This window comes from Sphingobium sp. B1D7B, assembly GCF_025961965.1.
Classification (GTDB): Bacteria; Pseudomonadota; Alphaproteobacteria; order Sphingomonadales; family Sphingomonadaceae; genus Sphingobium.
Genome location: NZ_JAOQOR010000001.1, coordinates 1895001 through 1952671, shown reverse-complemented (window position 1 = coordinate 1952671; position 57671 = coordinate 1895001). Strand labels below are relative to the sequence as shown.

At 64.0% G+C, this 57671-nt stretch carries 45 protein-coding genes (2 of these 45 cut by a window edge); 11 read left to right on the top strand and 34 right to left on the bottom strand.

Going from position 1 to position 57671, the window contains the following annotated elements:
• The 5 genes from infB to rimP all read right to left on the bottom strand — a co-directional run.
• Positions 1-2480, bottom strand: partial view of a translation initiation factor IF-2 gene (infB, locus tag M2336_RS08965; RefSeq protein ID WP_264574691.1) — the 5' portion only. It extends 103 nt beyond the left edge of the window; 2480 of the gene's 2583 nt are visible here — the first part of the coding sequence; its start codon is at positions 2478-2480; its stop codon lies off the left edge, out of view.
• 67 nt (positions 2481-2547) lie between these two features.
• Positions 2548-3219, bottom strand: coding sequence for a DUF448 domain-containing protein (locus M2336_RS08960; protein ID WP_264574690.1), 672 nt, complete (start codon positions 3217-3219; stop codon positions 2548-2550).
• 212 nt (positions 3220-3431) lie between these two features.
• The gene (locus M2336_RS08955; RefSeq protein ID WP_181558987.1) at positions 3432-3662 is read right to left on the bottom strand and encodes a tautomerase family protein; all 231 of its coding nucleotides are present in this window, start codon (positions 3660-3662) and stop codon (positions 3432-3434) included.
• Positions 3662-5269, bottom strand: coding sequence for a transcription termination factor NusA (gene nusA, locus M2336_RS08950; protein ID WP_264574689.1), 1608 nt, complete (start codon positions 5267-5269; stop codon positions 3662-3664). Before nusA ends, M2336_RS08955 begins: the two co-directional genes overlap by 1 nt.
• Before the next feature lie 5 nt (positions 5270-5274).
• Positions 5275-5826: a ribosome maturation protein RimP gene (rimP, locus tag M2336_RS08945; RefSeq protein WP_181558985.1), complete on the bottom strand. Its 552-nt coding sequence runs from the start codon at positions 5824-5826 to the stop codon at positions 5275-5277.
• A gap of 566 nt (positions 5827-6392) precedes the next feature.
• Between rimP and M2336_RS08940 the strand changes: the two genes are divergently transcribed.
• From M2336_RS08940 to M2336_RS08930, 3 genes are all read left to right on the top strand, one after another.
• Entirely contained in the window at positions 6393-7148 is a 756-nt protein-coding gene (locus M2336_RS08940) for a PEPxxWA-CTERM sorting domain-containing protein (RefSeq protein ID WP_264574688.1), read from the top strand.
• Between the two features lie 195 nt (positions 7149-7343).
• Complete coding sequence (locus M2336_RS08935; protein WP_264574687.1) at positions 7344-8471, top strand: PQQ-dependent sugar dehydrogenase; 1128 nt, start codon at positions 7344-7346, stop codon at positions 8469-8471.
• Positions 8472-8587: 116 nt separating this feature from the next.
• Positions 8588-9748: a PQQ-dependent sugar dehydrogenase gene (locus tag M2336_RS08930; RefSeq protein WP_264574686.1), complete on the top strand. Its 1161-nt coding sequence runs from the start codon at positions 8588-8590 to the stop codon at positions 9746-9748.
• A gap of 25 nt (positions 9749-9773) precedes the next feature.
• Here M2336_RS08930 and M2336_RS08925 read toward each other — a convergent pair whose 3' ends face one another.
• The 7 genes from M2336_RS08925 to M2336_RS08895 all read right to left on the bottom strand — a co-directional run bounded on the left by M2336_RS08925 (position 9774) and on the right by M2336_RS08895 (position 20427).
• Positions 9774-10457 (bottom strand): Fe2+-dependent dioxygenase, encoded by a 684-nt coding sequence (locus M2336_RS08925; RefSeq protein WP_181558981.1) that lies wholly within the window; start codon positions 10455-10457, stop codon positions 9774-9776.
• Positions 10458-10465: 8 nt separating this feature from the next.
• Entirely contained in the window at positions 10466-11191 is a 726-nt protein-coding gene (locus tag M2336_RS08920; protein WP_264574685.1) for an energy transducer TonB, read from the bottom strand.
• Between the two features lie 101 nt (positions 11192-11292).
• Positions 11293-13671 carry a TonB-dependent receptor gene (locus tag M2336_RS08915; protein WP_264574684.1) on the bottom strand — a complete coding sequence of 793 codons (2379 nt, stop codon included), beginning with the start codon at positions 13669-13671 and terminating at the stop codon, positions 11293-11295.
• Positions 13672-14002: 331 nt separating this feature from the next.
• The gene (locus M2336_RS08910) at positions 14003-15328 is read right to left on the bottom strand and encodes a spinster family MFS transporter (protein WP_264574683.1); all 1326 of its coding nucleotides are present in this window, start codon (positions 15326-15328) and stop codon (positions 14003-14005) included.
• Positions 15329-15375: 47 nt separating this feature from the next.
• Positions 15376-17004, bottom strand: a complete 1629-nt coding sequence (locus M2336_RS08905; protein ID WP_264592887.1) for a thiamine pyrophosphate-requiring protein — start codon at positions 17002-17004, stop codon at positions 15376-15378.
• A 9-nt stretch (positions 17005-17013) separates the two neighbouring features.
• Positions 17014-17973 (bottom strand): TauD/TfdA dioxygenase family protein, encoded by a 960-nt coding sequence (locus M2336_RS08900; protein WP_264574681.1) that lies wholly within the window; start codon positions 17971-17973, stop codon positions 17014-17016.
• Positions 17974-18027: 54 nt separating this feature from the next.
• A complete protein-coding gene (locus M2336_RS08895; protein ID WP_264592886.1) occupies positions 18028-20427 on the bottom strand; it encodes a TonB-dependent receptor in 2400 nt (799 codons plus the stop codon).
• Between the two features lie 187 nt (positions 20428-20614).
• Between M2336_RS08895 and M2336_RS08890 the strand changes: the two genes are divergently transcribed.
• Positions 20615-21727, top strand: coding sequence for an amidohydrolase family protein (locus M2336_RS08890; protein WP_264574679.1), 1113 nt, complete (start codon positions 20615-20617; stop codon positions 21725-21727).
• A 45-nt stretch (positions 21728-21772) separates the two neighbouring features.
• Here the strand turns inward: M2336_RS08890 and M2336_RS08885 are convergent, their stop codons facing one another.
• From M2336_RS08885 to M2336_RS08875, 3 genes are all read right to left on the bottom strand, one after another.
• Positions 21773-22555, bottom strand: coding sequence for an IclR family transcriptional regulator (locus tag M2336_RS08885; RefSeq protein ID WP_264574678.1), 783 nt, complete (start codon positions 22553-22555; stop codon positions 21773-21775).
• 95 nt (positions 22556-22650) lie between these two features.
• Entirely contained in the window at positions 22651-23802 is a 1152-nt protein-coding gene (locus tag M2336_RS08880) for an FAD-dependent oxidoreductase (protein WP_264574677.1), read from the bottom strand.
• A gap of 4 nt (positions 23803-23806) precedes the next feature.
• Positions 23807-25198, bottom strand: coding sequence for an FAD-dependent oxidoreductase (locus tag M2336_RS08875; protein WP_264574676.1), 1392 nt, complete (start codon positions 25196-25198; stop codon positions 23807-23809).
• Between the two features lie 170 nt (positions 25199-25368).
• Here M2336_RS08875 and M2336_RS08870 point away from each other — a divergent pair, with 170 nt between their 5' ends.
• Positions 25369-26796, top strand: coding sequence for an FAD-dependent oxidoreductase (locus M2336_RS08870; protein ID WP_264592885.1), 1428 nt, complete (start codon positions 25369-25371; stop codon positions 26794-26796).
• Between the two features lie 80 nt (positions 26797-26876).
• Here M2336_RS08870 and M2336_RS08865 read toward each other — a convergent pair whose 3' ends face one another.
• From M2336_RS08865 to M2336_RS08855, 3 genes are all read right to left on the bottom strand, one after another.
• Positions 26877-27710 carry a p-hydroxycinnamoyl CoA hydratase/lyase gene (locus tag M2336_RS08865; RefSeq protein ID WP_264574674.1) on the bottom strand — a complete coding sequence of 278 codons (834 nt, stop codon included), beginning with the start codon at positions 27708-27710 and terminating at the stop codon, positions 26877-26879.
• Positions 27700-28170 carry a MarR family winged helix-turn-helix transcriptional regulator gene (locus tag M2336_RS08860; RefSeq protein WP_264574673.1) on the bottom strand — a complete coding sequence of 157 codons (471 nt, stop codon included), beginning with the start codon at positions 28168-28170 and terminating at the stop codon, positions 27700-27702. The genes M2336_RS08865 and M2336_RS08860 overlap by 11 nt, the downstream gene beginning before the upstream one ends.
• A gap of 179 nt (positions 28171-28349) precedes the next feature.
• Positions 28350-29459, bottom strand: coding sequence for a 5-methyltetrahydropteroyltriglutamate--homocysteine S-methyltransferase (locus tag M2336_RS08855; RefSeq protein ID WP_264574672.1), 1110 nt, complete (start codon positions 29457-29459; stop codon positions 28350-28352).
• A gap of 152 nt (positions 29460-29611) precedes the next feature.
• On the opposite strand from M2336_RS08855, the gene M2336_RS08850 reads away from it, so the two are divergent.
• Positions 29612-31351, top strand: a complete 1740-nt coding sequence (locus M2336_RS08850) for a thiamine pyrophosphate-requiring protein (protein ID WP_264592884.1) — start codon at positions 29612-29614, stop codon at positions 31349-31351.
• Positions 31352-31388: 37 nt separating this feature from the next.
• Here the strand turns inward: M2336_RS08850 and M2336_RS08845 are convergent, their stop codons facing one another.
• The 4 genes from M2336_RS08845 to M2336_RS08830 all read right to left on the bottom strand — a co-directional run bounded on the left by M2336_RS08845 (position 31389) and on the right by M2336_RS08830 (position 35571).
• A complete protein-coding gene (locus M2336_RS08845; protein WP_264592883.1) occupies positions 31389-32825 on the bottom strand; it encodes a hypothetical protein in 1437 nt (478 codons plus the stop codon).
• A 19-nt stretch (positions 32826-32844) separates the two neighbouring features.
• Positions 32845-33114, bottom strand: a complete 270-nt coding sequence (locus tag M2336_RS08840; protein ID WP_264593256.1) for a toxin-antitoxin system HicB family antitoxin — start codon at positions 33112-33114, stop codon at positions 32845-32847.
• A gap of 250 nt (positions 33115-33364) precedes the next feature.
• Positions 33365-34855 (bottom strand): aldehyde dehydrogenase family protein, encoded by a 1491-nt coding sequence (locus tag M2336_RS08835; protein WP_264592882.1) that lies wholly within the window; start codon positions 34853-34855, stop codon positions 33365-33367.
• Between the two features lie 95 nt (positions 34856-34950).
• Positions 34951-35571: a MarR family winged helix-turn-helix transcriptional regulator gene (locus M2336_RS08830; protein WP_181558965.1), complete on the bottom strand. Its 621-nt coding sequence runs from the start codon at positions 35569-35571 to the stop codon at positions 34951-34953.
• A gap of 189 nt (positions 35572-35760) precedes the next feature.
• Between M2336_RS08830 and M2336_RS08825 the strand changes: the two genes are divergently transcribed.
• The 3 genes from M2336_RS08825 (at position 35761) to M2336_RS08815 (ending at position 41135) form a co-directional block, all read left to right on the top strand.
• Positions 35761-37035, top strand: coding sequence for an aromatic ring-hydroxylating dioxygenase subunit alpha (locus M2336_RS08825; RefSeq protein ID WP_264574667.1), 1275 nt, complete (start codon positions 35761-35763; stop codon positions 37033-37035).
• A 416-nt stretch (positions 37036-37451) separates the two neighbouring features.
• A complete protein-coding gene (locus tag M2336_RS08820; RefSeq protein WP_264592881.1) occupies positions 37452-38570 on the top strand; it encodes a sensor domain-containing diguanylate cyclase in 1119 nt (372 codons plus the stop codon).
• A gap of 384 nt (positions 38571-38954) precedes the next feature.
• Entirely contained in the window at positions 38955-41135 is a 2181-nt protein-coding gene (locus tag M2336_RS08815; protein WP_264592880.1) for a hypothetical protein, read from the top strand.
• 53 nt (positions 41136-41188) lie between these two features.
• Here the strand turns inward: M2336_RS08815 and M2336_RS08810 are convergent, their stop codons facing one another.
• The 12 genes from M2336_RS08810 to M2336_RS08755 form a co-directional block, all read right to left on the bottom strand.
• On the bottom strand, positions 41189-42187 hold the full coding sequence (locus tag M2336_RS08810) for an amidohydrolase family protein (RefSeq protein ID WP_181558959.1): 999 nt from the start codon (positions 42185-42187) through the stop codon (positions 41189-41191).
• A 12-nt stretch (positions 42188-42199) separates the two neighbouring features.
• The gene (locus M2336_RS08805; RefSeq protein ID WP_264569692.1) at positions 42200-42856 is read right to left on the bottom strand and encodes an RraA family protein; all 657 of its coding nucleotides are present in this window, start codon (positions 42854-42856) and stop codon (positions 42200-42202) included.
• Positions 42853-43527, bottom strand: a complete 675-nt coding sequence (locus M2336_RS08800; protein WP_264574664.1) for an RraA family protein — start codon at positions 43525-43527, stop codon at positions 42853-42855. Before M2336_RS08800 ends, M2336_RS08805 begins: the two co-directional genes overlap by 4 nt.
• Before the next feature lie 25 nt (positions 43528-43552).
• A complete protein-coding gene (locus M2336_RS08795) occupies positions 43553-44563 on the bottom strand; it encodes a protocatechuate 3,4-dioxygenase (RefSeq protein WP_264592879.1) in 1011 nt (336 codons plus the stop codon).
• A gap of 108 nt (positions 44564-44671) precedes the next feature.
• Positions 44672-45430, bottom strand: a complete 759-nt coding sequence (locus M2336_RS08790; protein ID WP_264592878.1) for an HD domain-containing protein — start codon at positions 45428-45430, stop codon at positions 44672-44674.
• Entirely contained in the window at positions 45427-46767 is a 1341-nt protein-coding gene (locus tag M2336_RS08785) for an MFS transporter (RefSeq protein WP_264592877.1), read from the bottom strand. The genes M2336_RS08790 and M2336_RS08785 overlap by 4 nt, the downstream gene beginning before the upstream one ends.
• A gap of 119 nt (positions 46768-46886) precedes the next feature.
• Positions 46887-47615, bottom strand: a complete 729-nt coding sequence (locus M2336_RS08780; RefSeq protein ID WP_264592876.1) for an SDR family oxidoreductase — start codon at positions 47613-47615, stop codon at positions 46887-46889.
• Between the two features lie 236 nt (positions 47616-47851).
• Positions 47852-48277: a Zn-ribbon domain-containing OB-fold protein gene (locus tag M2336_RS08775; RefSeq protein ID WP_264592875.1), complete on the bottom strand. Its 426-nt coding sequence runs from the start codon at positions 48275-48277 to the stop codon at positions 47852-47854.
• Positions 48278-48282: 5 nt separating this feature from the next.
• A complete protein-coding gene (locus M2336_RS08770; protein WP_264592874.1) occupies positions 48283-49455 on the bottom strand; it encodes a thiolase family protein in 1173 nt (390 codons plus the stop codon).
• Between the two features lie 3 nt (positions 49456-49458).
• A complete protein-coding gene (locus M2336_RS08765) occupies positions 49459-50259 on the bottom strand; it encodes a crotonase/enoyl-CoA hydratase family protein (protein ID WP_264592873.1) in 801 nt (266 codons plus the stop codon).
• Between the two features lie 3 nt (positions 50260-50262).
• The gene (locus tag M2336_RS08760) at positions 50263-52416 is read right to left on the bottom strand and encodes an acetate--CoA ligase family protein (protein ID WP_264592872.1); all 2154 of its coding nucleotides are present in this window, start codon (positions 52414-52416) and stop codon (positions 50263-50265) included.
• 112 nt (positions 52417-52528) lie between these two features.
• The gene (locus tag M2336_RS08755; RefSeq protein WP_264574655.1) at positions 52529-55435 is read right to left on the bottom strand and encodes a TonB-dependent receptor domain-containing protein; all 2907 of its coding nucleotides are present in this window, start codon (positions 55433-55435) and stop codon (positions 52529-52531) included.
• Between the two features lie 341 nt (positions 55436-55776).
• Here M2336_RS08755 and M2336_RS08750 point away from each other — a divergent pair, with 341 nt between their 5' ends.
• Positions 55777-56952 carry an acyl-CoA dehydrogenase family protein gene (locus M2336_RS08750; RefSeq protein WP_264592871.1) on the top strand — a complete coding sequence of 392 codons (1176 nt, stop codon included), beginning with the start codon at positions 55777-55779 and terminating at the stop codon, positions 56950-56952.
• On the top strand, positions 56949-57671 hold the 5' portion of the coding sequence (locus M2336_RS08745; RefSeq protein ID WP_264592870.1) for an acyl-CoA dehydrogenase family protein. 408 nt of this gene lie beyond the right edge of the window; the window shows 723 of its 1131 coding nt (coding positions 1-723); the start codon lies at positions 56949-56951; its stop codon lies beyond the right edge, outside the window. The genes M2336_RS08750 and M2336_RS08745 overlap by 4 nt, the downstream gene beginning before the upstream one ends.

Below are 57671 nucleotides of genomic sequence, written 5' to 3'. Positions count from 1 at the left end.
CGCACTTCGGACACGTCGTCCTTGAAGCGCCGCAGCGAGGCGATGGTGGTGGCGGAGACGATGACGTTGTCGCGCGTGAGGCGTGCGTTGACGCCCTTGCGAATGACACCATCCTGCACCAGCAGACCGGCCGCCTTGTCCTTCTTGCCGGCCGGGAAGACCTGCAGGACCTGCGCGGCACCGATGACCGTTTCGATACGTTCCGGCGCAAGCTGGCCGGCCATTTCGCGCTTCACTTCCTCGATGAGGTCGTAAATCACGTCATAATAACGCAGCGAGACCTTGTCGCGCTCGGCAAGCTGACGCGCCTTGGCATTGGGACGCACGTTGAAGCCGATCAGCGGCGCACGGCTGGCGGCGGCCAGCGTCACATCGCTCTCGGTGATCGCGCCGACACCGGAGTGGAGCACACGCACCTTGATCTCATCCGTGGAGGCGCGGGTGAGCGATCCGATGATCGCTTCCACCGTGCCCTGCACGTCGCCCTTGATGACGACCGGATATTCGATGACCTGCGTGTTGAGCGCCGAGAACATATGCTCGAAGCTCGTCGGGGCCGCCGTGGTGCGCTTGCGCGTCGCCAGCTCCTGACGATAGGCCGCGACCTCGCGGGCCCGCGCCTCGCTCTCGACCACGCTGAGCTGGTCGCCCGCCATCGGCACGCCGGCGAGGCCAAGCACCTCGACTGGAACCGAAGGCCCTGCCTCCTTCACCTGCTGGCCCTTGTCGTTGACCATGGCGCGGACCTTGCCCGAATGCTCGCCGACGACGAAGATATCGCCGACCTTGAGCGTGCCACGACCCACGAGGATCGTCGCGACCGGACCACGGCCCTTGTCGAGCTGCGCTTCCACGACCGTGCCTTCAGCGGCGCGCTCGGGATTGGCCTTCAGCTCGAGCAGTTCGGCCTGCAGCAGGATCTTGTCGATCAGGTCATCGAGGCCGGTGCGCTTGAGCGCGGAGACTTCCACGTCCTGCGTGTCGCCGCCCATATCCTCGACGATGACTTCATGCTCGAGCAGACGCTCGCGCACCCGCTGCGGATTGGCGTCCGGCTTGTCGACCTTGTTGATCGCTACGATCATCGGCACGCCGGCGGCCTTGGTGTGGTTGATCGCCTCGATGGTCTGCGGCATCAGCCCGTCGTCCGCCGCGACCACCAGGATCACGATGTCGGTGACGTTGGCACCGCGTGCGCGCATCTCGGTGAACGCTTCGTGGCCCGGCGTATCGAGGAAGGTGATGATCTCACCGCCCTTGGTCTTCACCTGATAGGCGCCGATATGCTGGGTGATGCCCCCGGCCTCGCCCGCCACCACATCGGTGCCGCGCAGGGCATCGAGCAGCGAGGTCTTGCCGTGATCGACATGGCCCATGATCGTGACGACCGGGGGACGGGTGACCAGCGATTCCGCTGCATCGACATCGCTCGCGGTATCGATCTCGATATCGGAATCGGAGACGCGCTGGATGCGGTGGCCGAATTCCTCGACCAGCAGCTCAGCCGTATCCTGGTCGATCGTCTGGTTGACGGTGACCGCCATGCCCAGCTTGAAGAGCGACTTGACCAGGTCCGCGCCCTTCTCGGCCATGCGGTTGGCGAGTTCCTGAACGGTGATCGCCTCCGGCACGATGACATCGCGGGACTGCTTCTCGCGCGGCTGTGACGAGCCGGAGAAGTGCGAACGACGCTCCTTCTCGCGGGCACGGCGCAGCGCGGCGAGGCTGCGCGCGCGGGCGCTGTCATCATCGGCGAGCGCACGGTTGACGGTGAGCTTGCCAGCCTGACGACGATCGTCGCCACCCTTCTTGCGCTCGACCTTTGCCGGTTCCGGACGCTTGATGACCGGCGCGGCCACAGGCGTGAAACGACGGGGCGCGGGACGCTCGGGCGTCGCGCCAGTCGCAGCCTTGGGAGCCTCTTCGGCAGGTGCCGCGGCTTCTGCAGCCGCAGGTGCCGCCGGAGCAGCCTCTTGCGCCGGCGCCTGGGTAGCTTTCGCTTCGGCTTCCTGGCGCTGGCGCTCGGCTTCTTCCTCTGCGCGGCGATTGTCCTCAGCGCGGCGCTTCTCTTCCTCGGTCGCGGCCAGGCGAGCGGCCTCTTCACGGCGGCGCGCATCTTCCAGCGCGGCCATGCGGGCTTCCTCGGCCTCGCGCAGCAGCTTGGCCTGCAGTTCCTGCCGGCTCATCAGGCTATCCGTCGAGGAGGCGCGCGGTGCCGGCGCCGGCGCCGGTGTCGGCGCGGGACGGGCGGCGGGCGGCGGCGGTGCCGGCGGCGCGACGGGCGCAGCCTGCTCGGGCACGGCGCGCGCCGTCTCTGCCTCACCGGGTTTGCCGATGACGCGACGGCGCTTCACCTCAACGACGACCGTATTCTTCCGGCCGTGGCTGAAGCTCTGCTGCACCTGGCCGGCCTCGACCGTCCGCTTGAGACCAAGCGGTTTACGGCCCAAAGTCGGCTTGTCTTCCCTATTGTCACTCATCGACGCAATCTAACCCTTCATCTTCCATCCGGCGCACCCCCGCAGAGGTGACCCGAGTCGTTCGTCCTCACGCCAGAGGCGCGGGATCATCGTCCATATGCCTGACGACTGCCGAACCGGAGCTCGGCGCCGCGTTAGCGCATCCCAGATAGTTTTGCCAGCGACCGAGCAGACCGGAGAGGCGGCCTGCCGCAGCAGCGTTTGTCACCGCGATATGGACGACATTGTTCCTGCCCAATGCCATAGATAGGGCGTCGCGGTCCACCGGCAAGCGTGTGCCGGCAAATTCCTCGCCTTCCCGTTCCTCGCCAACCCGCCACGCCTGATCCAGCTTGCGCACCCCGTCATCGCCGGCATCCGCCGCGTGGAGCAGCATACGGACCTGTCCGCGCCGGGCCGCGACATCGATCTTGTCGAAACCGGTGGCGAGATTGGAAGCCTTGGCCTCCAGCCCCAGCCGCGCCATGAAATCATCGCGCAACGCAACCGCGATCCGCTCGGCCAAATCGTCCGGCACGGTAAGCGGCTCACCCTTAAACGCCCGCGCCAATGCGCCGCGCAGCCGGCCCTTGCCCATGGCCTCCTCCAGCGTCGCGCGATCGACACCCAGCCAGGCGCCGCGCCCCGGCGCCCGCGCGCGGACATCCGGTAACACATCGCCATCGGGCGAAATGGCCAGGCGGATCAGCGCCGCGGGATCGGCGTGGGTGCTGGAGAGAATGCAGCGACGCTCAGACATGGGCACCTCCTGTGAGTTGCACGTCTAAGACCATCGCCTCCAAACTTCCGTTCGTGTCGAGCGAAGTCGAGCCACGATAGGACTGCGCTCGCGTGTCTCGACTTCGCTCGACACGAACGGGATGGATGAGCATTTTCTCGTTTAGCGTAGCCCAGCCCCCCGCTTCCGCAGGAGCAGCCGGGCGCGCAGCGATGATTGGAAGCCTCAGCCCCTCATTGGGAGGAATTCGCAGCATCGGCGACCTCCCTTTGCGCGGCTTCCCGCTCGGAAACGAGGATGCCCGCAGCGCCCCAGTTGTCCGCCGACACCTCATCGATGACGACGAACACCTGCTCGGGCCGCTTGCCGAGACGATCGACCAGCGAACGCGTAACATCGGCGACCAGAGCCGCCTTCTGTTCGCGCGTCACGCCTTCAATCACCTCGATCTTCACATAGGGCATCAGGCGTTGCCTTCCACTTCATCCTCAGCGGCGCCCTCTGCAGCGGGCTCGTCTTCGAACCAGTGCGCGCGGGCCGCCATGATGATCTCGTTGCCCTGCTCTTCGCTCAGGCCATATTCGGCGAGAATGCCGCCCTTGTCCTCGGAGACTTCGCGGCGGCGACGCGGGTCGTTGCGCTTCTTGGCCACCAGCTCGTCGGTGGCGAGATCGGCGAGATCGTCCAGCGTCTTGATGCCGGCCTTGCCCAGCGTGACCAGCATGGCCTCGGTGAGGTGGGGCATCTCGGCCAACGCATCGTCAACGCCAAGCCCACGGCGCTCTTCGCGCGCAGCGGCCTCGCGGCGGTCCAGCGCTTCCTGCGCGCGGCTCTGCAGCTCCTGCGCCAGCTCGTCGTCGAAGCCCTCGATGGAAGCCAGCTCGTCGATGCCGACATAAGCGACTTCCTCCAGCTCGGTGAAGCCTTCGGCCACCAGCAGCTGCGAGAGCGTCTCGTCCACATCCAGCTCGTTCTGGAACATCTCGGAGCGCTGCACGAACTCGCGCTGACGCTTCTCGCTCGCGTCCGCCTCGGTCATGATGTCGATGGCCTTGCCGGTGAGTTGGCTGGCAAGCCGGACGTTCTGACCGCGACGACCGATGGCGAGGCTGAGCTGATCGTCAGGCACGACGACCTCGATGCGCTCTTCCTCCTCATCGATCACCACGCGGGCGACCTGAGCGGGCTGGAGGGCGTTGACGACGAAGGTTGCCGTGTCCTCGCTCCAGGGAATGATGTCGATCTTCTCGCCCTGCATTTCCTGCACGACGGCCTGCACGCGGCTGCCCTTCATGCCGACGCAGGCGCCGACCGGATCGATGCTGCTATCGCGACTGATCACGCCGATCTTGGCGCGCGAACCCGGATCGCGGGCGGCGGCCATGATGGTGATGATGCCATCGTAGATTTCCGGCACTTCCTGCGCGAACAGCTTCTTCATGAAGTCGGGGTGCGCACGGGAAAGGAAAATCTGCGGGCCACGGTTCTCGCGGCGCACATTGAGGATCAGCGCACGGACGCGATCGCCGACGCGCACGACTTCGCGCGGGATCTGCTGGTCGCGGCGGATCACACCCTCGGCACGGCCAAGGTTCACGACCACATGGCCGAACTCGACCGACTTGACGACGCCGGTGATGATCTCACCGACGCGATCCTTGAATTCCTCGAACTGGCGCTCACGCTCGGCATCGCGCACCTTCTGGAAGATCACCTGCTTGGCGCTCTGTGCGTCGATGCGACCGAGGTCGACGGGCGGCAGCGGATCGACGATGAAGTCGCCGATCACGGCGTCCTTCTGGAGCTTCTGCGCGGCCTTGAGGTCGACCTGCTTGAAATAGTCCTCAACCGCCTCGACCACTTCGACGACGCGCCACAGGCGCAGGTCGCCAGTCTCGGGATCGAGCTTGGCGCGAATGTCGTTCTCGGCGCCGTAGCGCGCCCGCGCGGACCGCTGGATCGCGTCTTCCATCGCCTCGATGACGATGGCCTTGTCGATCATCTTCTCGCTTGCCACCGAATTGGCAATGGCAATCAGCTCGGCCTTGTTGGCGGAAATGGCGTTGGCCATGAGAGTCAGTCTTCCTGTTCCTGGGTGACGATTTCGTCCGCGCCCTCGGTGGAGAGCGGGACAGTAGCAGAAATCAGCGCATCGGTCAGCATCAGCTTGGCGCTGTCGATATTGGCAAAGTCCACGACGATGCGGCCGGCCTTGGGATCATCGACCAGCACCTGCTCGCCCTCGATGCCCGCAAGAATGCCGCGCACCTGCTTGCGGCCATCCTCCATGGGCGTCACGAAATGAACGCGTGCCTCATGCCCGGCCCAGTCGCTGTAGTCCTTGAGGCGGGTGAGCGGCCGGTCGATACCCGGCGAGCTGACCTCCAGACGATAGGCGTCCTCGATGAGCACATCGCCCGCTTCTTCCAGCGCATCGAACTTGTCCGAGATGCGGCGCGAGAGGCTGGCGCAATCATCGATGTTGAGCTGGCGCGTATCGGGCCGTTCAGCCATGATCTGCAGCGTCCGGTCATCGCCCTGGCCGAAGAGCAGCACGCGCACGAGATCGAGCCCCAGAGCCTTCGCCTCCGACGCCACAACCGTCTCGATCCGCGCAATATCGCTCATTCGCACTCCCTATGCCTGCGCCTCGTCCGGACATGGACACGCGACAGGGTTTCGCCGCCGGCCCCTCTCGGCGCCGACCCCAACTTCGCAACGATGTCAGGAAAGCAAGGGCCATATAGGCGGAGTCGCAGTTGAAGGCAAGCTGCATGGATCTGCTCAGCACTCAGATGAGACGCTTTCCCTCATCAGTCTCTACGCTATCGAAAACCGTGCCTGTTCTGGCCTTCGGCAGAAAAAATCCGCGCCCGACGTCTTTAGAAGAAAAAGGGTCTTCGCGACTGTAAACAACAGAATCCAGCAAATCGAACGATTTAGGTTGGCCGCACGGCCCCACCAGCCCGCTCCATTCAGGTGGAACTGTTCAATTTCGGGTCACAATTGATGGTTAACCGATCATCAACATCTTTGACAGGACTGAAACGGAAAAGATATCTCCAAGACCTCAGGTGGGGTGACCTTTGACAGATGCAAAGCGCCAGATGGAGCCGGATTACCGGCCTCCCGTCGTGGGCACACGCATTTCCGGGGCAAAACCTGAAAGTTAATATCTGTGGGAGTTATAGATCATGTTTCACAAGTCTTTCAGGAAAGCCGTACTGCTGTCGGCTGCCACCATTGCCGCGACGGCGATGCTGCCGGCTTCCGCCTCGGCCTCTACTTTCGTGCTCAGCGGCGGCAACAATAGCGATGGCTCCATCGGTAACGTGCGCACCTACACGGGCTCGGACGGCACCAAGCTGGAAGTTACGGCTTACAGCCTCAACGGTACGACCCTGGCCGCCGGTGCGGTGGGCGCCTATTCGCCTGGTCTCGGCGTCATGAACAGCTTCCCCAACTGGTGGGGCCAGGGTGGCGATGACTCGCACACTGTGGACAATAATGGCTATGTCGACATTCTGGTCTTCCAGTTCGACAAGATCGTCACCATCGACAAGATCGGCCTCGTGAGCTTCGGCGACACGGACATCAATTATGCCGTCGGCAGCACCAATGTGGCCTTCAACAGCACGTTCACGATCGCGAACTATTCGACCTTCAATTCGCTGTTCGGCCCCACGATCCTGTCGAACGGCAATGGTCAGGACCAGAACCGTGACATCAACCCGAACAATCTGTCGGGCAACCTGTTCTATGTGGCTGCAGCCTTCTCCAACTCCGGCAGCAACGACAGCTTCAAGGTCAATGGCCTGACCTACGCCGTCACGCAGACGTCCGCACCGGTTCCTGAGCCGGCCACCTGGGGCATGATGATCTGCGGTCTGGCCGTCACCGGCTACGCCATGCGTCGTCGCAAGACCAACGCAACCATCAGCTTCGCCTGATCGCTCAGGAAAAGTCGATGTGAGGAAGGGGAGCTTCGGCTCCCCTTTTTTGTCAGCATCTCCGCGCTGGCGGTCCTGCCTCTACGCGCCGTCTTGGCCAGCGGCGCGCCCCAAGCTCTTGTTATGGAACGGTCTACCGCCAAGCCGCTCTTGTCGCTATGGTCGGATATCCCACCCTTCGCCGGAGATCCGCCCATGAATGTCCGCAAGCTCGGCCTGACCTGTGCCGTCAGCCTCGCCATTGTCGCCTGCGGCAGCGCGTCCGCGCCCGATGAGGTCAAGGCGGCAAGCGGCGCACCATTCCAGACCACGGAAGTCGCGCAGTTCGCTTCCCCATGGGCCATGGAATTCCTGCCGGACGGGCACATGCTGGTCACGCAGAAGGAAGGCGCGCTGATCCTGATCGACCCGCAAAGCGGCCGCAAGCAGACGGTGAGCGGCACGCCCAGCGTGAAGAGCGACGATCAGGGGGCGCTCATGGATGTGCGGCTCGCGCCAGATTATGCGACCAGCAAGACGATCTATTTCAGCTTTTCGGAAGCCGCCGAGGGCAAGAAAAGCCGCGTCGCTCTGGCGACCGCAAAGCTGGACCCGACAGCAGCGACACTGAGCGACGTGCGGGTGATCTTCCGGGGCGACGATCGCTCCGACAAGGGTGGCCATTATTCCGGCCGAATCGCCTTCTCGCCGGACAAGACCCGTCTCTTCTTCACCGCTGGCGACCGCCAGTTGATGACGCCGGCGCAGGAGCCGGGCGCGACGCTCGGCAAGGTCCTGCGCCTCAACCTTGATGGCAGCCCGGCAGCCGGCAATCCGCTCGCGGCGAAGGGCTTCCACCCGGCCGTTTGGTCCTATGGCCACCGCAATCTGCTCGGCATTGTCTTCGATGCCGATGGGCGCCTGTGGGAAATGGAAATGGGGCCGCGCCATGGCGATGAGATCAACCTCATCAAGCCCGGCCTCAACTATGGCTGGCCCAATGCCTCCATGGGCAATCATTATGACGGTAAGGCCATCCCGGACCATCAGCCGGGCGACGGCTATGAAGCGCCGAAGGTCTTTTGGGTGCCGGCCATTTCGCCCGGCGGGCTGGATTATTACAATGCCGACCTCTTCCCGCAGTGGAAGAACTCGCTGTTCATCACCGGCCTCTCCGGTAAGTCGCTCGACCGCATCGCGCTCGATGGCGAAACCGCGACCAAGGCCGATCACTGGGACATGGGCACACGCATCCGTGCCGTGCGCTCCGGGCCGGACGGCGCGATCTGGCTGCTGGAGGATGGAGAAAATGGCCGCCTCCTCAAGCTGACGCCCGCAGCCTGATCCAGCCGCGCGCCGCTTCGCGCTCGGTCAAGGCGCGCGCGGCCTCGGTCATTGCTCCGGGCCGGCCCACCGCTTATGGCCCGGCTCAACAAAAGACCGACTGGAGAAGAGCGCCTATGTCATTCCGTCCGCACCGCATCACCCTGGGGGCGGCTTTGGCCCTGGGCGTCGCATCGCCCGCGCTCGCCCAGACCACCCCTGCGATACCGCCTACCGCCCCCGCCCCGGCCAAGGTCGATCTTTCCCAATTGCCTTTCACGATCACCGAGGTCGCAACCTTCGATTATCCCTGGTCGATGGCCTTCTTGCCGGACGGCAAGCAGCTCGTGACCCAGAAGCGTGGCGCGATGATCCTCTTCGATCCGCGCACGGGTGACAAAAAGGTGCTGCTGGGCACGCCGACCGTCGTCAGCGAAGGGCAGGCCGCGTTGATGGACGTGGTGCTCGCGCCGGACTTCGCCGCCAGTCGCCAGATCTATTTCAGCTTTTCCGAGCCTGGCGAAGGCAAGGAAACCGGCACCGCGCTGGCGACCGCCACGCTCGATGAAGCCGGCGGCGCGCTCAAGGACCTCAAGGTCATCTTCCGCGCCACGCCCAATATGGCGAGCGGTGCCCATTATTCCGGCCGCATCGCCATCGCGCCGGACCAGCGCAGCCTGTTCTTCACCAATGGCGAGCGCGCCAAGTTCGACCCGGCGCAGGACCCCAAGTCCACCCTCGGCAAGGTGCTGCATCTCAATCTCGACGGGACACCCGCCGCCGGCAATCCGCTGGCGGCCAAGGGCTTCCATCCCGCCATCTGGACCTATGGCCAGCGCAATCTGACCGGCCTCGCCTTCGATGCGAATGATCGTTTATGGCAGGTCGAAATGGGCCCGCTGGGCGGCGACGAGCTGAACCTCGTCAAGGCCGGCGGGAATTATGGCTGGCCAACCCGCTCCTATGGCGACCATTATGACAAGCGCCCCATCCCGGACCACAGCGCCGATGACGGGTTCGAGAAGCCCAAGCTCTACTGGAACCCCTCGCTCGCGCCGTCCTCGTTGGCTTACTACAATGCCGACCTGTTCGCGGGCTGGAAGAACTCGCTGTTCATCACCGGCCTGTCCGGTCAGGCGCTGGTGCGGATTTCGCTCGATGGCGAAACGGCGACCAAGGCCGATCATTGGCGCATGGGAATGAGGCTGCGCAATGTGAGGGTCGGGCCGGACGGCGCGCTTTGGCTGCTCGAGGACAGCCCCAAGGGCCGGATGCTCAAGCTGACGCCGAAAGGCTGAGCGAGCCTGAGGGCGGTCGCTGGCTCTAGGCGTCCGCCCAGCGGCGCAGCAGATTATGATAGACCCCAGTCATGCGGATCACTTCGGCATGGCCCTGCCCCAGCGTGGCGGCCAGTTGCTGGATGCTGCTGTCGAGATCGAACAGGATCTGCCGCTCACCGTCGTCGCGGATCATCGATTGCAGCCAGAAGAAGCTCGCCACCCGGCGGCCGCGCGTCACCGGCTCCACCCGATGCAGGGAGGATGAGGGGTAAAGCACGGCATGGCCGGCCGGCAGCTTGACCTGCTGCACGCCGAATTGCGTCTCGACCGTCAATTCCCCGCCATCATAAGCCTCGGGCGGCTCGAGGAAGATGGTCATGGACAGGTCCGAGCGGACGCGAAAGCCGGTGCCGGCCTGGATCCGCACGGCATTATCGACATGCACGCCAAAGGACTGGCCACCCGCATAGCTGTTGAACAGGGGCGGAAAGATCTTGAGCGGCAGCGCTGCGGCAATGAACAAAGGATTGCGGCCCAGTGCGTCGCGGATGATCTCGCCGGCCTGTTGGGCCTGCGGCGCTTCCTCTGGCAACTGAAGGTTGTTCTTGGCGAGTGCCGACTGATGGCCCGAGGTGACGTTGCCATCCACCCAAGCGGCGGAATCGATGAGATCACGCACCTTGGCGAGCGTCGGCCCGTCGAGCACCTCTGGAATGGGGATCAGCATGAAGCGCCTTATGCGTTGTCTTGGGGTTGAATGACGAAGGGGATTTCCACCACGCCTTTCACGAAAACCGGCTGGCCATCACGCAAGGTGGGCCGCCAGCGCCAGCGCTTGACGGCATCGAGCGCGGCCTTGTCGAGCCGAGTGAAACCGCTGCTGCGCGCGATCCTGATATCTTCCACGCAGCCATCGAGGCCCACGGTCAAGGCCAGCAGGACCACGCCCTGCTCCCGCTTGCGGCGGCTCTCAATGGGGTAACGCGGCGCCTTGCCGGCCACCATTTGCGTGCCCAGGTCGCCGCCGTCGGTGACCGAGGGCACTGAGACCGGTGCGGCGGCCGGACGGGGCGGCGTCGGCGGCCCCGGCGCCATGACCGGGACGACCGGAATATCCGGCCTTGCGGCCACCATCGGCGGATCAATCCGGGGAATGTCGATCTGTGGCCGCGGCACCACCACCTCGGGCGCACGGGGCGGCGGTGGCGGCGCAGCGACGGGCGGCGGAGGCGGCGGCGAAGAGATCAGATTGACCGTGAAGACCTTGGGCGCCTCACCCACCTTGAAACTGGGGCCGAGGCGGGTGACAAGCGCGAACAACCCGGCATGGATCAGGATGACGAGCAACACGACCAGCGGATTGAACCGCCGGCCCTGCCCGTAGCGCCCCTGACTTGCCGAGTGTGGAACGTTCACGTCGGACACCCCTTTTCGCCTGCCGCTATCGACGAACAGGCCCATTCCGTCAATAATGCGAATCAATATTACCGGACGTGCGCCGGATCATTGATGTGGATCAGGGGCGAACCGCTTTGGGTCGGTTCGCCCCTGCCCCCCCACACTCAGTAGCTGTAGGTCAGGCTGAATACCGCGGACCGCCCCACCCCCGGCTGCGCCCAGCTGTTGTTCACATTGGTCCGCACGGTGGTGACATAGTCCTCGTCCGCCACGTTCTGCACATTCACCTGCGCCAGCAGGCGCTCGGTCACCGGATAGGCCACCATGATCCGGTGCAGTGTGTAAGCCGGCACATAATAAACCGGCGTCGCGGTCGGGTTCATCGAGTGGCGGCCCTGATAGGTCAGGCCATAACCCAGTTCGAGCCCAAACGGGAACTTGTAGGTGGTGAACAGGCTACCGGAATGCTTGGGTGTCGCCGAAAGCAACGTGCCCGCCGTTGGATCGGGATTGGCCGTGGTGTTGGTGCAATTATTCTTGCCCGGATTAGCCAGGCAGAAATCCGACACGCCCTGGATCAGCTTGCTGTCCAGATACATGTAGTTGGCGAAAATCGACCAGGATTCCGTGATGTTGCCTGAGGCGCTCAGCGAAATGCCGTTCACCCGCGATCGGCCGTCGAGCACCTGATCGATCCCGGGCTCGCCGGAAGCAACGCGATACTTGTCACGCTCGTTGCGGAACACCGCCGCTGCGAGTTGCAGCTTGGCGTCGAACAGATCGGCCTTCACGCCAATCTCGTAATTCTTCGCCGATTCCGGTTCGACATTGCAGGTGTCGATCGCGCAGCTGCCATCAACCGAACCCTTGGACGGTGTGCGCGAATTGCCGACCGCCGCATAGGCGCTGACGTTTGGCAGCGGCTTGAACACCGCGCCGACACGCCAGGAGAAGAGATTGTCCTTCGCCTCGAACGGGCCGGTCACCACGCCGGTGGTCACGTTGCGCGTCTGGGTCGATCCCTCGAACCGCTCATAGCGCACGCCGCCGTTGATCTCGAACATGTCCGAAAGCTTCATCGTATCGAACAGATAGACCGCATAGCTCGTCTGCTCGCCGACGTTGTAGCCGGTCTGAATGTAGTTCTGGGGGCCGGTGTAGATGTTGCTACCGTAGACGCGCGCCAGCGTTCCTGCTGGTGCGACCGGTCCCGTGATAATGGCGCCGGGGTTGGCAATGTTGGTGAGCGGATAATAATTCGGGGCGGCATAGGGATTGCTGCCGTCGGCAGCGCGCAGGATGCTGCCATTGTTCAGCGTATAACGCTCCCACAGCAGCGATCCGCCGAGAACGAGCGTGTGCTCGATGCCGCCCGTCGCGAACTCAGCGCTCAGGTCGAGCTGGTTATAGGCGGTTTCGTTGCGGATGTGGCGCGCCGTGCCGCGGCCCCCAGTCGGCAGATAATAGCCTGCCGGGACGACCAGCGTGCTGCTGCCGATCGCGACGGTGCAGGCGCTGCCATCCGGCTGCAGACCGTTCGCGAGACAGAAGGTGCCCGTGGGCTGGCTGGTAATGGTGTACTGGCTGACATTCTCATAGCGAGTGAGATTACGCACCTTCACCGTGTCGCTCAGTTCGTGCGAGAAAATCGCCTGCACCGAGTCCGTCACAGACTGTTGCGTGTCGACATTGGCAAAGCCGTAATAAGCGCTTTGGTTGAAGTCGGGCAGATAGCCGCCCTGAGCCGCATAATAGCGCAGGCCGTATTGCGGCATGCCCTTGTCGTCGAGATGCTCATATTGCAGCGTCAGGCTGGTCGGGCCATCGATACCGATGGTGACAGCCGGCGCCACGCCCCAGCGCTCGTAGAACTCCACGTCCCGGCCGGGCACGTCGTTCTTGTGGTAGACCGCGTTCAGTCGCACCGCGATCATGTCGCTCACGCGCTTGTTGAGATCGACGGTGCCGCGATAATAATTGTCCGTGCCGACGCCGGCCTGAACCGACATCTTATCGTCCGCCAGCGGCTTCTTGGTCACCAGATTGATCGACCCGCCAACCGAGCCCGCGCCGTTGAACACCGAGTTCGCGCCATTGGCGACCTCGACCTGCTCGATATTATAGGTCTCGTTGCGGTTCATGATTGCGCCGCTGCGCACGCCATCGACCGAGATATCATTGTTGGCAGAATAGCCGCGCAGGTTGATGCGGTCGCCATAGCCGAAGCCGCCCTCGCCGGCGCCAAAGGTGATGCCGGGCACGGTGCTCAGCACTTCGCGCAGCGTGAGCAGGTTCTGCTGCTGCAGCGTCTTGGCGCCGATTACCGTCACAGTCTGCGGCGTATCCAGCAGCGGGCGCGTATATTTGGGCGACTCTGCCCGCTCGACCTTGATCTCGGACTCATCGATGGCCGTGTCGGTCACGGTCATCCCGCCCAGACGGCGCCCCTGCTCGCCATCCTGCGCGACAGCCGGCGCTGCAAACGCGACGGCGCTGACGCAGCCAAGCGCGAGAAAGGAAGTGAGATTGGCGGATTTACTCATGCGGCGTTCCCCAGTTGGTGTCATCGATCGCTATTGCGAGTCGGTCGCACCAATTAGGATATTGCGAGTGATTTGCAACACATGATTTGCGATCAGCGTTGCGATTTATAACTTTTGGGTTCTGCAACGTGGGTGACCGCGACTTCCCTTGCGTGCGCTGAATCGACAGTCCTTACGCGCGCTTGGTCCGCAGCTGGGCCGAGTGGCGACTGGTCTGTGATCAGAAACGACGCGGGAGTTGGGAGCCTGGGTCTGACCCCGGCCACCAACTCCCGTCCGTTGGATTTGCAGTCTAATCTAGCGAGGGGCGAGCGTCTGCCCTTCTTCCCTCTTACGCGTCCGCCAAGGCCCGCTTCGCGTCTGCCTCCAGCGACCGCCCAGCGAGCAGGAACATCACCCCCGCCAACAGCGCGGTCACGACGATGACCAGCATCGAATAACGCACGGCCACATCACCCAGCGTGGGATGCAGCACGTCATTCAGATAGCCCACGACCAGCGGGCCGAGCGCCTGCCCGATCAGCGCAGCGCTGAACAGCAGGATGGACGTTGCGACAGCGCGCATCCTCAGCTTCGCCACGCTCATGACCGCCGCGAACACCGGGCCCTGATGGATCAGCAGGAGGAAAGCCGAGGCCGCATAAGCCGCGAGCCAAACCGCCGTATCCTCGGCGAGCAGGAAGATCAGCTCAGCAGGCGCGGCAAGCAGACAGGTGATCGCCGGCAAGGTCATGCGCCAGTGGCTGGCCTTGCGGCTCAACCGGTCGATCAGCAGACCGCCCAGAACCACGCCGGCCACCCCGAACACACCCCGGATCGGACCGATGGTCGCAGCCACTTCCACCAATGTCAGCCCATGGACGCGCGTCAGGAATGTCGGCGTCCACACGCTTGCGGCAAAGACATTCAGCCCCATCAGCGTGGCGCCGATGACCAAAAAGACATAGGCACGCTGCTTGGCGAGAAAGCCCATGCTCGCCTTGAAGCTTTCCCGCGCTGCACGCTCGATGCGCTTGGCTTCGGACGCCCCGCGCTCGGGCTCCTTGACGGTGAGGAAGAACAGCAACGCCAGGAATACGCCCGGCATGCCAGCCACGACGAACATCGCGCGCCAGCCATGTTCATGGCCCACCCAGCCGACGATGGGGAAGAAGAGGATGGACGAGATCGAGACCGCCGTGCCGAAGATCGAGAAGGCCAGCGGGCGGCGCTCTGCCCGGAACAGGTCGGAGATGATCGAATTGGACGGGGCAATGCCGCACGCCTCGCCCGCACCCATGAGGAAGCGTGCGATGGCGAGCTGCCAGATGTTGGCCACCCAGCCGGTCACCATCGTCATCAGGCTCCAGAAGGCGAAGCCGACAGCAATGATATTGCGCCGGTTGTAGCGATCCGCCGCCCAGGCGATGGGCACGCCGAGGATGGAGTAGAACAGGAGGAAGGCCAGGCCGGACACCAGCCCGAGGGCGGTGTCCGAGACGTGCATCTCCGACTTGATGGAGGGCAGTGCCAGCCCCAGCAGGGAGCGGTCGAGATAGTTGAAGGCCGAAACCAGTGTGAGGAATCCGAGGCCGTAGACGGCGCTGAAGTTCCAATCCTTCACGCCCCCCTCAGGGCCAGAGCCAGGCCCGGTCGGGGGCGCCGTCGTTTCGGCCATCGCATCTCTCCCAGTTTATCGTCGCCCAGTTTTATCGTCGCCCGGTTTTACAGCCGGGACGCGCGCGTTTCCTTCGCGGTTATGAATTCGATCAGCGCAGGTTGCCCCGCCTCGATCGCGGCCAGCGCGCGGTGAATGGCCGGGACAATCTCTTCCGGGCGCGTGACGCGCTCGCCATGGCCGCCAAGCGCCTTGGCGAAATCGGCGTAATGGCCGGAGATATCCGTGGCGCGATAGCGCTCGGTTGCCACCGGCATCACCGGCAGCTCGATGGCCATGGCCTCATTGTTGAGCAGGATTGACAGGATGGGCAGGCGCTCGCGCACCGCCGTCTCGAAGTCCATGCCGGTAAAGCCGATGGCGGCATCACCCCACACATTGATGCACAGCTTGTCCGGGCAGGCGAGCTTGGCGCCCATGGCGAGGCCAAGACCATAGCCAAGCTGCGTGGACTTGCCCCAGCCGATATAGCTGAGCGGCGTGATCGACTTCCAGTAGGGCGTCAGCTGATCGCGCGGGCTGCCGGCATCATGGGTGATGATGGTGTTGGCAACGTCCACGGTCTTCTGGAGATCCCAGAGCACGCGGTAGGGGCTGATCGGCGCATCGTCGCTCTCGAGCAGCGGCAGCCAGTTCGCCAACCACTCCTTCTCGACCTTGGCGATTTCCGCGGCGACCGCCCCGGCGTCGCGTGGCGCTGACACCAGCGCGCGGCACGCCTCGAGCAGCATCCCCAGCGTCAGCTTGGCGTCGCCGGCCAGCGCCATCTCGCAGGGCACGTTCTTGTTGAAATCAGCCGGATCGAGCGTCGAATGGATCACCCGCTTGCCCTGCGGCATCTTCACGCCGAACGCCGTCTCGCTGAAGCTGCAGCCGATGCCGAAGATGAGGTCCGCCTCATCGAGGAAATGCCGTAATTGGCCCGAAATAGCCGCACCGCCCGAACCGAGCGCCAGCGGGTGCGTCTCGTCGAACGCGCTCTTGCCCTGAAGGCTGGTGGAAACCGGGATAGCCAGCAGTTCGGCCAGCGCCTTCAGTTCTTCATAGGCCTCGGCCCAGTGAACGCCCTGCCCGGCGTAGATGACCGGACGCTTGGCGGCGACCAGCGCCTCGGCCGCGCGCTTCACCGCGTCTGGCTCGGGCGCATAGCGGGTGGTGACAACCGGCTGATAGCTCTCGGGCGCGTCAATTTCTTCGCCCAACACGTCCCAGGGCATCTCGACCAGTACCGGGCGCAGACGGCCATTGCGCAGCTGCGTGAAGGCACGGCGCATGATGTTCTGCGTTTCTGCCGCAACCGTGATCGGCTCGGCATGCTTGGTCACATCCCGCATCGAGACGCTGGCATTGAAATTGTCCGGCACGAAGGCGATGCGGCGGGCATAGCCCTGCGGCAGCACCAGCACGGGCACGGATTCGGAGTAAGCCTGTGCCACCCCGCCATAGGCATTTTCGGTCCCCGGCCCATGTTGCATGGCGAACACGCCCATGCGCTTGCCCCGCGTCAGGCGGGACAGCGCATCGGCCATGTGGACGCCCGTCCGCTCCTGGCGGACGATGACCGGGCGGATGCCGATTGCGGCGGCATCCTCCAGCACGGCGTTGCGCGGATAACCGAAAATGACGTCTACACCCTCACGCTTGAGGATGTTGGCGATGGCAGCACTGACTTTCATGGGGTAATTTCAATCCTTCCTGGGGCCTTTCGGGCCGATCGGCCTCTCGCCCATGACCGTCGTGCGGATGAGATGCCGACGTTCGTACTTGAAATCATGGACGCCACGATGAAGCAAGAAACGATTGTCCCAGACAATCAATGTGTCCTTCTTCCATTTCACGCGGCAATGATAATGCAGGTGCTGGGCAAGGCTCTGGAGATAGCCGAGCAGGGCCTGGCTCTCGGCCTCGGTCCAGCCGACGAAGCGCTTGAAATAAGCGGTCGTCGCGAACAGGGCCTTACGGCCGGTGACCGGGTGAACGCGCACCGCCGGGTGGATATTCTCCAGCTCGTCTTCGCTGAACCCGTGCGATTCACGCAGACGCAGGCGCTTTTCCGGCGGCAGCTTCTCGTTGCGCGCCCAGATTTCCTTGCCTGAGTAAACGACCTCGAGCCCGTCGAGCAGTTCCTTCATGGCATCGGAGAGATGCTCATAGACGAGGTAGCCGTTCGAGAAGGCGGTATCGCCACCGAATTTGGGCACTTCCAGCGCGCGCATAACCACGCAGAGCGGCGGCTGCAGCAGAAACGGGCTGTCCGTGTGGAAGTGCTCGAAGGAAGGAACGACGTTCTCCGGCTCATGCGCTTCGCGGCGCACTTCCTGCATGTCCTGATGCTCGCCGTAGGTTGGCGCCTGCGGCAGCTCGGTGATCGGACCGAAGTAGCGCGTGAACGCCTTGTGCTGCTCGGGCGTCAGATTCTGGTCGCGGAACACGATGACCAGAAAATGCTCGAACGCCTTCATCACTTCTGCGAGCGTCTCGTCATCCAGTGGCTCCCGCAGGTCCACACCGCTGATCTCGCAGCCGCACGCGCCGGAGATCGGCTCGACGGTGATCCGCTTGAACTCGGGCATGGGCAAACCCGCCACGATCGTGCCGGTCGCCTGATCGGCGGCCTGCCCCTTGTGAGACACTTGGATGTTCATCTCGAAGCTCCTCTTCCAAGACCCCGGCGCAAGACCGGCCGGGGCCATCATCTATCAGAAATTGCGCTTGATGGTGACAGCCCATTCCCGCGGACGCGCCGGGCGCCCCTGGATGGACTGGGTCGATCCGCGATTGTCGAACAGGCCGTCATAGTAGAGCCGATCGGTCAGGTTGGTGACTTCCAGCGACAGCTGCCAATCCTCGGCGACATCGCGATACGTGAGGCGCGCATTGACGATCGTGCGCCCTTCCACCTGGTTAAACGGCGCGCGGTTGATCGCCGTCGAGAAATAGGGGCTCTGCGAGTTCACGTCGATGCGCGGGGTCAATGACCCGGCGTCGCCTAGCTCGATCTTGTACTGGCCGCCGACGCTCCAGCGCCATTCCTGCACGAAAGGCGCGTCCATATCGAGCGTGATGCCGGCGCTCTGGCCGATGGCGGAAATCGACTTGTAGTCGAAGTCCAGATAGCCGAGCGAGGCATCGATCAGCAGGCCGCGAACCGGGCGCAGCGTCGCCTCGACCTCGAAGCCCTTCACATCCGCCTTGCCGGCGTTGAGCGGCAATGCGCAGGGCGCGGCCGGCACCGTCGGACAGGTCGAAACGCTGACCAGAATATCGTTATACTTGTTGAGGAAGCCGGAGACGTTCAGGCGCAGCAGCCGGTCGAACAGGTCGCTCTTGAAACCGACTTCATAGGCGGTCAGCGTCTCGGGATCATGCGTCAGCGCCTGCGCCGGGAAGAACGGCCGCGGGTTGGCGCCGCCACTCTTGAAGCCCGTCGCGATCTGCGCATAGGTCATGAAGTCGGGCGTCCAGCGATACTGGATGACACCGCGATAATCGAGACGATCGCCCTTGAACGTCCGCACCAGCCCATCGAGCGGGGCGAGCGACGGCGGCGCATTGCCGCCGTAGATGTTCCCCGGATTGCCCTTGCGCGCATATTGGAAGCTCTTGGTAATGTCCGTATAGCGCAGGCCGCCGATCAGCGTCAGCTTCTCCGTCAGATGCAGTTCGGCATTGGCGAAGGCCGCGATGGTCTGGGATTCGACATGGTCGTTCTGGCGGAATTCCAGCGTGGGAAGCTGGACACGCGAGCCGCCGTCGCTGGTGCCCTCGAAATAATAACCGCCCACCGTATAGTTCAGCAGCGTACCGATCGCACCGCTGGCGCGCAGTTCCTGGCTGAACTGATTGTGGTTCACGTCATTGGCCGTCAGCGCGATGTTGATCGGCGAGGACTCGGCCGATGTGAACACCGAATTGTAGCTGCGATAGGCCGTGATCGAGGTGATGCTCAGATCGCCGACATCAATGGTGATGTTGCCGGAGAGGCCCCAGGTATCGAGCGAGTTACGGGCTGGCGCTGCATAAGGCGCCGTGCCATCGCGCGGGGCATAGTTGAGATAATTCTCATAGCTCACGAACGGGCTGGTCGTGAACGTATCCTGCGCGAAATTGCCATAGGGCGAATAGCTGATGAAGGGCGAGCCGGTGGCCGTACCATAGCGGACGCCGTCGATGACATAAGGTGCGGTCGCGCTCGACCCCGGCCCCGTCAGCGTGCCGACATAGAGGAGGGTGGAGGGCGCAGACTCGCTGTCGTCGCGGGTGATGTCGCCGATGATCGAAATGTCGACCGCGTCATTGGGCGTCCAGCGCAACGTACCGCGGCCGGCGACATAGGATTTGCCGCCCTCGGTGCCGAGCTTGCAATTGTCGGAAATCGCGAAGGTCCGCACCGGCGAAGTCGGGTGGGTGCAGCGGTAATCGTAGCGCGTGACGTAGCCGTCCTTCTTCACGCCAGCGCCGGAGACGCGCAGGAAAAGCTGATCGGGCACGACCGTCAGGTTCAGGCCGCCGCGCACCTCGGTGCGGTTGAAGCTACCGTAGGTTGCCTGGACATAGCCGCCGCCCGAGCCATCCGGCTTCTTGGAATAGAGCTTGATCGCGCCGCCGATCGAGTTCTGCCCCGCAAGCGTACCCTGCGGCCCGCGCAGAATTTCCACCCGGTCGAGGTCCAGCAGATCGAGCATCGAGCCCTGCAGCGTCGAGTAATAGACGTCATCGACATAGAGGCCGACGCCCGGCTCCAGTGCGAACGTCGAATCCGACTGGCCGACGCCGCGAATGAACGCCTGGATCGATGGGCCGTAGGTGGCCGGCGCTTCGGCGAGATTGACGTTGGGCGCCTGTGCGGCGACCTGAGCGATGCTCGTCTGGCTGCGCGCTTCCAGCATGTCGCCGGAGACGGCGGTGATGGCCAGCGGCGCATCCTGCAGACGCTGCGAGCGGAACTGCGCGGTCACCACGATGTCATCGGCATCGGCCTGCTGTGCAGCGCTTTGTTGGGGAGCGGGGGCATCCTGCGCCATGGCGGGTGTCGCCAGGGTTGCGGCGCCCAGCGTCAAGGCGCTCGCGGCCTGCAACAAAAGATCTGCCTTCTTCATCATCGCTCTCCTCCAATGTCAGAACGCCCGTGCGTCGGGCTGTTATCGGGCGGGACCATGGCGACGCTCGGCGCGCATGTCAAATTTATTCCATATTGCAGAAGTCTTGTTCCGTATATTGGAATTATAGCCTTGACTTGTCGCCGCGCCGCCGTAGCTTCCGTCTAAGAAAAATGAGGAGGGATGAATGGCAGAGTTCGATCGAAGGCAGCTTTTGGCAGGCGGACTCGCCGCTGGCGGTGCCATGAGCGCAATGACCGGCACCGCAACCGCGCGCACGATGCGACCGCCCCCGGCCGCGGCACCCGCGCGACGAATCGCCGTCGAGGAAGCCTGGACGATTGCCGAGCATCAGGACGCGCTGGCCGCCCTTGCCACCGGAACATGGCCCAATCTGGACGCGCAGCTGATTAACACGCTTGGTTCTCGCGGACCGGACCGCCTCACTCGCCGCCTGCGCGACGTGACGGAGCGGCTCGCGGAAATGGACCGCCTAGGTGTCGACATGCAGATTCTCTCGCTCACCTCGCCGGGTGTGCAGATGTTCCGCGCCGATCAGGCCGTCGCTATGGCCGAGCTTGCCAATGATCGCCTAGCCGAAGTGGTCCGCGCCCACCCGAAGCGCTTCGCCGGCCTTGCGTCCTTCGCGCCGCAAGACCCGGGCCGGGCTGCCAAGGAAATGGAGCGCGCCGTCAATAAGCTCGGTTTCAGCGGCTTCATTGTGAACTCGCACACCAATAACGAGTATCTGGACGACCCCAAGTTCATGCCGATCCTGGAGGCCGCCGCCGCGCTCGACCGGCCAATCTACATCCATCCCCGCTGCCCGTCAGACGGCATGGCTGAGCCGTTCCGCGATCATCGCCTGCAATCGGCGATCTGGGGCTATGCTGCCGAAACCGGCACCCATGCCATGCGGCTGATCCTCAGCGGTGTGTTCGACAAGCTGCCCAACCTCAAGATCGTGATTGGCCATATGGGTGAAAACATCCCGTTCCACCTGTGGCGCACAGACCATTGGTTCGAGCGCCGGCGCGATGCCTATGGCAGCAAGCTCAAGCCCTCCGAAGTCATGAAGCGCAACGTGTACATCACTACCAGCGGCGTGGAGCATGGCCCGGCCTTGCGCTACGCGATCGACGTACTGGGTGTAGACCGCGTGCTTTGGGCGATCGACTATCCCTATGAGGAGATGGAGCCCTCCGTCACCTTCATCAACCACGCCCCGCTTGACGGAGAAGAACGCGAGGCGGTCTGCCATCGCAATGCCGCGCAGGTCTTCCACCTCCCGCCAGCCTGATCCCGCCTAACCCTGACGACCCGCCCTGGCCCGCCAGGGCGGGCGTCAGGCCTCGGCGGAGGCGTGGCCGAAGGTAGCGCTGAGCGTGCGCGCTGCCGCCATGACGTCGCTCGCCATGCGCTCGCGGTCCATCGTGCCGAAGCGCTTGGCCGGCATCGTGAGGCCGATCGACCCAATCACCGCATTCCCGCTGCGGAAGACAGCCGCCGCGATGCCCGCGACATCGGCTTCCTGACTGTAGAAGATTGCGCAGCCCCGCTCACGAATGGCGGCCAGTTCCTCCACCAGCACTTCGGGCGGCGGCGTCGGGGCGCCGGTCAAAGGCCCCACCGGGCTCTGCGCCAGCGCCGCCGCCAGATCCTCCGCCTCCAGATGGGCGAGAATGGCACGGCCCAGCGAGCCCCAGGTCAGCGAAAGATCAGTATAGGGCTCCAGCACATGACGCAGCGTGTGCGGCGTGAGGATTCGCTCTGAGACGATGGCGCGGTGATGGGGGGCATCGTAGGTGCAGAACACCGCCGTCTCCTGCCAACCCGCCCACAGAGTGCGGAGGAAGGGGCGCACCGCCGCGACATAATGGCTGCGGCTCAAGATGTTGGCGGACAGCCTGAACAGTTCACGCCCGGCCCGATAGGATGTGCCGTCGCCCCGCTCTACCAACCCGCCGCGGATCAGCATCTGCAACAGCCGATGCACGCTGCTGGCCGGCATTCCCGTGCCCGCGGCAAGATCCTTGAGCGCGCAATCCCCGTCGCTTTCGCCGATCAGTTTGAGCAGCGCAATCATGCGGGCGCCAGACCCGCGATCGGTGTTGGTCGATGAATCCATGAAAAAGAAGACGCTCCGCCCCAAACCCCGCGCTGCCGGGGGAGCGTCTTCTACGAAATCTTCAGCGCTGACGCCATTGCCGAGTTCTGCCGCGATCAGGCAGCAGACCGCGCTGCCAGATGCGCGAGCGCAAGCGCGCCTGCTCGCTCGCCGAGCTGTAACGATCCGCCCGTGCCCAGCGCGGCCCAGGCGCGCGGATCGGCAGAGACAGCCCGCCCGGTGACGAACAGCCCGCTCAACTCGCGGGGGCGCAGTGCCGCGTCGATGAGCGCACTATCGCTCTTCAGTGGCGCATCCTCAGCGCCCAGCACATGCGCGCCCACGACATGGCGAAGGCGCGCGGACTGCATGGCGCCTGCAACGTCGATCAGGAAGCTCGCTTCCAGTCCAGGCAGGGTCCGCAGGAAGGGCAGAATCTCACGGATCAACGTCCGCGCTCGCGCCTCCTGCGCGCCCAATTGCGCGACGCTGGCCGCCCCATCGACCCGCATGGAAGGCCCGCGCACATAGGCGACGCCCCTATCCCGCCCCGCTGGCGTCACCCCATAGAGCACCAGTCGATCCGGCTGATCGGGCGATAGCACGCCAGAGGCCTTCGCGTCGGCGAGGCGGGCAGGCCATGTCGCTTGGCCGGCCAGCACCGCATCGAACGCGACGCCGCCAATCCGGTAATTCATGGCGATACTGGCGGGCTCGTCCAGCCCGCGCATGGCGGTGCCCGCCCGCATCGCCAGTTCGCCATCGCCGGTGGCGTCGATGACCATGGCGGCCGGCACGGCAAAGCGGCCGGACTTGTTCTCGACCATCGCGCCACGCACGACGCCGTTCTCCACGATTGGGTCGGCCGCCCAGCTGGAGAGCAGCAGTTGCACCCCCGCCTCCTGCGCGAGATCGAGCAGCGCATATTTGAGCGCCTCGGCATCATGAACCAGACCATCGCCGAGAAGGTCCGGCCCGGCATCGCCGTTTCGCTCCAGCCGACTGACCAACTCGGCCGCGATGCCCTGTTCTGCGGGCGTAAGCGCGATATCGAAGGACAAGGGGCCATTGCCGCCCAGTACGACGTTGCGCTCCACGAGGAGCGTGCGCGCTCCGCCCCTCGCCGCCGCCATAGCCGCCGCCACGCCGGACAATCCGCCGCCGCACACAAGCACGTCGACCGCCCGATAGACCGGGGTTCGACGGCCCGGCAGCATGATCTCGCCGCGCGTCGCACCCGCTGTGCGTTCCATGATCGTCGTGCTCATCCGCTTAATCCCGCACCATATTGTGGATCTTGGCCTTGCTGATGTCGATCGCGCCATCGGCCAGGTTCTGGCCCTGCGCGATCAGCAGCCCCTGCAATTCGTCGATGACGACCTCGCGCAGCGTCACCCCGTCCCGGCAAGCCAGCGCCGCCGCCGTGCCCGCCGCCTGACCGAAGGCCATGCAATCGGGAATCTGCCGGCAGCGCGAATGGGCCTCATAGCTCATCGATACGGTCTTGCCGGCAACCAGAAGATTCTCGATGCCCTGCGGCATCAGGCAACCGAAGGGCACGCCGAACACCGATGTGACCATCTTGGCGTTGGCCAGTCGCTCGCGGAAGGCTGCCGTCGTTTCGCTGCCGTCCGAGGGGTGGCGCACGAAGCCGAGCGTGTCCGGCAGACGGTGGTAGCGCTTGAAGATGTCGTCCGCGTGGAAGAGGCCTTCCAATATGTCGTCGCGCGTGAGCGTGTAATCGCCCAAGATACGCCGGGAATCGCGCACCCCGATCATCGGCGCTGCCTTGATGAGATAGGCCTCCTCGAATCCCGGCACAGTGCGCAGGAACGGCATGAACGCGCGCACGCCCTGCCGGGCCCGGACCTCCGCATCGGTCAGCTCGTCGGCATCATAAGGGTCGCGATGCAGCACACGGACGCCGTAGATATATCCCATCTGCCCAGCCCGTGTGGAAGGCGCGATGCCGAAGTTGGAGAAGTTGTCGAGATAGACGTCGTCCAGCAGAACGCCTGCAGCCTTGGCTGCCTTCACCATTTCGGTGCGACCCTTGCGATCCTGACTGTGGCGATAATCCACCCCGCCGATCTGGAAGAGCATGACCATCGGCTGCGGGTGATTATACTCTTGCATCGGCGCTCCGGCCCTGGCCGCGACATCGGCATCGCCGGTCGCGTCAATCACCACGTCGGCCAGCACGGCCTGCCGCCCGGCCTTGTTCTCGATGACCACGCCGCGCACAGCGCCATCCTCGACGATCGCATCGGTAACCCAGGTCTGCGGCAGCACACGCACGCCGGCTTCCTTCACCAGTTCAGCCAGCACAAATTTGAGGATTTCGGGGTCGAAGGGCACGGCGAAATGCCCGTCCTCCAGGTCCGGATCGGCGCCGCCATTGGCGCGCAGCCGCTCGATCACTTCCTTCATGATCCCGCCGGTGAAGAAGGCTTGGTGATATTCCGTGACGAACGAGCGCGGCCCGGTGCCGCCCAAGGTCGTATCCCGCTCGATCATCAGCACGTCCGCGCCGTTGCGCGCGGCGGCGACAGCCGCAGCGACGCCGCCGGCGCCGCCGCCGCAGACCAACACTGCGGCCCGGTCAACCACCGAAACCGCCTGCGGCTGCTCCTCGATCCACTCCTGCTCGTCCACGGCTATCATGCGTCACCCCTTGCTGTCGCCGAACGGAACTATCTAACTATAATATTCTTTGCAAGCAGCATCGCGGCTTGCGGCTCAAACCATATGACTATATTATTTTTTGCATGGAGAAGAGATTCGGGGCTCCCACCGCACGGGAAACCATCACCGAGGCCGCACGGGAGATCCCGGTGGCGCGGCGCACGCAGGTTCTGGTCGTCGGTGCCGGCGCAGGGGGCTACCCCGCTGCCATCCGTGCCGCACGCAATGGCGCTGAAGTGCTGCTGATCGAGCGCAACGCCGTTGTCGGCGGCACCGGGCCCATGTCGTTCGTGACTGAATTCCTCAGTTGCGAGAATATGAGCGGCATTTTGCGCGAGATGCAGCAGCGCCTCGCCGCGCATGATGCCGCAGCCGAGACCTTCCTGCCGGAATATTTCAATCTCGCTTACGACCCTGAGATGCTCAAGCTGGTGGTGCTCGACATGCTGGTGGAAGCCGGCGTCGATCTGCTGCTCAATACCAATGTCGTCGATGTGATCCGCGAGGGGGACGCGCTCAAGGGCGTCATCATCGAGAACAAGTCAGGCCGGCAGGCCATTCTCGCGGACGTCATCATCGATGCCAGCGGCGATGCGGACGTTGCTTCGCGGGCCGGCGTCGCCATGCATCCGCGCGAAGACCCGCAACCCATGATGATGTTGTGCCGCATGGGCGGCGTCGACTGGGAACGGATGCAGGCTCACGCCCGCGCGAACCCGGACGATTTCTCCAAGCTGTGGGGTACGCCCGCCAATCCGCTCGATGGTGCCCAATATGTCCACCTGACTGGCTGGAAGTCGCTGGTGGCCCAGGGCAAGGAAGAAGGCGCCCTGCCCGGCACATTCGGCCATCATATCTCCATCTTCGGTGCCACGCCCGCCAATCTGCGCCATGGCATCGGCTATCTCTATGCCGTGCAGGTGCTCAATCGGGATCCCACCGATGCCGCCGATCTTACTGGTGCGGAGGTCGAAGGTCGCCGCCGGGCGCGCGATTTCCTGCCGTTCGTCAAGCGCATTCCCGGCATGGAAGACGCCTTCCTCATCGACATGGCGCCGCAGATCGGTGTGCGGGACAGCCGCCGGATCGTCGGCGATTACACGCTCACCCGCGATGACATCTTCGATGGCGCCGCCTTTGCGGACGAGATCGCCCTCAAGGTCTATCGCGGCCCGAATGTGAAAGGCTGGGTCCGTCACAAGCCCGATGGCAGCGAGGGCGGCAAGGGCCATGACCTCACCGAAATGCCGATCTCGGTGGTCGTGCTGGGCCTGCCTTATCGCTGCCTGCTCCCGCAGGGCATCGAGAATCTGCTGGTGGCGGGCAAGACCGTTTCATTCGACAATGAGGCCCATCAGCGCGTGCGGTTGATGCCCGAATGCATCGCCATGGGCGAGGCTGCTGGCGTCGCCGCCGCCGTGGCAGTGCGCGACGGCGTTCCGCCCCGCCAGGTCGATACGGATGCGGTGCGCGCCCTGCTGAGCGAAGGCGGCATGAATCTGGACCGGAGCAAGGTCCGGGTGCAGCAAGTGCGGAAAACCCTCGCTAGCCGGGGCTTGAATGTCCTGATGGATTGAGACCGGCGCCCTCCCCGCGCCCCTTGCCCAAGGCGGGGACGCGGAGCAGGTGAGGTTCGGCGCTTACACGCGAGGAGCGATCAATCCTCGCGGCGATACCCGCCCAGGCCGGGCTTGAAGGACTTTTCGTCCAGAAACTGCGTCATCCCCTTGCGGCGCCCACGCTCGGTATCCTGACCCGCCGCCGTCGCCGCCATCGCGCCGAGCATCGCCTCGGACGTGTCCCAATCCAGCCGCTCGACATATTTGAACGCGGACTTGGCGTGGCGCAGGATGGTCGGGTTCTTGGAGAGTAGCTTGCGCGCCAACGCCTCGGTTTCGGCACGCAGATCGGCCAACGGCACCGAGCGGTTGACCAGCCCCATTTCCGCCGCCTTGCGCCCGTCGAACGGATCGCCGGTCATGATATAATAAAGGCTGTCGCGGTGGTTCATCACCTGCGCCACGGCGCGCGTGACGTTGCCCGCCGGGATGATCCCCCAATTGATCTCCGAAAGGCCAAAAGTGGCCTCATCGGCGGCAATCGCCAGATCGCAGGCGACCAGCGGCGTGAATGCCCCGCCGAAGCACCAGCCGTTGACCATCGCAATGGTGGCCTTGGGATAGTGCGTCAGGCGCCGCCACATCCAATCCGTCGCGGCGCGGCGAAAGCGGGCCTGTACAATGGCGGATTCGCCCTCGGTCTCCCGGAAATATTCCTTGAGGTCCATGCCGGCCGAGAAGGCCTCCCCCTCACCGGTCAGCACGACGACGCCGACCTCGTCGCGCACCTCCAGCTCATCGAGCACCTGCCACATCTCACGATTGATCGTGGGATTCATCGCATTGCGCTTGGCCGGGCGGTTGAGGGACACCCATGCGATGCCGTCATCCAGCGTGACCTTCACGGCCTCATAGGTGTGTTCACTTGTCATCGATGGATTGTCCTTTCGCTTCCATGGACACGACCAGGCGGGTGAGCAGATCGAGCAATGTCTTGCACTCTTGCTCCGCCAGCCCGGCCGTGAGTTGCTCTTCCAGCCGCCGCGCATCGGCATTGACCGCTTCGAACCGCGCCTGCCCCTCGGGCGTCAGACTGATGAGCGAGATCCGGCGGTTGAGTTCGCTGGTCTCGCTGGTGATGAGGTTCTTCTCGCGCAATTGGGCGAGTTGCTGGGTGGCGGCCTGCGGCGTGACCCGCTGCACCCGCGCCAGCTCCGCCGCGGAACAGGGGGCGAGGCGTTTGAGGAAAGAGAGGATCGTGAAATCGCTGGTCGTCAGCCCGTGCGCGCGCACTACCTCGTCCAGCTCCAGTTTGCCGGCGGTGTAGCCGCGCTTGAGCAGATAGAGCAGCCGCCGCGGCCTTCCTTCATCGGATCGCGACTGCGCGCTCATGCTCCCCCTCTCCCGCCGACCTCCGGCCGTTCAAATTGACAATCTACTTTATATAAAGCTTCTTGATAATTATCCCGCTGACTGTCAACCGGCTTTGCCTTCGCCACACCGCATGCAAAAGGGCGGCACCTACCGATGCCGCCCTGCACAAGATCATGTAATGCGTGGCGCGCGGCGGCTCAGCCCCAGACCTCCTCCGCCACGCGCACAACCAGCTCCAGCTTGGCCTTCTCGTGCTCGATATCCATCATGTTGCCGCCGATGCCGCTGGAGAAGCCGCATTGCGGTGAGAGCGCGAGTTGATCGATATCGGCATATTTCGCCGCATCCTCGATCCGCCGCTTGAGGTCATCGGGGCTTTCCATCGTGCCGCGCTTGGTGGTGACCAGGCCCAGCACCACCGTCTTCCCCTTCGGCAGGAAGCGCAGCGGCTCGAAGCCACCGGCGCGATCGGAATCATATTCCAGGAAATAGCCGTCGATGTTCATCTCGTTGAACATGACCTCCGCAACCGGATCATAGCCACCCTCGGCGACCCAGCGGCCGGCGAAATTGCCCCGGCAGACATGCATGCACACCGCCATATCATCGGGCTTGGCCGCAATCGCCGCGTTGATGAGTTTGGCGTAGACGTGCGGCAGTTCTTCCGGATCTTCGCCGATACTGGTCGGCACCTGCGCGCGCAGGGTGGGGTCGCAGAGATAGGCGAAGTTGGTCTCGTCGATCTGTAGATAGCGGCAGCCGGCGTCGATCAGATCGCCGATCTCCTCGGCGTAGACCGCCGCGAGGTCCGCGTAGAATTCCTCCATCGTCGGATAAGCCTCAGCGTCGATCGCATCGCGCCCGCCGCGGAAGTGCATGATCGAGGGCGAGGGAATGGTGATCTTGGGGGTTTCCTTCGTCACCGTCTTGAGGAACTTGAAGTCCTCGACGAAGATCGGCTTGGGGCGGCTGAGCTTGCCGGTGATGCGCACCGTATGCGGCTTGCTCTCGACCGTGCCCTGCTCGTTGCGGAAGGTGGTGCGGTGGCTGGACTGCCAGGGTTCGACATTGGCGAAGCGGAGCAAGAAATCGGTGTGCCAGCTGCCGCGATTATACTCGCCGTCGGTGATCGACTTGAGGCCGACGCCTTCCTGCAGCGCCACGACCTCGCGGATGGCGTCCTGCTGGATGGTCAGCAGTTCCTCCGCGCTGAGCTCGCCGGCGGCCTTCTTGTTCCGGGCTTCGATGAGATATTCCGGGCGGATGAGGCTGCCCACATGGTCGGCTCGGAACGGCGCTGGCTTCATGCAAAACTCTCCTTTGGGCAACAACAGAATGCGGTTTTGATGATCGTCATTTGAGACAATCCCTGCCCCTCGCCAATAGCACGATTCCTTGCAGCAGCCACAATTTTCGTTATCAATGACAACAAAATAAGCTGCCACAGATAGGAGATTTCATGGTCAGTCCGGCGCAACCTGTTTCTGCCCCTGCGGAGACGGCGGATATCGACGCCCCCATGATCGAGGCTTCGGCGGGCGAGATCTTCCTGCGGCGGCTGGCGGCCAACGGCATCGAGTATCTGTTCGCCAATGGCGGCACGGACTTTGCGCCGGTGATCGAGGGCTTTGCCCATGCGCAGGTGGCGGACTTCAAGGTGCCCACGCCCATCCTCATCCCGCACGAGACGGCCGCGCTCGGCATGGCGCATGGCTATTATCTGGCGACCGGACGGCCGCAGGCGGTGATGGTCCACACCAATGTGGGCCTGGCCAATTGCGTGATGGGCGTGCTCAACGCGGCCTCCGACCAGGTGCCGATGATCCTCGCCAGCGGCATCACCCCGCATACGGAGCATGGGGCGCTCGGCCACCGCAACTCGCCGATCAACTGGGGCCAGAACATGCGCGACCAGACCGCGATGGTGCGCGAGCCGGTGAAGTGGGACGCCACCCTCTCCCGCCCCGAGCAGATCGCCCCCCTGGTCGACCGCGCGGTGGCCATCGCCACCTCCAGCCCGCGCGGCCCGGTGTATCTGGGCCTGCCGCGCGAGGCGCTGTGCGAAGTGACGACCTATCGCGACAGCAAGCCGCGCAATGCCGCCGCCCGCGCCGCGCCGCATCCGGAGGATCTGGCGGAGGCCGCGCGGCTGCTCGATGCCGCGGCGCGCCCGCTGATCGTGGCCTTCCGCACCGGAGCCCGCGGTGACGGGTTCGACGCGCTCACCGCCTTTGCGGAGCGCCACGCGATCCCCGTGGTCGAGTTCTGGCCCTCGCAGCTCTCCATCGACGGCGCCTCGCCCATGCATGGCGGGTTCGACCCCGGCGAGGACCTGGCGGCGGCGGACGTGGTGCTGGTGCTCGATGCCATCGTGCCCTGGCTGCCGCACCGCCACGGCTTTGCCGAGCAGGCGACGGTGATCCAGGCCGGGGCCGATCCGCACCAGTTGGAAGTGCCCCTGCGCGGCTTCGCCACCGATCTGGCGCTGACCGGCGAATCCGCCCACACCATCGCCGCGCTTGACGAGGCGATGCAGGCCATGAGCCCGGCCCGGGACCGCTCCGCCCGCTTCGCCCGGCTGGCCGGGCGCCACGCCGCGCGGCGCGCGCAGCTGGACAGCGCCGTGCGCGCCGGGCCGCCCATGTCCGCCGCCTTCGTCACCCGCGCGATCGTGGAGTTGATCGGCGCGCAGGGCTGCATCGTCAGCGAGCTGGGTGCCAAGCCGGAATTCGTGACCGGGCTGCGCGGCGACCAGTTCTTTCAGAACCCGATTTCCGGCGGGCTCGGCTGGGGGCTCCCCGCCGCGCTGGGCGTGCAGCTGGCGGACCGCGACCGGCTCGTCGTCGCGACGGTGGGCGATGGCAGCTACATGTTCGCCAATCCGGTCGCCTGCCACCAGATCGCCGAGGCGCACGGCCTGCCGCTGCTCACCATCGTCTATAATAACGGCATCTGGGGCGCGGTGCGCGGATCGACCCTGGGCATCTACCCCAAGGGCCACGCGGCGCGCGCCAATGTGATGCCGATCACCTCGCTCGAGCCGCTGCCCGACTTCTGCAAGATCGCGCAGGCCTCACGCGCCTGGACCGCCCGCGTGACCGACCCGGCCGCGCTGGCCGACACGCTGCGCGAGGCGGCGCGGGTGATCCGGGAGGAGAAGCGGCAGGTGTTGGTGGAGGTGAAGGTGGGGCGGGGCTAGCTGGTGTCCGAATCCATTACGTGCCGCACCTAACAGGTTACCGCTTGCTGGCAGAACGTTGGCGATGCGCGTCTATCACGATGATGTCCGAGGCGCGTTCACCGCGCGCTTCCGCATCTCGTTTCAATTTCTCAATGGTCCATAACTTTCGCCCCATTTTACCAATGTCCATAATCACGAAGATTGCATCAGCAGAGCGAGACGCCTTCTTATATATTTCGAGTTGCGTTTTGTAACCATGAACGACTGATCCAGTAGATAACTTAATTTCGACAAGTACACGCCCTCGGTATCCACTAGAAAATTTAAAATCTACGGGTCCACCGCCGGAATTTGTTTCAGGTGAAATGTCAACGTTGTTCACAGCACACATGACGTTTGCCACGGCAAAAAATAGAAGCTGACTAGCGCGCTCGTGCCGCGCGATGTTACCATTCCACAGCAGCTCCCACATATTGTTATCTTCTACCATCTCTTGAAACTGCTTCATTATTTCCTTTACAGTTTCAAGCAGGGTGGTTGCGTCTTTCGACGGTGGTGCGACTAAGCGGCCGCGAAAAGGTTCTGGATCTTCAGATAGAATTTTCCGAAATTGGTAGTAGCCGTCGAGATCTGCTTTCTCATCGTAGCTCTCCGACGCCAGAGCCACCGCATCGATCAATTTACGTAACAAAGTAGGAGAAGAGAACGCCGCACGACGGATAGCCGCCTTCTTCTGAGCGATTGTTGCCTTAGCAAAATTCCCAAACATCCGATTTACAGCTTCACGTATTTCACGCACCTCTAGGATCACGCGGCTTACGTCAGTCCAATCGGCTGCTAATGGCAAATCCCGAAGTAAGTCCCGTGGCACCAAAATAACTGGTGAGCCAGGGTGAAAAGGATTTTCTGGTAACTTACGGTTTCCGTAGTATTCTCCGAACGCCTTCACCGGCACGTCATTAGTAATGCAAAAATCTTCTGTAATCTCGGCAAGGGTTGGCAACAGGAAGTTCGTTGTCATATCGCTTAACGTATCTGGACCAACGCCTGTCTCGAACAAGCCCATCAAAGGGATCATCGTGGGGTTCTTCTCCCCAAGCGTAATAATCTCTTTCGCAGTGCGTAAAATGCTGTGGCGAAGGGCAGGTGGCCGTGAACTTCCGCTGGTTCCTGCGGCTCCATATCCAAGGCTCGTTTCCGCTCGTTCGTCTAAATTGAGCGCTTTGTAAGCGCCCCTCCAAGCGACATCCCCCTCCGCCCGCGAGATATCAAGAAGACCGATGACATTCTGGAAATTTACTTCGACCGCGCTCCGGCCCTTCCTCATGATTAGCGGATGCTGGCTCTTCCAGAGCAGTAAAGGGTCGATAAAAAGTTTAGTGTCGCTGTTTAAAATTGGATCTAGTAACTTTGAAAGAGCAAAGGCCTCAGCAGGCACACCGAAATACGTTGAAAACAATACCGGATGAACAAGGCTTTTACGCGCTGCCATTGAACCTACCCCTACAAAGCTAAGACCTCAGCTTAGCACCGGCCCAACCTTTCAGGCGGCCATCCACTTCTGCATACCTCATCCTCGCCCGGCGGCGCTTGGCACTATAATTCGTCGAGAAAGGGCAATATGTCCTCCGGCCGAGCCTTGCCCGCCCGGCACTTGAGGAAACCGGATGTCGTCTCGACCACGCCAACCTTCTGGGCATGGCAACGGAAATCCACTGGTTGAGCGACACACCATCCTCCTTCGCGAGGCGCGCGGCGGCGGCCGTTACCGAGGCGGGCAGCTTGAGCGGATAGAATGCCTTGCTAATGTTTTACTTCCCTCATCGGATGCGGATCGCAACTTGGGCAGGAAGATAACTTCCGTCACTCGCAAGCCTACCCGGCTTTTAGGCGAAGTCGAGACAAAACAGCGATTTGCCAGAGGTGTCTCGACTTCGCTCGACATGAGCGGGAGGCGAGGTCGGGTGCTGTGGTGTCTCGACTTCGCTCGACACGAACGGGGGTGGTTCAGGCGCGAGGGCTTTAGCCCCCTCACCCCGCCGGCCGGCTCACCACCTGCAGCTCCTGATAGGCCCGCATCCCCAACACGCCATGCTCGCGGCCGTAGCCGGAGTCCTTCATGCCGCCGAAGGGCACGTCTGACTCGTTGAGGCCGTGGCGGTTGATCCAGACCGTGCCAGCCATCAGCTGGCCGGCGACGGCGCGGGCGCGGGTTTCGTCCGTGCTCCAGACGGAGGCGCCGAGACCGAAGCGGGTGGCGTTGGCGCGTTGTACGGCTTCATCCTCGCTGGTGAAGCTGAGCACGGGCATGACCGGGCCGAACTGCTCCTCGCAGACCAGGGGCACGCTCTCATCCAGCCCGGCGATGATGGTCGGCTCGATGAAATAGCCCCCCTCGCCTTGCGCGCCGCCCTGCGTGCCCCCGCTAGCGCTCCCGCCCGTCAACAGCTGCGCGCCGGGACGGGCGACGGCGTCTTCCAGATAGGCCTTCACCTTCTCATATTGCGGCAGGTTCTGGATGGGCCCCATGTCCATGCCGGGGGTGCTGCCGGGGCCGACCTTGAGCGCGCGCACTTTCTCGACCAGCTTTTCCAGAAAGGCATCGCGCACGGGCTCGGCCACATAGACGCGCTTGATGGCCATGCAGATCTGCCCGCAATTGTAGAAGCCGCTGCGGGCGATGCCGGCGGCGGCCTTGTCCAGATCCGCATCGGCCAGCACCAGCGTCGCATCATTGCCGCCCAGCTCCAGCGTGATGCGCTTGAGCGTGGCGGCAGCGCTGGCCATCACCTTCTTGCCGGTGGCGACCGAGCCGGTGAAGCTGATCTTGTCGATCCCCTCATGCGCGGTCATCCAGGCGCCCAGATCATTGCCGCCGGCGAGGACGTTCATCACGCCGGCGGGCAGCACATCCGCCGCGAGCGCGCCCACCGCCAGCGTGGTGAGCGGCGTGTAGGGCGAGGGCTTCAGGATCAGCGTGTTGCCGGTGTAGAGCGCCTGCGCGACCTTGTGCATGGCGAGCGCGATGGGGAAGTTCCACGGCGCGATGGCGCCGACGACGCCCAGGGGATGGTAGCGCAGCTCCACCTTGCCGCGCGCATCATCGCGCAGCACCTCATCGCCGATCTCCAGCGCGGCGAGCTGCTTCATGTGATGCGCGGCGACGGTCAGCTCCATGCGCGCCTGCTCGATGGGCTTGCCATGCTCGCGGGTGAGCAAGGGGGCGAGGCGATCGGCAGCGGCGGCGATGCTGTCGGCCAGGGTGTGGATGCGCGCGCGGCGATCCTCCGGGGTGCGCGCGGCCCAGGCCGGGAAGGCGGCGCGGGCGGCGGCGACGGCGGCATCGAGATCGGCCTGCGAGGCCTCCGGGCAGAGCGCGAAGGGGCGGCCGGTGGCGGGATCGATCACCGCGAAGCTGCGCCCCCCGTCCTCGAAAGCGCCCTGCACGAGCTTGCCGCCGATGAGATGCGCGTCCGCACCCGCCACGCTCGCCGGCCGCTCCAGCACTGTTCCCTCGCCCATCCATCGTCTCCTGACTCGTTTGCGCAGGAGCATGGATATTGTTGTTTGAATCTACAACCCCGAAATCGTGCTGGCCGAAATCGGGCGGGGATCGCTCAGGGGTTTTCGGCGAGGTAGCGGCCGAGCATGTCGTGCAGCTTCTGGGCGAAGGCGCGGTCCAGCATCATGGCGCCGTCGCTGCGGGTCTCCGGCGCGGGGGCACTCTCGATGCGGGGCACCTTGCCCAGCGCATCGACATCCTCCACCACCCCGCTCACGCGCTTGAGCTGCTGATCCAGCTGGCCGAGAAACGCCAGAAAATCATCGCTTTGCTTGCGGGTGAAGGGCATCTGCAGCACCTCGTTGAGGCGCAGCGCGAGGGCATAGGTCTGCTCGTGCACGGTCTTGCCATGATCGGTGAGCTGGAGCAGCACCGAGCGGCTGTCCGACGGATTGGCCTGCTTCTCGATGATCCCGCGCTCGACCAGCGAGGAGACGACGCGGCTGGCATAGCTCTTCTCCAGATGCGCATCCGCCGCGACCTGCTTGAAGGAGACCGACCCATAGCTGGCGGTGATGCCGATCACGCGGCATTCCGGCAGCGAGAGCCCCAGGTGCCGGCGATAATATTCCTCGGAAATCCCTTCGGAAAAGCGCGCCACCATATGGAGGCGGAAGGTCATCAGGTTGCGGAAGCTCGGCCGATCCACCGATGCGCCGGCCTTCTTTCTGGCCACAGAACAGGTCCCCCTTGGTTTCGAACGGACCGGTATAAGGGATGCCGCTGCCCGCGCACAACAAAAAGGCCCGCGCCGCAAACACGGGCTTGACGCACTTTGTTGTCTATGACAACGATTTGGCAAAGACGACATGAGTCCGCGGGCGCCCCCACGGATTCCCGGCAGATGACCAAGGAGGGATGCGCCATGCTGTCTGCAGAACAGAATGAAAAGCTGGCCCGCGTCGGCCCCGGCACGCCGATGGGCGAGCTGCTGCGCCGCTACTGGCACCCCATCGCCGGCGAAAGCGAGTTCGAGACGCGCGCGACCAAGCCGGTGCGGATCATGGGCGAGACTCTGGTGCTCTACAAGGATCTCTCCGGCCAGTTCGGCCTGATGGACCGCCACTGCCCCCACCGCCGCGCCGACATGGCCTGCGGCATGGTCGAGCCCGACGGGCTGCGCTGCAGCTATCATGGCTGGATGTTCGACGCGCAGGGCGCCTGCACCGAGCAACCCTTCGAGGATACCGCCAATCCGCAGGGGCGCTACAAGGACAAGGTGCGGATCAAGGCCTATCCGGTCCGCGCCCATGCCGGGCTGCTCTGGGCCTATATGGGCCCCCTCCCCGCACCCGAGCTGCCGGACTGGGAACCCTTCTCGTGGAAGAACGGCTTCCGCCAGATCGTGATCTCCGAGCTGCCGTGCAACTGGCTGCAGGGGCAGGAAAACTCGATGGACCCGATCCACTTCGAGTGGATGCACGCCAATTGGAGCAAGCGACTGCGCGGCGAGACCGGCCCCTATGGCCCCAAGCACCTCAAGATCGACTTCCGCGAATATGAGTATGGCTACACCTATAATCGCATCCGCGAGGACACGGACGAGACCAACCCGCTGTGGACCATCGGCCGCGCGTGCCTGTGGCCCAATGCGATGTTCACCGGCGACCATTTCGAGTTCCGCGTGCCCATCGACGATGAGACGATGATGAGCGTCGGCTGGTTCTTCACCCGCGTGCCGCGCGATGCCGAGCCCTATGTGCAGCAATCCATCCCGGTCTGGTTCGGCCCGATCAAGGACGAGCGCGGCGAGTGGATCACCAGCCATGTGATGAACCAGGATTTCGTCGCCTGGATCGGCCAGGGCACCATCTCGGACCGGACGCAGGAAAATCTCGGCCTGAGCGACAAGGGCATCGGCATGATGCGCCGCCAGTTCCTGCGCGACATGGAGAAGATCGGCCGCGGCGAAGACCCCAAGGCGATCATCCGCGACCCCGCGATCAACAAGGCGATCCCCCTGCCCACCATCCACCGCGACGCCGTGATGGAAGGCATGACCGCCGAGGAAATCGAAGCCGGCGGTGCGATGCACCTCAAGCGCTTCATCTTCCAATATGGCCAGCCCGCGCATGTGCTGAAGCTGCAGCAGGAGGCGATGCGCATCAGCCAGGACAATAAGGGCTATGTCGACGCCTGAGGGCGGCGGGCGACACGCGCACGATCAGCCGACCTCTCTCGGCATCAGACTGGCCCGGCTGGCGTGATCTGGCCGGGCTTTTTGTTGGGGGATGCCGCATGGCTGCGAGGTTCGTCCGGTGCGCCCTGGGCTCCTGCCTGCGCAGGAGCACTGGGGGTATTGGGCGGGCGTGAAGCTTGGCTCTCATCCTCCATGCTTCTGCGCAGGGAGGAGCCCAGGGCGGCGATAAGCGGAGTAAGCCGAGCGCTCCGTCCGCCCGATCTCCCAATCGCGCCCTCCCCGTCGTGCCACGTCCGCGCCTCTTGCGCCGTTGAACGGCTGATCTCAAAACGCGGTGTTCCGCTGCGATGAAATGCGCGGGCATCACGCATTGTTAACCCGATCTCGGACAGGAGAGCTTTAAGATCGGATGAATCATGAATTTGCTGGACATCGACACGCTGCAGCTCTGCAGCCTCGTGAATACGAGCGCCTTCGGCATCGTATTTCTGCTGCTTTGGCGTGGTCGAAAAGCGGATGATTATCTGCTGTTCTGGTCGGCAAGCGCGCTTCTCTACGGCGGTGTGATGATCGGCTTTGCCCTGTGGGGTGAGCGCGGCATGGGCGCTGCGACGGCGCTGTTGATGATGCTCGCCTTCAGCAACACGGTCTCCGTCATGGGCGTTCGCCGGTTCGAAGGCCGGCCCGTGCTCGCGCCGTGGATGGCGCTGCCGGCGCTGGTCATCGGCGTTGCCCATCTTGGGCCGCTGTTGCTGATGGCCCAAGGCTGGCTCCCGGCAGACTCCCAAATCCCGCGCATCGCCGATGTTCTTGGCCTGACCGCAGCCATGGCGATCAATGGGACAGCCATGATCTCCGGGCCATTGCGCGGGCAGCGGATCGCAGGCGCAGGCCTGCTCGCCTACATCCCCATATTCCTGATTTCGCTGGTGGGCGATCTGGGCGTGCTCTCGGGCGACCACTCGCTGGGCAGCCTGCCGCTGCTCGCAGATCAGGCGTTGCTCGGCATCATCAATCTTGGTTTGCTGGTTCTGCCAATCGATCAGGCGCAGGACGCGCTGCGCGCCGCAGCGCTTCGTGATCCGCTGACCGGCGTGTGGAACAGGGCGGGCCTGGAGGTGCAGAAGCGGCGCCTGCTCGCGCCTGGCGCGGCCGTCGTCGCGATCGATGTCGATCATTTCAAGGCCGTTAACGATCTGCACGGCCATGAGGCGGGCGACGCCGTCTTGCGCGGCATTGCTCAGGAAGCGGGGCGGATCGCACAGGCACAAGACGGCGCTCTCGCACGCATTGGCGGTGACGAATTCATCCTGCTGCTGCCGGCGAGTTGCGAAGGGCAACGCCTGATCGTCGAGGCGCTAATGAACCGATGCCGCGCCGCTGGCGCCGCACCGGGATCATGGAGTGTCAGCATCGGCTTCTCGCAAGTGACGGCCGCGGAAACAGCCTTCGAGCCTGCCGTCGTCCGGGCCGACAAGGCGCTGTATCACGCCAAGGCGGAGGGGCGGGATCGCGTCGCAGGACTGGCGGCGTGATCGCCAGCGGGTGACTGATAGCACGGCACCCGCTGCCGCCACGGCCAACCGCAGGAGGCGATGCGCATCCAGCCAGTACAACAAGGGCTATGTCGACGCCTGAGGGCGGCCGACGACGCGCACGCGATCAGCCGACCTCTCTCGGCATCAGACTGGCCCGGCTGGCGTGATCTGGCCGGGCTTTTTGTTTGGGGGTGGTAGTCATGCGGGACAATCAGGGCTGTCTCCCAACGCCTGCTCGTTCAAGTCCATCACGACGGATAAACTAGACTTGGGAGCCAACAGCCCTCTGTCGTCTCCGGTTCTTCAGCTCAAGAACCTAAGTGCTTTGCAGCTGGTAAAGTCTCATCTTATAGCATTCGATCGGAAGCAAAAGGGGGATACATGTCAGAGGTTTATCCACTGCCGAGATCGGCGTTACTGTTCATGGCAGCAGTCGATGAAGCCAAACGAACAAATGAAGGGCCTTTCAGAGCCATTGCCCCGATATTTCGCATTTCTCTTGAGGGCCAGCGAGGGCAAATGCTCAATGTCGAGAAAGCCGCGTCGGTACTGAATCCGATATTAGGTGATAGCTTCAACGAGCATGCGCTAGAAGCCTTCATTCCTCAGCTTTGTCACCTCGGTTGGTTGGTCGAGCAAAAAGCGGACGGAACAGCGTCAGCTTACCTCGTTCCGAAGGAATTGCCGTCCTTTGATGAGGTCGAGGCCATCGAAACCAGCGCCACAAAGCTAAATCGTCTTCACGCAGCTTTCGAAGAATTTCTCGATGTCCACGCCCCTTTGCTCAAAATCACGCTCGGGAAAGACCAATTCGAGTGGCAGTTGTTTAAATGGGCCACGTCGCTCGATGGTTCTGACAAAGAGCGCGTTAAGGCAGAAGCTAAACGGCTTCTAGACGGTGAGAAGCTGTCCATACGAAACCAGTTTTTGGATGAGACAACTCGGCTTAGCCGAATCGATAAGCAACTGACAGTCGAATTTGCAGGTTTCGTTAAATGGCTCGCTAAGCATCGGCGCCCGGAGTTCGCAGATATAGCCAGCTTGACTGAACTTGGCTTAGCGCTTGAGTTTTTGGAAGAGCTTCAGCGCCCTACGGGCGGATCCCTAGTAAAAATCAAAACAACCTTCGTGCTTGATGCTCCAGTTTTGCTGGACTTGCTCGGTCTCAGCGGACCCTCAAGGCAATTCAGTATAATGCAGTGCCTTAAAGCACTCCGCGAACACGGTTCCAAAATTGTAACCATGTCGCATTGCCTTGCCGAGCTCGCCGACATTTTGAGCGCAGTTCTGGATCGGGCGCCCACTAGGCGGTTTGGGTTGACCGGCGATGCCCTCAGGGCCGACCCTAGTCTAGTGGCTCATGCCAATAGCGTTCGTCGTCAACCTGACAAAGCGGTAAAACTAGCAGACGTACAGATTTTGAACTTCGACCGCCGCAGCCCGCTATATGCTAGCGCCTTCCCCGACGAGCTTATCGATAAGTTTCGGGGCTCAGCTCATTGGCATGACATGTACAAGACAGATCAACGCGACTGCGACGCTATGTCCATTGGTTACGTGATGCGACGCCGCAATGGGGAAATTGCGTCAGATTACTTTGACACCTCTTTTTTGCTAGTGACACGAAATTCGACGTTCACACAGTTCTCCACTATGTTCGCCCGCTCTAATCTCGGTATCCCGAACTACGCAGCGGGACCCGCAATAGAAACTAAGACCTTGGCTGCCATGGTCTGGATGCGTTTTGGCTCTGCCGCGAACCCAGACCTACCTCAACTGCATCTGGTGTCGGCTTGCGACCGAATACTTGCCTCAAATCGCGAGCTTCTACGAAAAGCAGAAAAGCGCCTCGAAACCCTCAAGGATACGGAAGCCGCATCCGTGCTACTTTCCTCGCAGCAGGCCGTCCTCGACCTCGTTATTTCGACCGGTGGCGCCCCTGAAGTCCTAGATGCAGCTAACGGCGAAGAACTCCTCGCTGCCTTTACAACAAGTGCAGAAGCTCGGGGCCGCGATTCGGAACGAGCACGATCAGATGCCGTCAGGGTAGAACTTGAAGCTGCCCTCGCAACAAAGGATCGAGACACAGAAGCTCTAAAAGCAAAATCCGTCGAGCTAGCGGCAGCGGAAACTAAAGAGCAGGCCCGAAGGCGTCAAGCCGAAGAGCTTATACAAAAGCTAAAAGAGGATGATGATATTCGAATCGCCGGGATCGCTGACTTAATCCAGCGAAAAGCGACAAATCGGGCACGGCATTATGTGCTTGCCATGACTGTCATTTGCACTGCCATCTCACTCGGCGGCCAATTCTTCATCTGGCAAGGATCAGCGTGGTGGTACCATTCCGCAACAAATTTCTTGGCGGGATCGGTCGTTATCGTTTGCTCCGGCCTAGCAGCAGCACTCGGCATGCACTTGATTCCACCCGGTCACTTGGATTTGGCAGACAATCTGCAGAACAAAATAAGACGCCGCTCCGCCTTAATGCGCCTAAAACACGTTCATCCAGTTCCTGACCGCAACCGAGTGCACGAGCGGTTGGAGCGGGAAGAGGTCGTTTAGGGTGGGAAGGCACCCTCCACCTCATCTTCGCCCGACGCGCGCGCCCGCCCCCCTCAAACCTCCAAATTAAACACCTTCCGCGCATTATCCTCAAAAATCAGCTTCTTGTCGGCGTCGCTCAGGAAGTCGAATTTCTGGATGAAGGGGGCGATGTGGTCCATTTGCTTGCCGGTGGCGGGATCGATGGTGGAGCCGACGCCGGGGCATTCGGAGCCGAACAGGCAGCGCTCGGGACCGACGGTTTCGATGAGCAGGCGCAGGGCGCCCTCGGTGTAGAGCACGGTATCGAAATAGAGCTTGGCCATGCGCTCGGAGAAGAGGTGCTTGGTGCGGCGCGACTGGGATTCGAAGCGGCCGAGCTGATAGGGGATGGCGCCGCCGCCATGGCTCACCACCACCTTGAGCTGCGGAAAATCATCGAACACCGATGAGGTGCACAGGTTATAGGTGGCGATCGTCTCTTCATTGATGAAGTGCAGCGAATAAGGCGAGCGCTCGGACTGGGAGCCGGTGGCGTGGATGTGCGCGGGCAGATCCAGCTCGCACAGCTTCTCGTAGAGCGGATACCAGTAGCGGTCGCCCAGCGGCGGGGCTTCCTCGGCGCCATTCTCATAGGGGTCCGGGTTGAGCAGGAAGCCCTTGAAGCCCATGGCGACGCAGCGGTCCATCTCCGCAAAGACATTCTCGATGGGCTCGCCCGCCACTTGCGGCAGGCCGGCGACCGGGATGAACATCTCCGGGATGAGCGTGCACTGGCGGTGGATGAGGGTGTTCACCTCCTCGCAGAACCAGTGGACGACGCGCGCGGGCTTGGCCGAGTTCATCATCTGGAACGGGCGCGGCGAGATGAGCTGCATGTCCGTGCCGTGATTGTGCAGCAGCTCGATGTGCCCGTCCGGCCAGGTCTCCTTGTGGTGGGCGGCGGCAATGATCTGCTCGTCCGTCACCTTGACGCTCCCGCGCCCGTGCGAGCCGCGATGCGCGAGCAGGCTCGCCTTATAGGCCCAAAGCTCCACCGGAGCGCTGACGTGACCATGGCAGTCGATGATCATCGGGTGATCCCCTTATTTCTGACGTGTCTGAAGGCTGTGATATTTGAACTGCGCGCGGGCCTCATCGAGGCGCATGCCGGTGCGGCAGGCGGCGCGGATGCTCTCCTCGGCGGCGTGGATCTCCTCGGCGGCGGCGAGGACGGCCTCCTCATGCGCTTGCGGGATGACGATCACGCCATCGGGATCGCCGCGCAGGATATCGCCCGGCGCCACGCGGGCGCCGCCGATGTTGACGGGGCAGTTGGTGACTTCCACCTGCACCCGATCCTTGCCGGTGCGCATCCAGTGGCCCTTGCTGAAGACCGGATAGCCGAGCGCGCGGCAGAGCGAGACGTCGCGGCTGATCCCGTCGATCACGGTGCCGGCGAGGCCGCGGCGATGCGCGATCTCGGTGAGGATATCGCCCCAGATGGTGGCATCCTCGCGGCCGCCATTGTCGATGACGACGACATGGCCGGGGGGGACATCATCGATATAATCGCCCACCGTGCCGGGCGGGGTCGAGGCGGGACCGCAGAGCATGGTGTAGGCGCGGCCGGCCATGCGGAAATCAGGATCGCGCCCGGCGATCTGGTAGCACTGGCCGACGATGCCGAGCCGGTCGAGCGCGTCGCTCAGCGTGGCGGTATCGAGCGCGGCGGCGCGGGTGACGTTGCGGTCGTCGGTCATTGTTGGTCGCCCTTGAGCATATATTCGTAATTGGCGCCGAGCACAAAGCTGGCACTCTCGCCGGTGGCGAGGCGGCGGGTCATCTCGCCCTCGCGGCGGACGATATCCTCGGCGGCATCGAGCACGCGGGCGATGTCGGCTGGCGCGATGAACACCGCCGCACTGGAATCGCAGATGACATAGAAACCGGGTTCGACGGTGAAATCGCCTACGGTGACGGGCACGTCGGTGGCATCCTCATAGACGCGGTTGCGCGCGGTGCGGGCGGTATAACCGCGACAGAAGACCGGAAAGCCGATCTCGCGGGCTTCATCGACATCGCGGGCCAGCCCCTCGCAGATCACGCCCGCCACGCCCTTGTGCTGCGCGCCGCGCGACAGGATGCCGCCCCAGCAGCCGGCATCGATGCCGGTGCGCTGCTCGACCACGATCACATCGTCCGGGCCGCTGGCGTCGATGGCGGCAGCGCCCAGATGCACCGGCGGGCGGTCGGCGGGCGCGTTGCCGGCCTTGAGCTTCACGGTGTGGACGCGCCCGGCGATCCGCTTGCCCGGCGAGGCCGAGCGCAGCCCGGTCACACAGCCGGCCAGGCCCAGCTTGTCCAGCGTGTCCGACACGGCGCAGGCATCCAGCTGGCGCAGCCGCGCGACATGGGGGTCTGTTGCTGTCATCATCCGTCCTCAGAAAAATCTTGGCTTATTGCCAGGCGACGAAGCCATTGGCGGTGCCGGTGCCGGCCTCCGAGCGGTAGCAGGGCTCATAGCCGACCACGTCGCCGGTGAGATCAGTGTCGAACAGCGCGCCGGCGGCGGCGATCCAGGTCTTGAGCTCGGAGGTGCCGGACTGGAGGTGCTTGTCCTCGATGGCGCAGAGCGTCTCGGCATCGCGGGTGCGCAGCGCCTCGAAGAACATGCGGTCGAAATCCTCGTCGATGACGAAGTGGCTCATGCCGCCCGAGCCGAACACGGCGACACGCAGATCCTGCTTCCAGCTGCGGATCGCTTTGCCGACCTCGCGTCCCAGCTCGAAGCAGCGGCGGGCGGTGGGCTGGTTGGGCGGGAAGAAGGTGTTGATGAGGATCGGCAGGTTGGGCACGACCGCGTCGCGCATGATCTGGCGATAGATGAAGCCGAGCGAGTGCGGCGCGCCGCTCGACCAATGGCCGGCGGGCTCGGGCAGCTTCTTGGAGACGGCAAGATCGAAGCCCTGCGGCACCAGCGATTTGCAGACGTGCATGCCGAGCTCGGGCTGGCAGGGATAGTCCCGGCGCTCGGGCGGGCTGTGGCCCCACTCCGCCTCGTGAATGCCGGGCGGCATGCGGGCGGCCTGCTCGGGGGTGGCGGGCTGATCCCAGATCGTCTCGCCGAGATAGACGGTGATCGCGGGCGTCACATCCTCCAGGAACAGCTCGCGCTGGTCATTGCCCATGATGACGGCGACATCGATCTTGGCGGCGGCGAAGCGGTCGGCCATGTCGCTGATCGCGCTCTGGCAGGCGGCCGAGCGGCGCTCGCGCTCCGGCAGCGTGCAGGCCTCGGTGAGATTTTCGCCCGCGCGCAGCGTGACCAGCTCATCGAAGCTATATTCCGCGCCGCGGAAAGGGTGCTGGCGCTTGAGATCGGCCGCGACGCGCAGGGTCCATTGCTCGGGCGTGGTCGAGAGGGTCGGCCCGTGCGATGTCCACATTCCCAGCACGATCTCCGCCATGATTCCGCTCCGCTCCCAGATTGTTGCCGCTCGGGCATATAATTGTAGACTCAGTAAACAATATCGATGCGGTTAGCAACCGATGGCGGGCGCTTTCGACAAGGCTGTTCAGAGAAAGCGCGTCGGCATCATGATGGTGCGCCACATGTGCGCGGAGGGGCTGTCATCGAAGCCAAGCCCTTCCTCCGGCTGGCGGAAATGGCGGCCGATGATGTCCGTAAACTCTTCGATCTCCACGACGACATTGGGGTCGAAGGCGTAGAAATCATTGAGCGTGACGAGCCGCGCGCTCATATACCATTTGTGGTTGCGGGCGCGCTGATAGGCGCGGTCGATATGGGGATCGGGCCGGTAATCGGCGCCGAAGAAGCGGATATAGGCTTCGGGATAGTCATAGCCGACCGATTCATCGGGGTAGAAGCGCACCACCTGATGCTCGCGCACCGCCCAGCTGACTTCGGGATCGACATAAGGCTCGATCAACTGCGCCGCCCAATAGCCATGATCGGCGCGGATGAAGCCGGTGACGGCGATGTCGTGCAGCAGGCAGGCGAGTACGATCTTCTCGTCATGCCCGGCATCGCGCGCCAGCTTCGCGCTTTGCAGGACGTGCGCGGACGGGCCGAAGCGATAGCGGAAGAAATCCACCAGCGTCGGCTTCTCCGGCATCGGCGGCAGGCGCGGGTCCGGCCCCATCAGGAATGGCAGCCGACGGGGATTGTCGATGGGTGGGCGCGGCAGGCGCGGATCGACATCGCCGGACTGGTAGAGGGTGGACTTGATGATGATCGCGTCCAGCGCCTCGCTCATCTCCTCCTCCAGCGCATCGGCCTGCGCATGGAGATTGTGCAGATCCGGCGCACTCATAGCGCGGCGGAGGGCTTGGCGGTGGCAGACGGCGGTGCCATCCCCGCCCCCTCACCCACGCCGGTCTGTGTCGCCGCCCGCAGCCGGTCCCGATAGAGCGGCCGCACGAAGGTGAGCAGGAACGCCGCGAAGAACGCCATGGCGGCGAACAGCGCGAAGCCCCAGACATAATGGCCATTCACATCGTAGATATAGGCGAGCGTCACCGGGCCGATGGACGAGCCAAGCGCGAAGCAGCCCGTGACGATGGGCAGAACCTTGTCCATGTTGCGCGGCCCGAAGACATGCTTGGCCAGCACCGGCCCCTCGCAGACCAGTCCGCCATGGGCGAGGCCGAGCGCGCAGATGAAGATGATCGCGGTGGAGAGGCTGGAAACCTGGAAGGCCAGCAGCACCATCGCGGCGATGAGCAGATACCAGGCCGCAATGCCCTTCACCGAATAGACATCGAAGAACTTGCCCGCGATGAATTTGGAGGCAAGGCCGATGGCCGAGGTGAGCGAGAGCAGCCACGCCGCCGTCTCGCGGGTCAGACCGACTTCCTGCACGAAATAGAGCTGCATGTTCTGGAACAGGCCCTGATCCACGCCGGCGATGATCAGCACGCCGACCATGATGCCCCAGAACATCGGCTTGCGCACCAGTTCGGCATAGCTCATCGGAATGTCCGCCGCGCGCGTCGCCGCCGCCACCTCGGCACTGGGCAGCACGCCCTTGGCATTGGCGGTCTCCGGCAGCAGATCCTCTTCCGAAGGGTTCTGCTTGACGAACAGGACGAGCGGCACCGAGACGGCGAGGATAGACACGCCAATCAGCGCATAGGTCATGCGCCATCCGATTTCGGGAATGAGCGCGGCAATGACGATGGGAAAGACCACGCCGCCGGCACTCGACCCGACCAGCGCCAGCGCGCCGGCAAAGCCGACATTGCGCATGAACCAGCGCGCCACCATCAGCTTGATGCAGAGCAGCACAGCGCCCTGACCGAGGCCAATGAGGAAGCCGGCGAGAAAGTAAGTCGCGATAGAGCTGACGTTGAGGAAGGTGAAGAAGCCCAGCGCCTGGATGATGAGCACGGTGAGGAAGACCGGTTTCAACCCAAAGCGCTGCACCGCCGGCCCGATGACGAGAATGGCGACCAGCGCGCCGGTGAGGCCTTTCCACGCATAGATGCCGGTGGCCTCGGCCCGGGTCCAGCCGAACTCCGCGATCACCTCATTATAGAGGAGCGACATGGAGTAGGTCGGGCCGCCGAAGGAGAAGAAGAAGATGATGAATCCGGCAGCCACCACCCACCAGCCGGGATAGTATTTGCCTGTCGCGGGTGTCGTGGCCATCGCCTGTCCTCTCCGTAGCCAGCCTTGCCGATTCATGCTTTTTTTATCGGCTCAGCTTCCCATGCATCCTATCGACCTGTCAACAACTCCGTTGCTTGAAACAACAATATCGAGCGCGATCAGCCGCGGCCCAGAAAGGGCATATTGAGCGGCAATATGGTGCCATCGACGAAGTTCACATGATCGGGCAGATCGGCCATAGCCAGCACCGCGCGCGCCGCGACATCGGCACTGATCCGGTCGCGCGGATCGCCGTCCTGCATGTTCTGCACCAGATTGGTGCCGACAATGCCGGGGTGGAAGATGGACGAGGCGACGCCATGATCGCGCCCGTCAAGGGCGAGCGAATGGTTCATGCCCGCCAGCGCGAACTTGCTCGCGGCATAGGCAATCGTATTCGGGCGAGGCACCTGCGCGGACAGGCTGCCGATGTGGATCATCCGGCCTGCCCCCTGCCCTTTCATGATCCGCAGCGCCTCCCGCGCGCACAGGAAAGCGCCGTTGAGATTGGTGTCGATCACCTCAGACCAGCGCGCGAAGGAGAGTTCATCGGTCGGGGTATGATCGGCAATGCCGGCATTGTTGATGAGAATATCGATGCGCCCGAAGCGCGCGAGACCGGCGGCGAACATCGCCTGCACATCGGCCTCCTGCGAGACGTCGCACTGCACGGCGAGCGCCTGCCCGCCCTGCGCTTCAACCTCGGCCACGAAGGCATCCAGCGGTGCCTTGCGGCGCGCGGCGACGATCAGCGAGGCCCCGGCTGCGGCAAATTCGGCCGCGATGGCCGCGCCGAGACCCGAGCTGGCGCCGGTGACCAGTGCGACCTTGCCCTTGATGTAACCCATGATGCGTCCTCTCCCTTGCGCGCGGCGAGTGCACCGGCTTGCCCTCTCCCTCGTCATTCCCGCGAACGCGGGAATCCAGCTTGGACCTTGCGTCTCGGCGCAGCCGTGGACCTGGATTCCCGCGTTCGCGGGAATGACGAGGGGGCTTCCGGTTGCCGTCACGTTCTGCCTACGCCGCCTAGCCTAAGCAGGCGTCATCGCTCTGGCCATTCAAAAGAGGATTGGACGGCGAAGTCTCAGGCCGGCTCGAACAGCAGCAGGTGGCGACCATCGGGCAGCGGATGCCAATAGGGCTTCACCGCCAGCCCGGTCTTCAGCTCTGCTTCGCTGCAATGGATGATGTTGCTCATCACATTCACGCCTTCCTCCAGCGTGACCATGGCGACGACATAGGGCTCCTTGTCGCGGAACGGCGGGCGAGCGCGGCGGACGATGGTGTAGCTGAAGATCGTGCCGCGCCCGGAGACCTCGCGCCATTCCAGAGTGTCGCGGCGGCCGGTGTAGATGCTCGTGGGGCGCGGGTAGAACTGATAGGCGCGGGCCACGCGATCATATTGGATGAGCAGCTTCTTCTCGCGCGTCGCTTCCCAATAGGGGCGCGAAAAGCTGCGCTCGGGCGGCAGCGGGCGATCGATATCGAGGAGATCGTTGAGATCGGCCATGCGCCTCAGCCCTCCGACGTGAGGATGAGGGCGGTGCTGGTGTTCCAGTTCCGCCCATAGGGAATGCCGCCGATGCCGGTGACGAGCGCATGGCGGCGGTCCTTCACCTGCCGCGCGCCGCCATCGCCGAAAAGCTGCCGCACCGCCTCGACAAGATTGGTGCCGCCACCGGCCAGACCGCATTGCCCGGCGGAGATTTGCCCGCCGCCGGTGTTGAGCGGCAGATCGCCGGAGAAGAGGAAATCAGTCTCGTGGATGAATGCCGCGCCCTGCCCGTGCGCACAAAAGCCGAGCATTTCCAACTGCATCATGATCGCAATGATGAAGTCGTCATAAGGATGGAAGGAGCCCATATCGCGCGGGGTGAGCCCGGCCTGCGCAAAGGCCCGCTCGCCCGCCTGCCGATGGCCGGTGACGGTGGGATCGACGATGGCCGAAGCGGCGCCGAGATTGGTGCGCTCGCCATAGCCGCGCAGCACCGCGCAGCGCGTGAGGCCACGCTGCTCGGCGCGTTTGCGGCTGGTGACCAGCACCCCGCTGGCGCCATCGCACGGCATGACACAATCGAGCAGACGGATCGGATCGTTGATCATCCGCGACTGCACATAATCATCGACCGTGATCGGCTTGCGCAGCTTCTCGCAGGCCTTGTCGTTGCGCAGGGCGTGCTCGCGCTGGGCCACGGCCAGCTTGCCCAGCGCCCGCTCGTCCAGGCCGAACCTGTCATGATAATAGCGGCTCAACATGCCGAAGGCGGCGGGCGCGCCGAGATAGCCATAAGGCGTGGTCCACTCCGCGCCATAGGAGCGCGGGCGGCCATTATTCTCGGCGACGGCGGTGTCGGCGAAAAGGCAGAGGACGGTGGTGCAGAGCCCGGCATCGATAGCGGCGGCGGCGCGCGCCACCGCGCCGACCGGCGAGGAGCCGCCAATGTCGACCGTCTGGCAGAAATCCAGCTCCAGCGCGAGCTGATCAGCCGTGGTCTGCGACCAAAAGATGTTGCCGGCGCCGGTGGACGAGGAGGACAGGATCAGCCCGTCGATCTCGCCCTTCTCGAAGCCGGTTTGCTCGAGAATGCCGTCGAGGATTTCGGCGCCCAGCTCCCAGACATCGACCTCGCTGCGCAGGACGATCTTGGTCTCCGCATAGCCGACAATGGCATTGTCCCGCAGCGCCATGGTTCAGCCTTTCGTCGGGTCGGAAGGCGGCGCGGCGACCTTGTTCTCGCCGCGCTCGACAAAGGCGCGGATGCGGTCAGTACCCTCGCTGCTGCGGGCCGATCCGCCGATCAGCCCCTCGAAGAACAGCCCGTCGCTGTGGCTCATGTCGCCGATGCGGGGGAGCGCAGCGCACACGGCCCAGTTGGTATTGGGCGCATTGCTGGCGATGCTGGCCGCGAGTTCCTTCGCCTTGGCCATCGCCTCGCCCTTGGGCACGACATATTGGCAGAGATTGGCGCGCTCGCCCTCGGCGGCGCTGAGAACGCGGCCGGTGAGCATCATGTCGGCCATGCGGGCATAGCCCATCAGGCCCTGAATGCGCACGGCGCCGCCGCCGCCCACGAAGATGCCGCGCTTGCCCTCCGGCAGGGCGAAGAAGGTGCTCTCGTCGGCGACGCGGACCTGACAGGCCGAGGCGATCTCCAGCCCGCCGCCGATGCAGGCGCCCTCCAGCGCGGCGATCCAGGGGATCGGCCCGCGCGCGACGAGATCGAGCGGGACCGTCCAGCGGCCGCGCTCCCAGGGCTTGGGCGGATTGGCGCCACTCATGCGCGAGGCGGCTTCTGCCAGATCCAGCCCGGCCGAGAAATTGCCGCCATGGCCAAAGAGGATGCCAACGCGCGCTTCCGACGCGGCGCGCTCGAACGCCGCATGCAGATTCGCCATCACCTCCGTATTGACCGCGTTGCGCTTGGCCGCGCGGTTGATGCCGACGATGGCGATCTCGCCATCCAGCTCATAGGTCGCCAGCGTCTCGCTCATGGTTCAGTTCCCCTCCGCAGCGGTAATGATGAGGGCATCGACGGCCGTCAGCCCTTCCCCCTGCGGATGCACGAAGACGGGGTTGAGGTCGATCTCCTCGATCTGCGGCATGGTCTCCATCAGGCGGCCGATCAGCCCGGCGGTGTGGGCAACCGCCTGCACATCGACCGGGGGCGAACCCCGGAAGCCCTTGAGCAGCTTGGCGCTGCGCAGCTTCATCAGCTCGGCGATAATATCCTCCTGCGCCATGTCGACCGGGAGCAGGCGCACATCGCCCAGCGCCTCGACCCAGATGCCGCCCAGGCCGACCAGCACGACCGGCCCCCATTTGGCATCGCGCTTGGCGCCGATCATCAGTTCCAGGCCCTTGGGCGCCATCTTCTCGACCAGCACGCCATCGAGCACCAGACCGGGCTGGGCGCGGGCGACATTGGCGTGCAGATCGTCCCAGGCGCGGCGTAGCTCGTCGGCGTCACGGATGCCGAGGATGACGCCGCCCGCCTCAGTCTTGTGCGCCAGCGCGCCGGCCTGCGCCTTGATGGCGAGCGGGTAGCCGACCTTAGCGGCGGTCGCCTCGGCCTCCTCCAGCGAGGTGGCGAGGCCGCCGGCGGGCACGCGGATGCCCATGGCGGAGAGAAGCTGCTTGCCGAGCCATTCGGGCTGCGGGCCGCTGCCCAGCGTCGGCAAATCGGCAAAGGGCGTGTGGGTGACCGAGCGCGCCGAGCGCTCCAGCGAGCGGCCATGGCGCGTGACGCGGGACAGCGCCGTCATCGACCGCTCGATGGAGCGGCTGAGGATCAGGCGGTTGGCGCGCACCGAGGCTTCGAAGTCAGGGTCCATCTCCGGCGCCGGGAAGGCCATGATCGCCGGGCGATCCTTGCCCTTGAGGCTGTCGATGAACATCGGCCCATAGCCGCGCTGCGAGGCCGCCGTGCCGCTGTTGATGGCAATGAGCACGCTGCCGACATTGCCATCCGCCATCAGCGCGTTGGTGCCGAGCGGGATCAGCTCCGGCTGGAAAATCGCCTGCGTGCCGAGATCGAGCGGGTTGCGCGGCGGGATGAAGACAGGGAGTTGCGGCGCCAGTTCGCTGCGGGTCTGCTCGGTGAGCGCGGGCATCTCCATATCCAGCGCCTCGAAATAGTCATGCGCGATGGCGCAGAAGCCGCCGGAGAAGGTGAGCACGCCGGGGCCTTTGGTCGGCGCGACCGGATAGCGCGCCAGCAGCTCGATCACATCGACCCACTCCTCCAGCGTCTCGACCAGCACCACGCCGGCCCGATCGAGATGGAGCTGCATGGTGGCATAATCGCCCGCCAGCGCGCCGGTGTGCGACTGGATCGCGGCCTTGCCCTTCTCGCCCCGGCCCGGATGAATGGCGACCAGCGCCTTGCCGGCCGCTTGCGCGCGCCGGGCGGCGGCGAGGAAGGCCTGCGGATCGCGCACTTCCTCGAGATACAGGGCGATGACCTTCGTCGCCTCATCCTGCGCGAAGAAATCGATGAAATCGGGAATGCCGATGCCGGCCTCGTTCCCGGTGGACACGGTATAGGCCATCGGCAGATGCCGTGCGGCGAGATTGGTGCTGGCATAGGCCATCAGCCCGCCGCTCTGCGAGACCATGGCAATGGCGGGATTGGGATCGTCCGGTGCCAGCATGGCGACCTTGCGGGCGTTGGCAAAGCCGATGGGCAAGCCCTTCACAAGATTGGTGTAACCGAGGCAGTTCGGCCCGAGCAGCGCGACATTGCCCTCATAGGCGATGCGGACCAGTTCATCCTGCCCCGCCCGGTTACCCGCCTCGGCAAAGCCCGAGGAAAAGACCGTCACCGCCTTGACGCCGCGCCGCACGCAGGCCTCCAGCGCATCCTTCACACCCGCCGCCGGGAGCGTGAACACCGCCAGATCGATGCCCTCGGGCAGATCGTCGATGCTCTGCGTCACGGGATAGCCGTCAATCTCCCCCTCCGCCCGGCCGACGACATGGACATCGCCATCAAAGGCGTTGAGCTGGAGATTGGCGAGCACCGTCCGCCCCGCCGTCTTGGGCTTGGCCGACACGCCGATGACCGCGATCGAGCGGGGGCGCATGAACAAGGCGACCGCATCGGCTCCCCGCACAGGTTTGATCCGGGGGGAAAGATCGGTCGCAGACATAGGATCACCATTCATGCTGAGGGGGCCATGAAAAAGGGCGCGCGAGCGCGGCCCCCATTATCGAAAAGCCGGACCATGGCCGGGATGCTGCTCCCGGCCACGGACCGAACGGTCAGAAGGCGAAGCGGACGCCAACCTTGTAGGCGCGGCCGATGCGGTCGTAGAAGCCGGCCACCTGCGTGCTGGGGAACGGCGGTTCCTTGTTCAGCAGATTGTTGACCACGGCGTAGAGCTGCACCTTCTTGTCGCCCCGCTGCATGAGCGTGACGTTGCCGGTCCAGTTCAGATACAGCCGCGAGGCGACGTTCATGTTGCCCACCGAAATCGGCGAGGCCGCATTATAGTCCGGGTCGCCCGGCTGGACGAGCGTCGCGTCCACAATGCCCTTGTCGATCCAGCGCGCGTTGAGCGTGGTGCCCCACTTCTCCGTCTCGTAGCCCAGGCTGGCATTGAGCTGCCAATGCGGCACGCTGGTCGCGCCGGTGTTGAGGCCGGAGGTGAACCCGCCCAACTGCCCCGCGCGGTCGATGCGGCTGCCGCGCGTCTGGATGATCCCGGCGGCATTATAGGTCGGTGCAACGCCCAGCCCGTCGTCGGAAATCAGGTCAGCGACATAGGTGCCGAACAGGCGCGTCGTGACCCGGCCCGGCCCGGCATTGAAGCGATAGACCATCTCGAAGTCCACGCCGCGCGTTTCCAGCGAGGCAAGGTTGAGCAACTGGACGGTCACGGAGTTGATTTCCGTGCTCGTGCCGGTGCCGGATAGCGAGGTGGTGGCGCAGAAGGCCCCCGGCGTGCCGCCCTGGATCTCGGCATAGCAATTGTCGATGATCTGCTGCGCCGGGAAGCTCGCGATCGCCCCGTCGATCTTGATATTGTAGAAATCGACCGAGGCCGAGAAGCCGGGCAGGAAGGTGGGCGTGAACACCGCACCGACCGTGAAGGTGTTCGCCTTCTCCGGCGCCAGCGTCTCGCTGGGCGCGAAGACCACCGTGTAGGACCGCGACACACCGTTGAACGGATTGCGCAGGGTCGACTGGGTGGACGTTACCGAGAACAGCTCCGCCGCATTGGGTGCACGGATATCCCGCGAGCGTGTCGTGCGAAGGCGGACGCCATCGACCACATCCCAGGTCGCGCCGATCTTCCACGTCGTGACGCCGCCCGACACCTCATAATTGGTGTGCCGGATCGCGCCGTTGAGATCGAACGACTTGAAGAAGGGCACGTCGCGGGCCAGCGGCACCACGACCTCGGCATAGGCTTCCTTGGTCGTGAACGCGCCTTCATAGGGCTTGGGGTTCGAGAAGTTGTACGCCCCGGCGGCCGCGAGCGAATCCACGACGCTTTCGGCGCTGTCCCGCCGATATTCACCGCCGACCGCGAGCGAGACTGGCCCCGCCCAGGTCGAGAAGGGCTCGCCGCTGATATTGGCGGCGCCCACGAACTGGCTGGTCGTGATCGACTGGAACTGCGTGCCGTTCACATAGTTGATCGCCTCTTGCGACATCGCGCCGGCGCCGAACAGGTTGAGTGGCTGGCAGCCCTGCGCCCGCGCGACGGTGTTGCGGCAGACAATCTGACCATTGGGAAGCTGGATCGCATCCAGCGCCCAGATGAAGTTCTGCTGGATGCGCATGTTGCGGATCTGCGATTCCAGCTTGTTCTGGCCATATTGGACGTAAGCGTCCCAGTTCCATCCGCTGATGTTGCCGTTCAGCCCGCCGACGATGCGATAGGTGCTGTTGAAGTTGACGATCTGGGTGGACGAGAAGTCGGGGTTGGACCGACCCATGACGAAGGACGTGATATTGTTCGCGTCCATGATCGTCGCGACCTGCGCCGGCAGGAAATAGTTATCCCGCTGGATCACCACCGCACGCGGACCGCTGACCGCGGTGTCACGCGGCATCGGGCCGGAATAATCGGACCCGGACCGGCCATAGCTCCCTTCGACGAACATGCCGACGGAGTCGCTCAGCTCATAATTGAGGTTCGCACGCACGACATAACGGTCGATCGGCAGCACCAGCGTATGTCCGAGACGGGGCGGCGTGCCCTGCGAGCTGGACATGTTGTAGGATGAGCCGCCGCTCTCATTGCCATAAGTGAACGTGCCGACCTGACCGGGCGCCGGGAACCAGATGCCGCGCAGGGCATCGACGCCATTGGCCGGGTTCGTATCGGCATTGTTGCCGAGAATGACGCCGCCGATGAGCGAGTTGACGAAGCGCACGCCGCTCTCGAATGAGCGGGAAGGCACGCCGGCCGGACGGTTGGCCGCGAAGGAGACGGATTCCTCGTAGCGACGGCCCCAGGCGCGATCATCGAAGCTGCCGATTCCATCGGACTTCACATATTCGCCGCCGATGGTGAAATGCCCGCGCCCGTCCGCAAAGGGGCTGCCGAATGCGAGGCCCACGCGGCGCTCGAAATTATCGCCTTCTTCGGAAAGACCCAGGGAAAGATCGCCCTTCAGGCCGGTCAGGCGATTGTTCATGATGACGTTGACGACGCCGGAAATGGCATCCGACCCATAAGCGGCGGACGCGCCACCGGTGACGACGTCGATCCGGTCGATCAGCACCGTCGGCATCAGGTTGAGGTCAACCTGCCCGGTCGGCACAGTCGGCACATGGCGCCGGCCATCCACCAGCACCAGCGTGCGGATGTTCCCCAGCGCGCGCAGATCGGCGAAGGTCGCGCCGGAAAGGTTGGACGACTGGGTGTTCGTCTGGTTGCTGACGCTCGGGCGGAAGGACGGCACCTCATTGAGATAGTCGCCCACATTGGCCGCGCCGCGCTCGGCGATTGCCTCGGAGGTCACGACGACCAGCGGCGTGGGCGCCTGGAAGCCATCGCGCTTCACGCGCGAGCCGGTGATGATGATATCGCGCACCTGCGCATCGTTATCCTGCGCCTGGGGCGCTGGCCCATCCTGCGCGAGCGCCGGGGCAGACCCCAGGGCGACAAATGTGCAAGCGGCAGCAGACGCGAGCAACCATGTTCGACGAGACATATCCCCTCCTATTTGTTGCCGCAGGTTTGCGCCTGCCGGCCTTTCATTGTGCCCGAGACTAAGCGTCATAAAGGCTGTGTCAACAACAATGATACTATATTATCTTTTGGGGCCGCCGGGTTTTAACAGGTGCGTGGATGACGGCCCAATGCCCCGGAAACCAGGGCTTGCCGGCGGCGCCCTCGATGCAAACCGCGCAGCCATCTGCCCCGATCCGGTGACGACTCAATTGTTGCGCAAATCGATGCTAATGACAACAACATTCTCCAGCCGCTTTATATAAAGCTACTTGATATTATCTGCGAGCGCGCGATGATGGGACGGAGAAGGAGAGGGCAGGCATGTACACGCAAAGCGAGCAGGCTTTTGCCGAAGAGGTCCGCGCATTCGTGCGCGCCGAATGCCCAGCGGATGTGCGCGAGAAAGTGACCAACGCGGTCGGCATCACCGCGGCGGAGCGGCTCGCCTGGCACAAGGCGCTGCATGCGCGCGGCTGGGCGGCGCCGCACTGGCCGGTCGAGCATGGCGGCACCGGCTGGAGCCCGGTCCAGACCTATATTTTCTCGGAGACGCTGGCCGAGGAAGGCGCGCCGGACCTTGGCTCCTTCGGCCTCAAGATGCTCGGCCCGACGCTGATGCATTACGGCACGCCGGAGCAGAAGGCCCATTATCTGCCGCGCATCCTCTCCGGCGAGGACATCTGGTGCCAGGGCTTTTCCGAACCGGGCGCTGGCTCAGACCTCGCCTCGCTCAAGACTCGCGCCGTGCGGGAGGGCGACCATTGGGTGGTCAACGGGCAGAAGATGTGGACGACCATGGCGCATGAATCGACCATGATGTTCGCGCTTGTCCGCACCGATCCCGATGCGCCCAAGCCGCAAATGGGCATCTCCATGCTGCTCATCGACCTCAAGACGCCGGGCATCGACATTCGCCCGATCATCCTGCTCAACGGCGCCCACACCACCAATGAGGTGTTCTTCGACACTGTGCGGGTGCCCGCCGAAAATCTGGTCGGCGAACCGCATAAAGGCTGGACCTATTCGCGCGTGGTACTCGGCAATGAGCGGCTGTCGATCGCGCGGATCGGCCTCAATCGCCGCCAGTTGGCGCGGCTGAAGCAGATCGCGGCCGAACAGGGACTGGCCGGCGTGCCGCATGTCCGCGCGCGCATCGCCGAGGCGGCGATCGAGCTGGATGCGCTGGAGGCCATGGCCACCGCCATGCTGGACCGCGCCCGGGCCGGGGTCGCGCCGGGGATCGAGGCCAATATGCTCAAGATCAAGGGATCGGAGCTTCAGCAGCGACTGACACGCCTGCTGGTCGAGGTCGCGGGCCGTAGCGCCGCGTCATTCGCCCCCGACGCCGCCATGGATGGTGGCGATGCGGGCAAGCCATGGCTGGCGCGCCTGTTCAAGAGCCATTTCGATACGCGGGTCGTCAGCATCTACGGCGGCTCGAACGAAATCCAGCGCAACATCATCGCGAAAACGCTTGGCCTGGGGGCAGCCCGATGAACACGACCGTGATGGACGCCGCGCCGGCAGGCGGTGCCGAAGAGACGAACATTCGCGACCTGCTGCGCAACTCGCTCGAAACCGTGCTCGCGCGGCACTACAGCTTCGAGCAACGCCGCGACGCGCATGAGAGCGCCGCGCGGGAATCGCGGGCGGCCTGGGCGGCTTATGCCGAGCTTGGCCTCCTCGCCCTCACCCTGCCGGAGGGGCATGGCGGCTTCCCCGGTTCTCTCGGGGACTTGGCCATGGTAGCAGAGACGATGGGCGGCGCGATGGTGCTGGAGCCCTATGCGGCGGTGATGATCGGCGCGCGGCTGCTGGCGGCGGCCGGCAGCGAGGACCAGCAGGCTGCCTGGCTGCCCGCCATCTGCAGCGGCACAGTGCGCATCGTGCTGGCGCATGAGGAAGCCGATGGCGGCTTTGGCCGGCCGATCACTGCCCACGCCACGCCCGATCCGCATGGCTGGCGCCTCTCGGGCCGCAAGGTCGCCGTGGCGGGCGGGGATAGCGCAGACCTGTTCATCGTCTCGGAGAACACGGCCGGGGGTGTGGCGCTGTTTCTCGTCCCGGCGGCGGATCTGGCCGTTCGTCCGACCCGCTGTTTCGACTGGACCGGTGCCGCCGACCTCTTGCTGGACGACGTCATCATCCCCACCGCCGCGCGGATGCCGGGCGGCGAGACGGCACTGGCCCGCGCGCTCGATGAAGCCACCGCCCTC

Coding starts and splice junctions, on each gene's coding strand:
- M2336_RS08960 (WP_264574690.1), bottom strand. CDS start 3,219: ATGTCTGAGCGTCGCTGCATTCTCTCCAGCACCCACGCCGATCCCGCG.
- M2336_RS08955 (WP_181558987.1), bottom strand. CDS start 3,662: ATGCCCTATGTGAAGATCGAGGTGATTGAAGGCGTGACGCGCGAACAG.
- nusA (WP_264574689.1), bottom strand. CDS start 5,269: ATGGCCAACGCCATTTCCGCCAACAAGGCCGAGCTGATTGCCATTGCC.
- rimP (WP_181558985.1), bottom strand. CDS start 5,826: ATGAGCGATATTGCGCGGATCGAGACGGTTGTGGCGTCGGAGGCGAAG.
- M2336_RS08940 (WP_264574688.1), top strand. CDS start 6,393: ATGTTTCACAAGTCTTTCAGGAAAGCCGTACTGCTGTCGGCTGCCACC.
- M2336_RS08935 (WP_264574687.1), top strand. CDS start 7,344: ATGAATGTCCGCAAGCTCGGCCTGACCTGTGCCGTCAGCCTCGCCATT.
- M2336_RS08930 (WP_264574686.1), top strand. CDS start 8,588: ATGTCATTCCGTCCGCACCGCATCACCCTGGGGGCGGCTTTGGCCCTG.
- M2336_RS08925 (WP_181558981.1), bottom strand. CDS start 10,457: ATGCTGATCCCCATTCCAGAGGTGCTCGACGGGCCGACGCTCGCCAAG.
- M2336_RS08920 (WP_264574685.1), bottom strand. CDS start 11,191: ATGGGCCTGTTCGTCGATAGCGGCAGGCGAAAAGGGGTGTCCGACGTG.
- M2336_RS08915 (WP_264574684.1), bottom strand. CDS start 13,671: ATGAGTAAATCCGCCAATCTCACTTCCTTTCTCGCGCTTGGCTGCGTC.
- M2336_RS08910 (WP_264574683.1), bottom strand. CDS start 15,328: ATGGCCGAAACGACGGCGCCCCCGACCGGGCCTGGCTCTGGCCCTGAG.
- M2336_RS08905 (WP_264592887.1), bottom strand. CDS start 17,004: ATGAAAGTCAGTGCTGCCATCGCCAACATCCTCAAGCGTGAGGGTGTA.
- M2336_RS08900 (WP_264574681.1), bottom strand. CDS start 17,973: ATGAACATCCAAGTGTCTCACAAGGGGCAGGCCGCCGATCAGGCGACC.
- M2336_RS08895 (WP_264592886.1), bottom strand. CDS start 20,427: ATGAAGAAGGCAGATCTTTTGTTGCAGGCCGCGAGCGCCTTGACGCTG.
- M2336_RS08890 (WP_264574679.1), top strand. CDS start 20,615: ATGGCAGAGTTCGATCGAAGGCAGCTTTTGGCAGGCGGACTCGCCGCT.
- M2336_RS08885 (WP_264574678.1), bottom strand. CDS start 22,555: ATGGATTCATCGACCAACACCGATCGCGGGTCTGGCGCCCGCATGATT.
- M2336_RS08880 (WP_264574677.1), bottom strand. CDS start 23,802: ATGAGCACGACGATCATGGAACGCACAGCGGGTGCGACGCGCGGCGAG.
- M2336_RS08875 (WP_264574676.1), bottom strand. CDS start 25,198: ATGATAGCCGTGGACGAGCAGGAGTGGATCGAGGAGCAGCCGCAGGCG.
- M2336_RS08865 (WP_264574674.1), bottom strand. CDS start 27,710: ATGACAAGTGAACACACCTATGAGGCCGTGAAGGTCACGCTGGATGAC.
- M2336_RS08860 (WP_264574673.1), bottom strand. CDS start 28,170: ATGAGCGCGCAGTCGCGATCCGATGAAGGAAGGCCGCGGCGGCTGCTC.
- M2336_RS08855 (WP_264574672.1), bottom strand. CDS start 29,459: ATGAAGCCAGCGCCGTTCCGAGCCGACCATGTGGGCAGCCTCATCCGC.
- M2336_RS08850 (WP_264592884.1), top strand. CDS start 29,612: ATGGTCAGTCCGGCGCAACCTGTTTCTGCCCCTGCGGAGACGGCGGAT.
- M2336_RS08845 (WP_264592883.1), bottom strand. CDS start 32,825: ATGGCAGCGCGTAAAAGCCTTGTTCATCCGGTATTGTTTTCAACGTAT.
- M2336_RS08835 (WP_264592882.1), bottom strand. CDS start 34,855: ATGGGCGAGGGAACAGTGCTGGAGCGGCCGGCGAGCGTGGCGGGTGCG.
- M2336_RS08825 (WP_264574667.1), top strand. CDS start 35,761: ATGCTGTCTGCAGAACAGAATGAAAAGCTGGCCCGCGTCGGCCCCGGC.
- M2336_RS08820 (WP_264592881.1), top strand. CDS start 37,452: ATGAATTTGCTGGACATCGACACGCTGCAGCTCTGCAGCCTCGTGAAT.
- M2336_RS08815 (WP_264592880.1), top strand. CDS start 38,955: ATGTCAGAGGTTTATCCACTGCCGAGATCGGCGTTACTGTTCATGGCA.
- M2336_RS08810 (WP_181558959.1), bottom strand. CDS start 42,187: ATGATCATCGACTGCCATGGTCACGTCAGCGCTCCGGTGGAGCTTTGG.
- M2336_RS08805 (WP_264569692.1), bottom strand. CDS start 42,856: ATGACCGACGACCGCAACGTCACCCGCGCCGCCGCGCTCGATACCGCC.
- M2336_RS08800 (WP_264574664.1), bottom strand. CDS start 43,527: ATGACAGCAACAGACCCCCATGTCGCGCGGCTGCGCCAGCTGGATGCC.
- M2336_RS08795 (WP_264592879.1), bottom strand. CDS start 44,563: ATGGCGGAGATCGTGCTGGGAATGTGGACATCGCACGGGCCGACCCTC.
- M2336_RS08790 (WP_264592878.1), bottom strand. CDS start 45,430: ATGAGTGCGCCGGATCTGCACAATCTCCATGCGCAGGCCGATGCGCTG.
- M2336_RS08785 (WP_264592877.1), bottom strand. CDS start 46,767: ATGGCCACGACACCCGCGACAGGCAAATACTATCCCGGCTGGTGGGTG.
- M2336_RS08780 (WP_264592876.1), bottom strand. CDS start 47,615: ATGGGTTACATCAAGGGCAAGGTCGCACTGGTCACCGGCGCCAGCTCG.
- M2336_RS08775 (WP_264592875.1), bottom strand. CDS start 48,277: ATGGCCGATCTCAACGATCTCCTCGATATCGATCGCCCGCTGCCGCCC.
- M2336_RS08770 (WP_264592874.1), bottom strand. CDS start 49,455: ATGGCGCTGCGGGACAATGCCATTGTCGGCTATGCGGAGACCAAGATC.
- M2336_RS08765 (WP_264592873.1), bottom strand. CDS start 50,259: ATGAGCGAGACGCTGGCGACCTATGAGCTGGATGGCGAGATCGCCATC.
- M2336_RS08760 (WP_264592872.1), bottom strand. CDS start 52,416: ATGTCTGCGACCGATCTTTCCCCCCGGATCAAACCTGTGCGGGGAGCC.
- M2336_RS08755 (WP_264574655.1), bottom strand. CDS start 55,435: ATGTCTCGTCGAACATGGTTGCTCGCGTCTGCTGCCGCTTGCACATTT.
- M2336_RS08750 (WP_264592871.1), top strand. CDS start 55,777: ATGTACACGCAAAGCGAGCAGGCTTTTGCCGAAGAGGTCCGCGCATTC.